The sequence below is a fragment of the Streptomyces sp. NPDC052043 genome (assembly GCF_044548235.1).
Taxonomy (GTDB): domain Bacteria; phylum Actinomycetota; class Actinomycetes; order Streptomycetales; family Streptomycetaceae; genus Streptomyces.
Genome location: NZ_JBIUBT010000004.1, coordinates 455126 through 511387, shown reverse-complemented (window position 1 = coordinate 511387; position 56262 = coordinate 455126). Strand labels below are relative to the sequence as shown.

Annotated in this window: 53 protein-coding genes and 1 pseudogene (2 of these 54 only partly in view); 32 read left to right on the top strand and 22 right to left on the bottom strand. The window is 71.9% G+C overall.

Annotation, left to right across the window (positions count from 1 at the left end; translation table 11 throughout):
- Positions 1 to 284 carry the 5' end (the start) of a hypothetical protein gene (locus ACIHCX_RS13565; protein ID WP_400029101.1) on the bottom strand. It extends 295 nt beyond the left edge of the window, so the window shows 284 of its 579 coding nt (coding positions 1-284); its start codon is at positions 282 to 284; its stop codon lies off the left edge, out of view.
- 324 nt (positions 285 to 608) lie between these two features.
- Between ACIHCX_RS13565 and ACIHCX_RS13560 the strand changes: the two genes are divergently transcribed.
- The 3 genes and pseudogenes from ACIHCX_RS13560 (at position 609) to ACIHCX_RS13550 (ending at position 4293) form a co-directional block, all read left to right on the top strand.
- Positions 609 to 1478: a class II glutamine amidotransferase gene (locus ACIHCX_RS13560; RefSeq protein WP_400029100.1), complete on the top strand. Its 870-nt coding sequence runs from the start codon at positions 609 to 611 to the stop codon at positions 1476 to 1478.
- 216 nt (positions 1479 to 1694) lie between these two features.
- The gene (locus ACIHCX_RS13555) at positions 1695 to 2177 is read left to right on the top strand and encodes a hypothetical protein (protein ID WP_400029099.1); all 483 of its coding nucleotides are present in this window, start codon (positions 1695 to 1697) and stop codon (positions 2175 to 2177) included.
- Positions 2178 to 2536: 359 nt separating this feature from the next.
- Positions 2537 to 4293: pseudogene (locus ACIHCX_RS13550) on the top strand (beta-ketoacyl-[acyl-carrier-protein] synthase family protein).
- Positions 4294 to 4387: 94 nt separating this feature from the next.
- Here ACIHCX_RS13550 and ACIHCX_RS13545 read toward each other — a convergent pair.
- Positions 4388 to 5470, bottom strand: a complete 1083-nt coding sequence (locus tag ACIHCX_RS13545; RefSeq protein WP_400029098.1) for a Ku protein — start codon at positions 5468 to 5470, stop codon at positions 4388 to 4390.
- Between the two features lie 93 nt (positions 5471 to 5563).
- Here ACIHCX_RS13545 and ligD point away from each other — a divergent pair, with 93 nt between their 5' ends.
- Positions 5564 to 6445, top strand: a complete 882-nt coding sequence (gene ligD, locus ACIHCX_RS13540; RefSeq protein ID WP_400029097.1) for a non-homologous end-joining DNA ligase — start codon at positions 5564 to 5566, stop codon at positions 6443 to 6445.
- Between the two features lie 67 nt (positions 6446 to 6512).
- On the opposite strand, the gene ACIHCX_RS13535 is transcribed toward ligD, so the two are convergent.
- Positions 6513 to 7325 carry a nuclease-related domain-containing protein gene (locus ACIHCX_RS13535; protein WP_400029096.1) on the bottom strand — a complete coding sequence of 271 codons (813 nt, stop codon included), beginning with the start codon at positions 7323 to 7325 and terminating at the stop codon, positions 6513 to 6515.
- Positions 7326 to 7483: 158 nt separating this feature from the next.
- On the opposite strand from ACIHCX_RS13535, the gene ACIHCX_RS13530 reads away from it, so the two are divergent.
- The 7 genes from ACIHCX_RS13530 to ACIHCX_RS13500 all read left to right on the top strand — a co-directional run bounded on the left by ACIHCX_RS13530 (position 7484) and on the right by ACIHCX_RS13500 (position 14201).
- Positions 7484 to 7990 carry a protein phosphatase gene (locus ACIHCX_RS13530; RefSeq protein ID WP_400029095.1) on the top strand — a complete coding sequence of 169 codons (507 nt, stop codon included), beginning with the start codon at positions 7484 to 7486 and terminating at the stop codon, positions 7988 to 7990.
- 172 nt (positions 7991 to 8162) lie between these two features.
- Positions 8163 to 8987 (top strand): hypothetical protein, encoded by an 825-nt coding sequence (locus tag ACIHCX_RS13525; protein WP_400029094.1) that lies wholly within the window; start codon positions 8163 to 8165, stop codon positions 8985 to 8987.
- Entirely contained in the window at positions 8984 to 10405 is a 1422-nt protein-coding gene (locus ACIHCX_RS13520) for an ATP-binding protein (protein ID WP_400029093.1), read from the top strand. The genes ACIHCX_RS13525 and ACIHCX_RS13520 overlap by 4 nt, the downstream gene beginning before the upstream one ends.
- A gap of 176 nt (positions 10406 to 10581) precedes the next feature.
- Positions 10582 to 10791, top strand: coding sequence for a hypothetical protein (locus ACIHCX_RS13515; protein ID WP_400029092.1), 210 nt, complete (start codon positions 10582 to 10584; stop codon positions 10789 to 10791).
- Positions 10788 to 12149, top strand: coding sequence for an FtsW/RodA/SpoVE family cell cycle protein (locus ACIHCX_RS13510; protein ID WP_400029091.1), 1362 nt, complete (start codon positions 10788 to 10790; stop codon positions 12147 to 12149). The genes ACIHCX_RS13515 and ACIHCX_RS13510 overlap by 4 nt, the downstream gene beginning before the upstream one ends.
- Before the next feature lie 19 nt (positions 12150 to 12168).
- Positions 12169 to 13638: a penicillin-binding transpeptidase domain-containing protein gene (locus tag ACIHCX_RS13505; RefSeq protein ID WP_400029090.1), complete on the top strand. Its 1470-nt coding sequence runs from the start codon at positions 12169 to 12171 to the stop codon at positions 13636 to 13638.
- A 44-nt stretch (positions 13639 to 13682) separates the two neighbouring features.
- Positions 13683 to 14201, top strand: a complete 519-nt coding sequence (locus ACIHCX_RS13500) for a DUF3291 domain-containing protein (RefSeq protein WP_400029089.1) — start codon at positions 13683 to 13685, stop codon at positions 14199 to 14201.
- Here the strand turns inward: ACIHCX_RS13500 and ACIHCX_RS13495 are convergent.
- Positions 14183 to 15295 (bottom strand): ferritin-like domain-containing protein, encoded by a 1113-nt coding sequence (locus ACIHCX_RS13495; RefSeq protein ID WP_400029088.1) that lies wholly within the window; start codon positions 15293 to 15295, stop codon positions 14183 to 14185. The genes ACIHCX_RS13500 and ACIHCX_RS13495 overlap by 19 nt on opposite strands.
- 151 nt (positions 15296 to 15446) lie before the next feature.
- Here ACIHCX_RS13495 and ACIHCX_RS13490 point away from each other — a divergent pair, with 151 nt between their 5' ends.
- From ACIHCX_RS13490 to ACIHCX_RS13475, 4 genes are all read left to right on the top strand, one after another.
- Positions 15447 to 16385, top strand: coding sequence for a diiron oxygenase (locus tag ACIHCX_RS13490; RefSeq protein ID WP_400029087.1), 939 nt, complete (start codon positions 15447 to 15449; stop codon positions 16383 to 16385).
- 187 nt (positions 16386 to 16572) lie between these two features.
- The gene (locus ACIHCX_RS13485) at positions 16573 to 17232 is read left to right on the top strand and encodes a TetR/AcrR family transcriptional regulator (protein ID WP_400029086.1); all 660 of its coding nucleotides are present in this window, start codon (positions 16573 to 16575) and stop codon (positions 17230 to 17232) included.
- Entirely contained in the window at positions 17225 to 17545 is a 321-nt protein-coding gene (locus tag ACIHCX_RS13480) for a hypothetical protein (protein ID WP_400029085.1), read from the top strand. The genes ACIHCX_RS13485 and ACIHCX_RS13480 overlap by 8 nt, the downstream gene beginning before the upstream one ends.
- 103 nt (positions 17546 to 17648) lie before the next feature.
- On the top strand, positions 17649 to 18800 hold the full coding sequence (locus ACIHCX_RS13475; RefSeq protein WP_400029084.1) for an NlpC/P60 family protein: 1152 nt from the start codon (positions 17649 to 17651) through the stop codon (positions 18798 to 18800).
- Here ACIHCX_RS13475 and ACIHCX_RS13470 read toward each other — a convergent pair.
- The 5 genes from ACIHCX_RS13470 to ACIHCX_RS13450 are packed head-to-tail and all read right to left on the bottom strand — an operon-like array spanning position 18764 to position 24532.
- Positions 18764 to 20026 (bottom strand): styrene monooxygenase/indole monooxygenase family protein, encoded by a 1263-nt coding sequence (locus ACIHCX_RS13470; RefSeq protein ID WP_400029083.1) that lies wholly within the window; start codon positions 20024 to 20026, stop codon positions 18764 to 18766. The two genes, ACIHCX_RS13475 and ACIHCX_RS13470, sit on opposite strands and share 37 nt — an antisense overlap.
- 58 nt (positions 20027 to 20084) lie before the next feature.
- Positions 20085 to 20726, bottom strand: a complete 642-nt coding sequence (locus tag ACIHCX_RS13465; protein WP_400029082.1) for a GTP-binding protein — start codon at positions 20724 to 20726, stop codon at positions 20085 to 20087.
- On the bottom strand, positions 20707 to 21120 hold the full coding sequence (locus ACIHCX_RS13460; protein ID WP_400029081.1) for a DUF742 domain-containing protein: 414 nt from the start codon (positions 21118 to 21120) through the stop codon (positions 20707 to 20709). Before ACIHCX_RS13460 ends, ACIHCX_RS13465 begins: the two co-directional genes overlap by 20 nt.
- The gene (locus ACIHCX_RS13455) at positions 21117 to 21626 is read right to left on the bottom strand and encodes a roadblock/LC7 domain-containing protein (protein ID WP_400029080.1); all 510 of its coding nucleotides are present in this window, start codon (positions 21624 to 21626) and stop codon (positions 21117 to 21119) included. The genes ACIHCX_RS13460 and ACIHCX_RS13455 overlap by 4 nt, the downstream gene beginning before the upstream one ends.
- Positions 21623 to 24532, bottom strand: a complete 2910-nt coding sequence (locus ACIHCX_RS13450; RefSeq protein ID WP_400029079.1) for a nitrate- and nitrite sensing domain-containing protein — start codon at positions 24530 to 24532, stop codon at positions 21623 to 21625. Before ACIHCX_RS13450 ends, ACIHCX_RS13455 begins: the two co-directional genes overlap by 4 nt.
- 417 nt (positions 24533 to 24949) lie before the next feature.
- On the opposite strand from ACIHCX_RS13450, the gene ACIHCX_RS13445 reads away from it, so the two are divergent.
- The gene (locus ACIHCX_RS13445; RefSeq protein ID WP_400029078.1) at positions 24950 to 25738 is read left to right on the top strand and encodes a protein phosphatase 2C domain-containing protein; all 789 of its coding nucleotides are present in this window, start codon (positions 24950 to 24952) and stop codon (positions 25736 to 25738) included.
- Positions 25739 to 25796: 58 nt separating this feature from the next.
- Here the strand turns inward: ACIHCX_RS13445 and ACIHCX_RS13440 are convergent, their stop codons facing one another.
- A complete protein-coding gene (locus ACIHCX_RS13440) occupies positions 25797 to 26288 on the bottom strand; it encodes a MarR family winged helix-turn-helix transcriptional regulator (protein ID WP_400029077.1) in 492 nt (163 codons plus the stop codon).
- Positions 26289 to 26584: 296 nt separating this feature from the next.
- Between ACIHCX_RS13440 and ACIHCX_RS13435 the strand changes: the two genes are divergently transcribed.
- A complete protein-coding gene (locus ACIHCX_RS13435; RefSeq protein ID WP_400029076.1) occupies positions 26585 to 27403 on the top strand; it encodes a lysozyme in 819 nt (272 codons plus the stop codon).
- A gap of 250 nt (positions 27404 to 27653) precedes the next feature.
- On the opposite strand, the gene lon is transcribed toward ACIHCX_RS13435, so the two are convergent.
- Together lon and ACIHCX_RS13425 are read right to left on the bottom strand one after the other, a co-directional pair.
- Positions 27654 to 30086, bottom strand: coding sequence for an endopeptidase La (gene lon / locus ACIHCX_RS13430; protein ID WP_400029075.1), 2433 nt, complete (start codon positions 30084 to 30086; stop codon positions 27654 to 27656).
- 145 nt (positions 30087 to 30231) lie between these two features.
- Entirely contained in the window at positions 30232 to 31200 is a 969-nt protein-coding gene (locus ACIHCX_RS13425) for a rhomboid-like protein (RefSeq protein ID WP_400029074.1), read from the bottom strand.
- Positions 31201 to 31455: 255 nt separating this feature from the next.
- Between ACIHCX_RS13425 and ACIHCX_RS13420 the strand changes: the two genes are divergently transcribed.
- From ACIHCX_RS13420 to ACIHCX_RS13390, 7 genes are all read left to right on the top strand, one after another.
- Positions 31456 to 32133, top strand: a complete 678-nt coding sequence (locus tag ACIHCX_RS13420; RefSeq protein ID WP_400029073.1) for a spermidine synthase — start codon at positions 31456 to 31458, stop codon at positions 32131 to 32133.
- A 123-nt stretch (positions 32134 to 32256) separates the two neighbouring features.
- Positions 32257 to 32994 (top strand): response regulator transcription factor, encoded by a 738-nt coding sequence (locus ACIHCX_RS13415; RefSeq protein ID WP_400029072.1) that lies wholly within the window; start codon positions 32257 to 32259, stop codon positions 32992 to 32994.
- Positions 32991 to 34097: an ATP-binding protein gene (locus ACIHCX_RS13410; RefSeq protein WP_400029071.1), complete on the top strand. Its 1107-nt coding sequence runs from the start codon at positions 32991 to 32993 to the stop codon at positions 34095 to 34097. Before ACIHCX_RS13415 ends, ACIHCX_RS13410 begins: the two co-directional genes overlap by 4 nt.
- 283 nt (positions 34098 to 34380) lie before the next feature.
- The gene (locus ACIHCX_RS13405; RefSeq protein WP_400029070.1) at positions 34381 to 38172 is read left to right on the top strand and encodes a multifunctional oxoglutarate decarboxylase/oxoglutarate dehydrogenase thiamine pyrophosphate-binding subunit/dihydrolipoyllysine-residue succinyltransferase subunit; all 3792 of its coding nucleotides are present in this window, start codon (positions 34381 to 34383) and stop codon (positions 38170 to 38172) included.
- Between the two features lie 86 nt (positions 38173 to 38258).
- Positions 38259 to 38441, top strand: coding sequence for a DUF6104 family protein (locus tag ACIHCX_RS13400; protein WP_019075209.1), 183 nt, complete (start codon positions 38259 to 38261; stop codon positions 38439 to 38441).
- A 207-nt stretch (positions 38442 to 38648) separates the two neighbouring features.
- Positions 38649 to 39509 carry a DUF4097 family beta strand repeat-containing protein gene (locus ACIHCX_RS13395; protein ID WP_400029069.1) on the top strand — a complete coding sequence of 287 codons (861 nt, stop codon included), beginning with the start codon at positions 38649 to 38651 and terminating at the stop codon, positions 39507 to 39509.
- A gap of 1 nt (position 39510) precedes the next feature.
- Complete coding sequence (locus ACIHCX_RS13390; protein ID WP_400029068.1) at positions 39511 to 40521, top strand: helix-turn-helix transcriptional regulator; 1011 nt, start codon at positions 39511 to 39513, stop codon at positions 40519 to 40521.
- A gap of 36 nt (positions 40522 to 40557) precedes the next feature.
- On the opposite strand, the gene ACIHCX_RS13385 is transcribed toward ACIHCX_RS13390, so the two are convergent.
- From ACIHCX_RS13385 to ACIHCX_RS13370, 4 genes are all read right to left on the bottom strand, one after another.
- Entirely contained in the window at positions 40558 to 41124 is a 567-nt protein-coding gene (locus ACIHCX_RS13385; RefSeq protein WP_400029067.1) for a Clp protease N-terminal domain-containing protein, read from the bottom strand.
- Positions 41124 to 41333 (bottom strand): helix-turn-helix domain-containing protein, encoded by a 210-nt coding sequence (locus tag ACIHCX_RS13380; protein ID WP_400029066.1) that lies wholly within the window; start codon positions 41331 to 41333, stop codon positions 41124 to 41126. Before ACIHCX_RS13380 ends, ACIHCX_RS13385 begins: the two co-directional genes overlap by 1 nt.
- 64 nt (positions 41334 to 41397) lie before the next feature.
- Entirely contained in the window at positions 41398 to 42363 is a 966-nt protein-coding gene (locus tag ACIHCX_RS13375) for a zinc-binding dehydrogenase (RefSeq protein WP_400029065.1), read from the bottom strand.
- Positions 42364 to 42507: 144 nt separating this feature from the next.
- Complete coding sequence (locus ACIHCX_RS13370) at positions 42508 to 43731, bottom strand: NADP-dependent malic enzyme (protein WP_400029064.1); 1224 nt, start codon at positions 43729 to 43731, stop codon at positions 42508 to 42510.
- Positions 43732 to 44290: 559 nt separating this feature from the next.
- Here ACIHCX_RS13370 and ACIHCX_RS13365 point away from each other — a divergent pair.
- From ACIHCX_RS13365 to ACIHCX_RS13355, 3 genes are read left to right on the top strand one after another with little or no spacing between them, the layout of a single operon-like run.
- Positions 44291 to 45250 carry an ABC transporter substrate-binding protein gene (locus tag ACIHCX_RS13365; RefSeq protein ID WP_400029063.1) on the top strand — a complete coding sequence of 320 codons (960 nt, stop codon included), beginning with the start codon at positions 44291 to 44293 and terminating at the stop codon, positions 45248 to 45250.
- A 47-nt stretch (positions 45251 to 45297) separates the two neighbouring features.
- On the top strand, positions 45298 to 46233 hold the full coding sequence (locus ACIHCX_RS13360; protein WP_400029062.1) for an amino acid ABC transporter permease: 936 nt from the start codon (positions 45298 to 45300) through the stop codon (positions 46231 to 46233).
- Positions 46234 to 46283: 50 nt separating this feature from the next.
- Positions 46284 to 47036, top strand: coding sequence for an amino acid ABC transporter ATP-binding protein (locus ACIHCX_RS13355; protein WP_400029235.1), 753 nt, complete (start codon positions 46284 to 46286; stop codon positions 47034 to 47036).
- An 84-nt stretch (positions 47037 to 47120) separates the two neighbouring features.
- Here the strand turns inward: ACIHCX_RS13355 and ACIHCX_RS13350 are convergent, their stop codons facing one another.
- On the bottom strand, positions 47121 to 47897 hold the full coding sequence (locus tag ACIHCX_RS13350; protein ID WP_400029061.1) for a class I SAM-dependent methyltransferase: 777 nt from the start codon (positions 47895 to 47897) through the stop codon (positions 47121 to 47123).
- Positions 47898 to 47996: 99 nt separating this feature from the next.
- Here ACIHCX_RS13350 and ACIHCX_RS13345 point away from each other — a divergent pair, with 99 nt between their 5' ends.
- A complete protein-coding gene (locus ACIHCX_RS13345) occupies positions 47997 to 48626 on the top strand; it encodes a CGNR zinc finger domain-containing protein (protein ID WP_400029060.1) in 630 nt (209 codons plus the stop codon).
- Here ACIHCX_RS13345 and sodX read toward each other — a convergent pair.
- Positions 48530 to 48964 carry a nickel-type superoxide dismutase maturation protease gene (sodX, locus tag ACIHCX_RS13340; protein ID WP_400029059.1) on the bottom strand — a complete coding sequence of 145 codons (435 nt, stop codon included), beginning with the start codon at positions 48962 to 48964 and terminating at the stop codon, positions 48530 to 48532. The genes ACIHCX_RS13345 and sodX overlap by 97 nt on opposite strands.
- Before the next feature lie 146 nt (positions 48965 to 49110).
- On the opposite strand from sodX, the gene sodN reads away from it, so the two are divergent.
- From sodN to ACIHCX_RS13325, 3 genes are all read left to right on the top strand, one after another.
- Positions 49111 to 49506, top strand: coding sequence for a superoxide dismutase, Ni (gene sodN, locus ACIHCX_RS13335; RefSeq protein ID WP_020123534.1), 396 nt, complete (start codon positions 49111 to 49113; stop codon positions 49504 to 49506).
- A gap of 125 nt (positions 49507 to 49631) precedes the next feature.
- On the top strand, positions 49632 to 50084 hold the full coding sequence (locus ACIHCX_RS13330; protein WP_400029234.1) for a helix-turn-helix transcriptional regulator: 453 nt from the start codon (positions 49632 to 49634) through the stop codon (positions 50082 to 50084).
- A gap of 9 nt (positions 50085 to 50093) precedes the next feature.
- Positions 50094 to 50519: a VOC family protein gene (locus tag ACIHCX_RS13325; RefSeq protein WP_400029058.1), complete on the top strand. Its 426-nt coding sequence runs from the start codon at positions 50094 to 50096 to the stop codon at positions 50517 to 50519.
- A gap of 74 nt (positions 50520 to 50593) precedes the next feature.
- Here the strand turns inward: ACIHCX_RS13325 and ACIHCX_RS13320 are convergent, their stop codons facing one another.
- The 3 genes from ACIHCX_RS13320 to ACIHCX_RS13310 form a co-directional block, all read right to left on the bottom strand.
- Positions 50594 to 51244 carry a GNAT family N-acetyltransferase gene (locus ACIHCX_RS13320; protein WP_400029057.1) on the bottom strand — a complete coding sequence of 217 codons (651 nt, stop codon included), beginning with the start codon at positions 51242 to 51244 and terminating at the stop codon, positions 50594 to 50596.
- Between the two features lie 179 nt (positions 51245 to 51423).
- Positions 51424 to 52587: a family 2 encapsulin nanocompartment cargo protein polyprenyl transferase gene (locus ACIHCX_RS13315; RefSeq protein ID WP_400029233.1), complete on the bottom strand. Its 1164-nt coding sequence runs from the start codon at positions 52585 to 52587 to the stop codon at positions 51424 to 51426.
- A gap of 126 nt (positions 52588 to 52713) precedes the next feature.
- Positions 52714 to 54120 carry a family 2B encapsulin nanocompartment shell protein gene (locus tag ACIHCX_RS13310; RefSeq protein ID WP_400029056.1) on the bottom strand — a complete coding sequence of 469 codons (1407 nt, stop codon included), beginning with the start codon at positions 54118 to 54120 and terminating at the stop codon, positions 52714 to 52716.
- A 222-nt stretch (positions 54121 to 54342) separates the two neighbouring features.
- On the opposite strand from ACIHCX_RS13310, the gene ACIHCX_RS13305 reads away from it, so the two are divergent.
- Entirely contained in the window at positions 54343 to 55260 is a 918-nt protein-coding gene (locus ACIHCX_RS13305) for a 1-aminocyclopropane-1-carboxylate deaminase/D-cysteine desulfhydrase (protein ID WP_400029055.1), read from the top strand.
- A 12-nt stretch (positions 55261 to 55272) separates the two neighbouring features.
- Here the strand turns inward: ACIHCX_RS13305 and ACIHCX_RS13300 are convergent, their stop codons facing one another.
- Positions 55273 to 56262, bottom strand: the 3' portion of a protein-coding gene (locus ACIHCX_RS13300; RefSeq protein WP_400029054.1) for a Na+/H+ antiporter. Its footprint extends 606 nt past the window's final position; only the last 990 of its 1596 coding nucleotides appear in the window; the start codon falls outside the window, past its right edge; its stop codon occupies positions 55273 to 55275.

The following is a 56262-nucleotide window of genomic DNA, read 5'->3' as shown; positions in this document are numbered from 1 at the left end:
GCGTGCACGGCGATCGCGATCGCGTAGGCGAGGAGCGAGGAGGTATCGCGCCGGGCGCGCAGGTTCTCCCCCTCCGTCACCTCGGCGAGCAGCCTCTCGCCATGGCGCCGGGCAAGGGCCCGCCGCGCCCTGTCCAGCCCGTCCAGCCGGTTGTGTTCCTCCTCCGGCGTCGGGTCCACGTTCCAGTCACACGCGGCACACCACACGACGAACCGTGCGTCCGCGCGGATCTCGGCACCGCACGCCGGGCACGGCTGAGTCCTCTCCGCCGCGGCACTGGACATGGACGTGCTCTCCCCCACCCTGCGACCCTCCCCAGGATCACCCGTTCTCGACAGGCCGAAGCTGATCACGCGTGCACGCTCGCGTCGTCTCGTTTGGATCACGTGCGAACCGTGCGGCGCGCAGCTCCTTTACCTCGCCGCTCCTGCGCCTCTCCCTTGCCGCTCCCTCGCCGGACGGTGTTGGTTCGGGTCTTCGCGGACGGCCCGGTTCGGGGCCTGGTGGCGGGGAACACGGGGCACACGGAGAAGGTCGTCGGCCGGAGCGGCCGCCGGTCGGGCGCCTTGACCGGGCCCGGGCCGTCCGACACCCCGCGGAGGAACCCGATGTGCCGTCTGTTCGGACTCAGCAGCGCGCCGCGACGCACCCGCGCCACCTTCTGGCTGCTGGACGCCCCCGACAGCCTCAGCCGGCAGAGTCACCGCGATCCGGACGGCACCGGGCTGGGGTACTTCGGCGCGGACGGCACTCCACGGGTCGACAAGGCGCCGATCGCCGCCTACCGGGACCGCGCGTTCGCCGAGGACGCCCGGCAGGTGGAGTCCGCCACCTTCCTCGCCCATGTGCGGTTCGCCTCGACCGGCGGCCTGGACCCCCGCAACACCCACCCCTTCGAGCAGGAAGGGCGGTTGTTCGCGCACAACGGGGTCATCGAGGGCCTCGACGCGCTCGACGACCACCTGGGCGAGGACCGGTCACTGGTCAGGGGCGACACCGACTCGGAGCGGTTCTTCGCCCTCGTCACCCGGGAGGCCCGCAAGCACGGCGGTGACGTCACCGCCGGCATCGCGCAGGCGGCGCGCTGGATCGCCGGGCACCTGCCCGTGTACGCCCTCAACCTGGTCCTCGTCACCCCCGACCAACTGTGGGCGCTGCGTTACCCCGACACCCACGAGCTGTACGTCCTCCAGCGCGCGGCGGGCGGCCAGCACGGCACCCGGCACCTCGACCACAGTGGCAGCCACGGGCGGATGCGGGTCCACTCCGAGGCCCTGGCCGGGCATCCGGCTGTCGTCGTCGCCAGCGAGCGCATGGACGACAACCCCCGCTGGCATCTGCTGGAGGCGGGCGAACTGCTCCACGTCGGCTCCGACCTGCACACCGCCCGGCACCTCGTCCTGCCCGATCCGCCGGCGCATCCGCTCACCCTCGACGACCTGCGCCCCGACGCCGCCGCCTCGCAGAAGGCCGCCTAGGGTCTGCCGTCACGCCAACTCTCTCTGCCGATGGGGGGATTGCCCAACCAAGCGATCTCGCAGGCCGGTTGTGGCCCTGCTGTGACACTGTTGTGACGGGCGGAGTGGCCCGTGTCACAGCTGCAGTGGTCCAGGACCTGATGGGGTGCTCGGACACACGTCGCCGGGTGCGTGTCGCGCGTCGTCGGACACGTGGGGCGCCCCTCCCGCAGGGAGGTGAAGGGCATACTCACGGTTCTCGCCCTCGGGGGTGTCGCCGTCTTCCTCGTCTGTGCCGTCGGTGCGCTGATCGCCCTGGTCAGGACGCTCGTGATGGCGCTGCCGGGTCGGCCCCGGCCATGGCCGGCGCAGCTGATGCGCCGTGCCGCGTTGACGGTCGGCCTCGCGGCCGTGGCCATCTATGCACTGGGGCTCCTCGACGTCGCGCTGTCCGAGCACGAGTTCGGCAACGGCGCGGACTCGGTACCCGCTCCGGCCTGCCGCGACGGCTTCGACAGTGAGATCCGCCGGCACCTCACCCACCATCAGCCCTCCTACCTCCCGCTGGGCTTCGACTGCTTCCTCGACGACGGCACCGTCTATACGAGCAACCCCAACTACGGCTGGATGAACTGGACGAGCATGTCCCTCGCACTGTCCGGTGCGCTGCTCGCCGTCGGCGCGCACCGCCTGACCGATTCCGGAGGGACCGCGGCATGAGGCCGCTCGTGGTCTTCCCGGGGCTTGTGGTCGCCTCGGCCTAGCCCAGCGGGGGTTCCGAGTTCGCGCGCTTTTTTCGCCCGCCGCGCGGGGGCGGACGGGTCGGGTCGGCGTGCCGCGCGTCACACGCCGCCATCTCGCGGGCGGGCGTGACCTGCCGCGCACCGCTACCGGGCGAGGTCGCCAACTCGACTTGTTTTCCTCGCACTCGGAGCTATTCGCACAGGCGTCCTTTTTGGGATGCTTATCCAGTTCTATGGCTTTCCGTCCGCTCACCCCTTTCACACGGGATCGTCCGCGATAGCCACTTCGCACCACAGGAAGCAGCAACGGATATGTCCCCTTCGCCTTCGCCCGAGATGCCTGAAATCCCCTTCGCTCCTTGCACGGTTACCGCCGCCGAGCTCGTCCCCGGCGATCTGCTCGCCCGGTCACCGGAGGAGGCCGAACGGCAGCGGTGGTGTGTCGTGATGCACACCCTCCCCGAGTCGCCGGAGACGATCCGGGTGACGCTGCGGCCGCCGCTCGGCGGCGTGGATCACGAGGAGGTCCTGACGCGCGAGCGGCAGGTGGTCGTCGCCGGTCGGCGGGTGGACGTCGCGGCGGTCCCGGCCGTGTCGTCGCCCCGGCTGGACGGCGTCGCCTTCCGGGACGGGGACACCGTGACCCGGCTGCGGGCCGTCGACCCCCGGGGCGTCGAGGAGACGTACCGGCGCCGGTGGGGGATCTGGCACCGCGATCTCGACACCAGGACCTCGCCGACCACCACCGACGAGGAGGTGCGGGAGTGGGCCGCCGGCGCCGATCAGGAGGGTTACGTCGTACGGCACCACGCGCGCCCGGAGCGCGCACCCTCGGCGGCCGGGCCGCGGCGCGTCGTCGTGACCGGGCTCGGGGCCGTCACCCCGCTCGGCGTGGGGGTGGGCGAGCTGTGGCAGGGGCTGCTCGACGGGCGGCACGGGGTCCGGGGGTTGGAGGGGGAGGAGTTCGCGGAGCTGCCCGTGCGGGTGGCCGGGGTCGTGCCGGTGGATCTCGCCACGCTGCTGCCCAGGGCCGCCGCGCGGCGGATGAACCGGGCCGCGCAGTTCGCGGTGCTCGCGGCCCGGGAGGCGTGGGCCGACGCCGGCTTCACGGGCGGCGGGACCGTGGAGAGCGGGCTCGACCCGGAGCGGGTGGGCGTCAGCCTCGGGGCCATCCTCGGCGACGCCTCCGTCCTCGTCGGCGGGGACCGGAAACTGCTGGACAAGGGCCCGCGGGGCGTGTCCCCGCTCACCACCCCCATGACCGTGCCCTCGCAGGCCGCTCGCAGGTCTCGCTCGACCTGCACATCACCGGTGAGGCGCGGACCGTGACCAGCGCCTGCGCCTCCGGCACGGAGGCGATAGGCGAGGCCGTGGACCGCATACGGCACGGCCGCGTCGACGTCGCCCTGACCGGTGGGGCCGAGGCCGTCGTCACGCCCGCCATCATGGCGTCGTTCGCCGCCATGCGCGCCCTGTCCGGCCTCGGGCTCGAGGGCGGAGTCTCGCCTTCGCGGCCGTTCGCGAAGGATCGTGCCGGGTTCGTCAACGGGGACGGCGCCGGACTGCTCGTCCTGGAGGCCGAGGAGCACGCGCGGGCCCGTGGCGCCCGCGTCTACTGCGAGGCCGCCGGGTGGGGGCTGTCCGCCGACGCGCACCACATGGCCGCGCCCGACCCGAGCGGGAACGGGGTCGCCCTCGCGCTGCGGCGGGCGGTGCGGGACGCGGGCGGGCACGTCGTCGACGTCGTCCACGTCAACGCGCACGCCACGGCCACCGCGGAGGGCGACCTCGCCGAGGCGGGTGCCCTGCGGGCCGTGCTGGGCCTGCCCGGCGTGCCCGTGACCGCCCTCAAGGGGCACCTCGGGCACCTCCAGGGGGCCGCCGGCGGGGTCGAGGCCGTCGCCGCGGCGCTGACCCTGCACCACGGGCTCATGCCGCCGACCGTGGGGTGCGCGGAGGTCGACGAGGAGATCGGACTCGACGTGGTGACGGACGCCCCCCGCGCGCTGCCACGGGACGGCGACCTGGTGCTCAGCAACTCCTTCGGGTTCGGAGGGCACAACGCCGTACTGGCACTGCGGCGCGCGCGGTGACCCACCAGGGCCGGTGACGGCCCACGGCGGGACGGTCCCGTGGGGCCGACGGCAGGACTTCCCCCGTACGGCACGTGCCGGGCGGGGTCCGGACTCACGCGGTGCGTTTGCGGGAGGCCGTCTTCTTCGCCGGGGTCTTCTTCTCCGTGCCCTTGGCGGTCGTCGCGGTCTTCTTCGTGGACCGCGACGACCGCGCCGTCTTGGACGTGCCGGACGTGGACTTCTTCGCGGCGGCCGTCGTCTTCTTCGCCGCGGTCTTCTTCGCCGCGGGGGCCGACTTCCGGGCGGTGGTCTTCTTGGCCGGGGCGCCGGTCCGCCGACCGCGTGGGAGGTGCCTGACCTCGGCCTCCTCCGCCGCTTCCCCGGCCTCCCCCTCCCCCACTTCCTCGGCCGCTTCCTCGCCCCTGGACCGCTTGGCTGCGCGCACGCTCTTCTCCAGGGCGGCCATCAGGTCGAGGACCTTGCCGCCGGGGGCGGGTTCCGGGGCCTCGGGGGGTGCCTCGCCGGCGGCCTTGGCGGCGATGACCTCCTCCAGCGCCTCGCGGTACTCGTCGTGGAGGTCCTGGAGGTCGACCTCGCCCAGGGTGTCCATGAGGGCGTCGGCGAGGTCCAGTTCCTGGTCGCGGACGGTGACGTCGACGTCCGGTGCCACGCCCTGGGGGGCACGGATCTCGTCGGGCCAGAGCAGGCCGTGCATGGCGATGACGTCGTCCACCACGCGCAGCATGCCCAGGCGCTCGCGGCCGCGCAGGGCGAACTTCGCGATCGCCACCTTCCGGCTGCGCTTGAGGGCCTCGCGCAGCAAGGTGTACGGCTTGGCGGCGGGGGCACCGCTCGCGGCCAGGTAGTACGCGCTCTCCATCTGAAGCGGATCGATCCGCTCGGCCGGGACGAAGGCCACGATGTCGATCGTCTTCGCGGTGGGCAGCGGCAGGTGGGCCAGGTCCTCGTCGGTGATCGGGACGATCGTGCCGTCCGCGTCCTCGTAGGCCTTGCCGATCTCCGCCTGCGTGACCTCGCGCTCCTCCAGTTCGCACACCTTGCGGTAGCGGATGCGGCCGCCGTCCTCGGTGTGGATCTGGCGGAAGGAGATGGTGTGGCTCTCGGTCGCGTTCACGAGCTTGATCGGGATGCTGACGAGGCCGAACGAGATGGCGCCGTTCCAAATGGATCGCACGTGCGGCCCCTTCCGGATCGGATCAGTACGATCTGCTTGAGTCAGGTGATCTCTTTACCCTGATTTACGCACTTTCCATGGTTTTCTTATCGTATGGCGCCGATCACGGAGGTGGAGGGGCGACGGCTCGCGCTCAGCAACCTGGACAAGGTGCTGTATCCCGCGACCGGGTTCACCAAGGGGGAGGTGCTGCACTACTACGCGACGACCGCCGACGCGCTGCTGCCCCATCTGCGGGACCGGCCGCTGTCCTTCCTGCGCTACCCGGACGGGCCGGACGGGCAGGTGTTCTTCGCCAAGAACGTGCCGCCGGGTACCCCCGAGTGGGTGACGACGGCCGAGGTGCCGAGGTCGACGGGGGCGGCGCGGATGGTGCTGGTGCAGGATCTGCCGAGTCTGATGTGGGCGGCCAATCTGGTGACCGAGTTCCATACCCCGCAGTGGCTGGTCGAGGCGCCCTCGGAGGCCGACCGGCTGGTGTTCGACCTGGATCCGGGGGCACCGGCGAGCGTGGTGGACTGCTGCCGGGTGGCGCTGTGGCTGCGGGAGCGGCTGGCCGAGGACGGCTTCGAGGCGCACGCGAAGACGTCCGGTTCGAAGGGGCTGCATCTGCTGGCCGCGGTGCGGGGGGCTTCGAGCGAGCGGGCGTCCGAGTACGCGAAGGGGCTCGCCGTGGAGGCGGAGCGCGCCCTGCCCGATCTGGTGCTGCACCGGATGACGCGGAGTCTGCGCCCGGGGAAGGTGTTCGTCGACTGGAGTCAGAACGCGGCGCGGAAGACCACCGCGGCGCCCTACACGCTGCGGGCACGCCCGGTGCCCTCGGTCTCGGCGCCGGTCACCTGGGACGAGGTGGCGAAGTGCCGGGCGCCGGGGCGGCTGGAGTTCCGGGCGCCGGACATGGCGCCCCGGCTGCGCGACCACGGTGACCTGCTGGCTCCGCTGCTGGACCCCGAGCGCGCGGCCACGCTGCCGTGACCTGGAAGTGAAGAACGGAAAGCGAAGGGAAAGCAGAGGGCGAGCGGAGGGGAACCCGGGCGTCCGGTCAGACCCGCTCCCACGTCCTGCGGTCCCGCGCCATCGCGTGGAGCGCTTCCACGTCCGCCGGTTTCAGCAGGCCGCCCAGGCGGGTCAGGTCCCGCAGGTCGGAGGGCTCCAGGACGCGTACGCCCCTGGGCGGGGCGGTGACGTGGAGGGCGGCCGGGTCCGTCAGGACCAGGACGGGGCGCACCTCGGCCGTCAGGGCGTGGGAGGCCCGGTCGGCCCGGGCGCGGAGGTCGCGGAGCACGGGGACGGGGTCGTGCCTGCCGAGGGCGACCATCGGGTCCTCGATGCGGACGCGCTGCTTGCGGGCGTACAGGGCATGGACGGCGAAGAGGCCGCCGGGGCCGATGACCAGGTGGTGGATGCGGTCGCCGCCGGGCAGCGGTACGGAGTGGAGGGCGTGCCAGCCGGCGCCGTCGAGGTGGTCCAGTTCCTCGCCCACCGTCTGCTCGGCGGTCAGGGCGCGGCGGCGCGGGTCCGGGCGGAGCCGGTGGGCGGGGGCGGGCTCCCGGTCGAGGGCGATCAGCAGCGCCTCGCCGGGGCGGTTGGGGGCGAGGTCGTCGTCCGGGTGCAGGCTCAGGCGGGCGAGTTCGGCGGGTGTGGGCACCGGGGGCGGGCCCACCGCCACCGGGCCGGTGAGGAAGGGGCTCAGGGCCTGGAGCACGTCCTCCTGCTCTTCCGTGCTGACAAGGTTGACCCGGGCGGCCTCACGGTCGTACCAGGCGATGTTCCTGCCGTCGGGCCGGCAGACGTACAGCCGTTCCTGTCCGTGGCGCCAGGTCGGTATGACGCGCAGTCCGCGATGTCCGCTCATGCAGCATCACCCCCACGATCCATGGGAACAGGCGGGGTGCTCCCGCGGCAAGAACCCGGCTACCGTGAGAGGGCCCGTCGCCGGGCTCCCGACCACCGCCGGCCGGGCGGCAGCCCGAGAACAGGCTCTGGTCGGGAGGGGGAGTTGGGGAGGCGCCGTTGCGGACCCGCGGGAAGCAGCCCGACGTACCGGTTCCGGACAGTCCGTGGAGTGAGATCGTGCCCGGCCTGTGGATGGGCGCGCACGAGTTCAGGACGCGCTCCGGGCAACTGGAACTCGCCGTCGTGCGCGATGAGTTCGATCTTGTGCAGACCCTGCTCAGGCTGCCGGGGCACGGACCCGACCCCGGTGTCGAGCACCATGTGTGGCCGATCCCCGACGGGCCGCTGGACGGGACGCAGCTCGCGGGGGTGATCCGGCTGGCCCGGGCCGCCTGTGAGGCGCTGGACCAGGACCGCCGGGTCCTGGTGCGCTGCTACTCCGGGTACAACCGCTCGGGTCTGGTGGTCGCGCACGCGCTGGTCCGGCAGGGGCGCTCCGCCGACGAGGCGATCCGACTGATCCGCGCCCGCCGCTCCCCGTGGGCGCTGCACAACGAGCTGTTCGTCGACTATCTGCGGGCGGGCCTGCCGACGGCACGGCTGCTGGAGGAGCTGACCGAGTAACCGTTTCGCCCGGCGGCTTCAGGTCTTCGCGGGACGCTTCCGGGGGAAACGAAAGACCTCCGGGGGAAACGAAAGACCGATGGGCAAAAGGGACTTCCATACGAAACGAATAGGGTGTAGCAGGCTGTCACCCGCACCTCTCCCCCAGCTCGCCTCCAGCCACCGGAGAACCGTGTTCCGCAGACGCCCCGCCCTGTTCACCGCCCTCGTCACCCTGCTGACGGCGACGACCGCCGCCTGCGGCGACGCGGGCGGGCTGCGCGGCGCGGGGCCCACACCGACCGCGGTCAGCCCGGCCCGGCTGTGGCCCTCGCTGCGCCCGGCGGCGAGCCCCGCCTGGCCCTACGACGAGATACAGATCGAGGCGGTCAGGGGCGTCACCGCTCCCGGCGACGACATCCACGAGGTCGACCCGGTGGCCGTCGTGCGGGCCGAGGTGGCCGCGCATCCGGACGCCTACACGAGCGCCAAGGCGCCGTACCGGGAGACGGCCGCCCGGCTCGCGGAGTGCGGCCGCGGAAAGGATCCGTCACGGTGTCCCGTCATGCGGCCGTACTACCGGGACCTCACCGGGGACGGGCACGACGACATGGCGCTGGGCTTCCGGCTGTACCCGACCAACCAGACCGCGGTACGCGTCTACACCTTCGAGGAGCACCGGCTGGTCCAGGTGTTCGCCAACGACGACGCGGTGATCGGCGTCGAGCTGGCCGGGCGGGCCGTGATCATCCGCTCGCCGGCCGGGATCGCCGGGTACGAGTACCGCACCACGTGGTCCTGGGACCCGGAGCAGCGGGCGATGGTGTTCTCGCGCGACGAGTTCCTGCGCACCGGCCGGCACCGGCCCACGCACGCGCGTACCCCCTCGCCCCTCGCCTCGTCCCCGCTCCCGTCCACGGACGCTCCCACCCCTTCCCCCTCTCCCTCCTCCCCCGTTCCCCCCTCCGCCCTCGCCCCCTCCACCTTCGCTCCCGCCTCCCCCGCGAGCGTGCGGTGAGGGTCGCGCTTCCCCGGTGGACGGGGGCGCTCGCGATGAAGGCCGCGGCCTTCATCACGGTGATGTGCTGCGCGCTCGCCGCGCTGCTCGGCGTTCTCGTGCACGTCTCGGTGACCGACCAGACCGTCGGCCAGGCGCGCGCCCTCGCCCTGTCCCGGCTGAGGGACGCCACGACCGCGTACGAGTCCGGCGACACGCTGCTGCCGGGTGCCGGGGTCGACCCGGAGGGCCTGCCGGAGCGGCTGCGGCGGCTGGCGGCGAGCGGACAGCGCGGCACGATGGTCGACGTGCACCACGGCCGGCCCACGATGTGGGCGGCCGGGCCCGCCGACCGGGGACGGACGCTGGCCGTGGCGGTCGACTACTCGCAGCAGGCCCGCACCATCGACGCGCTGGACCAGTCCATCCTGTGGTCGTCGTTGCTGGCGATCGGGGCGACGCTGCTGGTCGGCGCGTTCGCGGTGACCCGGGTGACCCGGCGGCTGCACGCCACGGCCCGTGTGGCCCGGCGGATCAGCGCGGGCGACCTGGACGCGCGCGTGCACGACCCGCTGGCTCGGGACGCGTCGCGCCCCCACGACGAGGTGGCCGCCGTCGCCGCGGCGCTGGACTCCATGGCGTCGTCGCTCCAGGGCAAACTGCTGGCCGAGCAGCGGTTCACCGCGGACGTGGCACACGAGTTGCGCACCCCGCTGACCGGGCTGCACGCGGCGGCCGAGCTGCTGCCGCCGGGCCGCCCCACCGAACTGGTGCGCGACCGGGTGGCCGCGCTGCGCACGCTCACCGAGGACCTGCTGGAGATCTCCCGGCTGGACACCGGGCGGGAGCGGCCGGCCCTGGACGCCGGACACCTGAGCTCGGTGGCCGAGCGAGCGGTGCGGGCGACGGGCGCGGCGGGCGCCGCGGCCGGGACGGACACCGAGGTCAGGGTCGTACGGGACGTGTACGTGGAGACCGACCGGCGGCGGCTGGAGCGGGTGCTGGGCAACCTCGTGACCAACGCGCACGGCCACGGCCGGCCGCCGGTGGTGCTGACCGTGGACGGGCCGGTGGTCACCGTGCGGGACCACGGCGACGGCTTCCCGGACTACCTCGTGACGCACGGGCCGCAGCGCTTCCGCACGGAGGGCGGGGCGACCGGGCACGGGCTCGGGCTGACGATCGCCCTGGGGCAGGCGGAGGTGCTCGGCGCCCGCCTGGAGTTCGCCAACGCACCGGACGGCGGGGCGGTGGCGACCCTGACACTCCCGCAGACACCCCCTGCGCCTTCTGGGCCGGATGCCCTGGGGTCGGACGCCACGGCTCCGGAGGCCATGTCGCCGCACGTCACGGCTCCGGAGGCCACCGGACCGGATGCCACGGCTCCGAACGCCATGGGGCCGGATGCCACGGGTCCGACCGACACGGTGTCCGGGTGACCCGTCTCAGGAGCAACCCCACCGCCGTCGGGTGACACCGTGACGCCCCCTGAGGCGTCGGCCCCCCGATGGCGCAGTGTGACGGGCCCCCGGCGCGCGGCACTCCTAATGTGGCGGTTAGTCAGATTCGCTCGCCCGGCTTCGATGGGCTTCGCCACCTCAGGTGGAGGTACTCCATGCCCCTGCGCTCCCTCCTCATCCGACTGGCCATGGCGGCCGTCACCGCCGCACTCCTCTCCGCGGTCACCCCGCCACCCGCCGCCGCCGGCGGACGGAGCGGCCAACCGAACGCGACCCCCCGGGACAGCCGGCCGGGCAGGCTCGTACGGATCTCCGGCCTCTCGGACGGCGTCCGGGCGTGGGGCTCGGCGCGCCGCATGACATGACCCAGGTCGGAACCCCCGTGGCGGCGGCTGTCCCGTCCGCGTCCGCCGACCGCCTCGACCGGCGCCGCGGCGTCGAACTCTCCCTCATCGTCCTGGCCGTCCTGCTGCCGGTGTGCGGCTACTGCGCGGTCGGCCTGGCCAGGAACGGCACCCTCCCGCCCGGCGCCGCCGGCTACGGCGCCGGGCTCGGCGGGCTCGCGCTGGGCGCGCACCTCGCGGTGCGTCTGTGCGCGCCGTACGCCGACCCGCTGCTGCTGCCCATCGCGGTCCTGCTCAACGGTCTTGGCCTGGTGCTGATCTACCGGCTCGACCTGGAGACACCGGGCGACGTGGCCGCGCCCGCCCAGCTGGTGTGGTCCACGTTGGGTGTGGGGCTGTTCATCCTGGTGGTGCTCGTGCTGCGCGACTACCGGTGGCTCCAGCGCTACGCCTACGTCTGTGTCGCCACCGCGCTCGCCCTGCTGACGCTGCCGATCCTCTTCCCCGCCGTCAACGGCGCCCGCATCTGGATCCGGCTGGGCGGATTCTCCATCCAGCCGGGCGAGTTCGTGAAGGTGCTCCTCGCGGTGTTCTTCGCCGCGTACCTGGCCGCCAACCGCAGCGCGCTGGCGTTCACCGGCCGCCAGGTGTGGCGGCTGCAACTGCCCACCGGCCGGGTGCTGGGACCGGTGGTCACGATCTGGCTGCTGAGCGTCGTCGTCCTGGTCCTGGAACGCGACCTCGGCACCTCGCTGCTGTTCTTCGGGCTGTTCGTCGTCATGCTGTACGTGGCCACCGGGCGCACCGGCTGGATCGCCGTCGGGCTGCTCCTCGCGGCGGCCGGTGCGGTCGCCGTCGGCTGGCTGGAGCCGCACGTGCGCGGCCGGTTCGCGGAGTGGCTGCACCCGTTCGCGTCCTTCGAGGCCGGTCACGGCCCCGGGCAGGTGGCCCAGTCGCTGTTCTCGTTCGCGGCGGGCGGCGTGACCGGGACCGGCCTCGGCCTCGGTCACTCGATCCTCGTCGGCTTCGCCGTCAAGTCGGACTTCATCCTGGCCACCGCCGGGGAGGAACTGGGTCTTGCCGGGCTGTCCGCGGTCTTCCTGCTGTACGCGCTGCTCGTCCAGCGCGGCTTCCGGGCGGGCCTCGCCGTGCGCGACCCTTTCGGCCGGCTGCTCGCGATCGGGCTCGCCTCGCTCGTGGCGCTCCAGGTGTTCGTGATCGCGGGCGGGGTGACCGGCCTGATCCCGCTGACCGGGCTGGCGATGCCCTTCCTGGCGCAGGGCGGCTCGTCGGTCGTGACCAACTGGGCGATCGTGGCGCTGCTGCTCCGGGTGAGCCATGTGGCGCGCCGGGAGTACGACGGGTCGGTGGCCCCGTGACCCGTGAGGAGGCCCTCCGTTGACCCGGTGCATCCGGCACGCCGAGGCCTTCTGCGTGCTGCTGCTGTCGGCGCTCCTGGTGAACATCGCCTGGTTGCAGGTGTTCCAGAGCCCGAGGTACGGCGGCAACGCGGCCAACCGCCGCCCGGCCATCGCCCGGTACCAGCAGCCGCGCGGCGAGATCCTGGTCGGCGGCCGGCCGGTCACCGGTTCCAAGGACACCGGGGAGCAACTGCGCTTCGAACGGACCTACATGGACGGGCCGTTGTACGCGCCGGTGACCGGCTTCGCCTCGCAGCTGTACGGGACGACGTTCCTGGAGCACTCCGAGGACGGGGTGCTGTCGGGCTCGGATCCGATGCTCGCGGGGTTCGGGCTGTGGAGGGGCTTCGGGGACGGGCAGAGCCCGGGCGGCAACGTGGTGACGACGATCGACCCGGCCGCCCAGCGGGCCGCGTTCCAGGGGCTGGGCGGACGCAGGGGTGCGGTCGCGGCGATCGAGCCGACGTCGGGGCGGATCCTGGCGATGGTGTCCACGCCCTCGTACGACCCCTCGCTGCTGTCCGGGAACGGGCCGACGGCGTCGGCGGCGTGGGCGCGGCTGAACGGGGACCCGGAGCAGCCGATGCTGAACCGGGCGGTGCGGCAGACCTATCCGCCGGGTTCGACGTTCAAGGTGGTCACCGCGGCGGCCGCGCTGGACGCGGGCGTGGTGCGGGACCTGGACGAGCCGACCGACTCACCCGACCCGTACCTGCTGCCGGGCACGTCGACGTGGCTGTACAACGAGGCCGACGACTGCGAGGACGCCTCCCTGCGGCATGCGTTCGAGTGGTCGTGCAACACGGTGTTCGCGAAGCTGGGCGTGGACGTGGGGGTGGGGCGCATGCGGGCCGCGGCGGAGGGGTTCGGCTTCAACGACAAGGAGGCGGGGATCCCCTTCTCGGTCGCGCCGAGCACCTTCGACACCAAGGTGGACCGGGCGCAGCTCGCGCTGTCGTCGATCGGGCAGTACAACACGCGGGCCACTCCGCTGGAGATGGCGATGGTGGCGGCGGCGGTCGCGAACGGCGGGCAGGTGCGGTCGCCGTACCTCGTGGAGCGGACCACGCGCCACAACGGGGGCACGGTCTCCGCGGCCGGTTCCCCGCCCGCGCGGCAGGTGATGCGCCCGGCGACCGCGGCGCGACTGCGGGAGCTGATGGCCGACGTGGTCACCGAGGGCACCGGCGGGAACGCGGCGATCCCCGGGGCCACGGTGGGCGGCAAGACGGGCACCGCCCAGCACGGCCTGGGCAACGCCGGCACGCCGTACGCCTGGTTCGTGTCCTGGGCGCAGGGCGACGGCGACATGGAGCCGAAGGTCGCGGTCGCCGTCGTGGTGGAGGACACGTCCGCGCGGCGGGGCGACATCAGCGGGGGCGGTACGGCGGCGCCGATCGCCAGGGCGGTGATGGAGGCGGTGCTGCACGCGCCGCCCGCTGGGTGAGACGGGGGTGCCGGGGACGGCGGCGGCCGACCTACGGTGCGGGCATGACGATTCCGGCATCGGTGCACGAACTCGCCCAGGTCAACATCGCCCGGCTCAACGCTCCTCTGGACTCACCGCTGTTGAAGGACTTCGTGGACGCGCTCGACCCGGTGAACGCCGACGCGGAGGCCGCGGACGGTTTCGTCTGGCGGTTGCAGAGCGACTCCGGCAACGCGACGGACGTGACCGCCTTCGGCGACGCGTGGCTGATCGTCAACATGTCGGTGTGGCGCGACGCGAACGCCCTGACGGCCTACATGTACCGGGGCCGGCACCGGGAGATGCTCGCCCGCCGCAGGGAGTTCTTCGAGCGGCCGACGGAGGCGGTCACCGCGCTGTGGTGGGTTCCGGCGGGTCACCGTCCGACGGTGGCGGAGGCGGAGGAGCGGCTCCTGCGCCTCCGTGCGCACGGTCCGACGGAGTACGCGTTCACCCTGCGGGCGTCGTTTCCGCCGCCGCGGGCGGTGCCGGTGACCGGCGGGTCGCCCGAGGGGCCGGGTGATCAGCCGGTGGGGGGCTGACCCTCCTCGATCGCCTCCGCCACCTCCGCCACCCGCTCCCGTTCCTCGGCCTTGAAGCGTTCCGCGTCCAGCCTCTCGGCGATCTCCTCGTCCTGGGCCATGAGCTGGTCCAGGCTGGAGTCGCCCATCTCGAAGACGCCCATGTCGACGTAGGCCTGCTGGAGGCGCTTGCCCCACAGGCCGATGTCCTTGACGCAGGGGACGATGCGGCTGAAGAGCAACTTCCGGAAGAGCTGGAGGAATTCGGAGCGCTCGCTGAGTGCGTCGGCCTCCGCCCGGGGGATGCCGAAGTTCTCCAGGACCTCCACGCCGCGCAGGCGGTCGCGCATCAGGTAGCAGCCCTCGATGACGAAATCCTCGCGCTCGCGCAGTTCGGCGTCGGTGAGTTGGCGGTAGTAGTCGCGCAGGGCCATGCGGCCGAAGGCCACGTGCCGGGCCTCGTCCTGCATGACGTAGGCGAGGATCTGTCGGGGCAGCGGCTTGTTCGTGGTGTCGCGGATCATGCCGAAGGCCGCCAGGGCGAGGCCCTCGATCAGTACCTGCATGCCCAGGTACGGCATGTCCCAGCGGCTGTCGCGGAGGGTGTCGCCGAGGAGGGACTGGAGGTTGTCGTTGATCGGGTACAGCATCCCGATCTTCTCGTGCAGGAAACGGCCGTAGATCTCGGCGTGCCGGGCCTCGTCCATGGTCTGGGTCGCCGAGTAGAACTTGGCGTCCAGGTCGGGGACGGACTCCACGATCCGCGCGGCGCAGATCATCGCGCCCTGCTCGCCGTGCAGGAACTGGCTGAACTGCCAGGCCGCGAAGTGGTGGCGCAGCTCGCCCTTGTCACGGTCGGTCATCTTCGCCCAGTGCGGGGTGCCGTAGAGGGTCATCGCCTCCTCGGGCGTGCCGAGCGGGTCGTACGGGTCCACCTCCAGGTCCCAGTCGATCCGCTTCTGCCCGTCCCACTGCTTGTCCTTGCCTTTCTGGTAGAGGGCGAGGAGGCGGTCGCGGCCGTGGTCGTACTCCCAGCTGAAGCGAGCCGCGCCGGTCGCGGGGACCTGCCAGTGCGAGTCCCCCGGATCCCTGGCGTACAGGTCGTAGGTCGGCATACCTCGCAGGTTCACACGTAGACGCCGAGTCAACAAGTCGTGTGCGAGGGATTGACGAGCTTGCTGACAGGCAGTCTCATAAGAGCGGAGAACCTGACCCCCGGGTAACCAGCCGACCCAGCCACATCCCGTACGACAAGGTGGGACAGCCATGACGACCGTGACGGAAGACGGCGCGCTCGCCGGCCTGCGCGACGCGCTCGGCCTGCTGAAGGACCGGGAGCAGGTGGCCGAGCGGCTGCTCGACTCTTCCGCCAGGCACTCCTTCGACCCGGACAAGGAGCTGGACTGGGACGCGCCCTTCGAGGAGGGCAAGTGGTTCTGGCCGCCGGAGCTGGTGTCGCTGTACGACACGCCGTTGTGGAAGCGGATGGGTGAGGAGCAGCGGATCCTGCTCTCCCGGCACGAGGCCGCGGCGCTCGCCTCGCTCGGCATCTGGTTCGAGCTCATCCTCATGCAACTGCTCGTGCGGCACATCTACGACAAGGCGGCCACGAGCGCGCACGTGCGGTACGCGCTGACCGAGATCGAGGACGAGTGCCGGCACTCGAAGATGTTCGCGCGGGTGATAGCGCGCGGTGAGACGCCCTGGTACCCGGTGAGCCGGGCGCACCAGAACCTCGGCCGGCTCTTCAAGACGATCTCCACGACCCCCGGGTCCTTCACGGCGACCCTGCTCGGTGAGGAGGTCCTGGACTGGATGCAGCGGCTGACGTTCCCGGACGAGCGGGTGCAGCCGCTGATCCGGGGCGTCACGCGGATCCACGTCGTGGAGGAGGCCCGCCATGTCCGCTACGCCCGCGAGGAGTTGCGTCGGCAGATGCTGACGGCGCCGAGGTGGTCGCAGGAGTTCACCCGGATCACCTCGGGCGAGTTCGCCCGGGTCTTCTCGGTGGCCTTCGTCAACCCCGAGGTGTACACGAACGTGGGCGTGGACAAGCGGGAGGCGATGGCCCAGGTGAAGGCGAGCGGGCACCGGCGGGAGGTCATGCAGACGGGCGCGAAGCGGCTGACGGACTTCCTCGACGACATCGGCGTCCTCCGCGGCGTCGGCCGCCGCCTCTGGCAGTCCTCGGGCCTCCTGGCCTGACCGAACGGGCCCGCCCCGGGCAACGGACGGCCCGACGCCCCACCCGACGCCCGGGGCCGACGCCCTCACCCGGGCAGGGTCCCGAGACCCCGCCGCATCGGGCGGTCCCGGGTGGGGCGGTCGGCTTCGCCGGGCCTTGGGGGGCGAGGCGTAGGTGTGGGCCGAGGAGGCGATTACGCTGCTGGTCATGAGCCCTGCCGCGTCCACTCCCGCGTACCGCCGCCTCAGCGTCGAGGAGCGGCGGGCCCAGTTGCTCGACGCGGCTCTGTCCCTCTTCGCGCACCGGGCGCCCGAGGAGGTCTCGCTGGACGACGTGGCGGAGGCGGCGGGGGTGTCGCGCCCGCTGGTGTACCGGTACTTCCCGGGCGGCAAGCAGCAGCTGTACGAGGCCGCCCTGCGGTCCGCCGCCGACGAGCTGCGGTACTGCTTCGACGAGCCGCAGGAGGGTCCCCTGCTGCCCCGCCTCGCCCGCGCCCTGGACCGGTACCTGGCCTTCGTCGACCAGCACGACGCCGGCTTCACCGCGCTGCTCCAGGGCGGCAGCGTCGTGGAGACCTCCCGGACGACGGCCATCGTGGACGGCGTGCGCCGGGCCGCCGCCGAGCGGATCCTGAGCCATCTCGGGGTCACGGACCCCGGCCCCCGGCTGCGCATGACCGTGCGGATGTGGATCACGGCCGTGGAGGCCGCCTCCCTGATCTGGCTGGACGAGGACAAGCAGCCGCCCACCGAGGAGCTGCGGGACTGGCTGGTCGAGCAGTTCGCGGCGGCGCTGACCGTGACCGCCGCCCGGGACGCGCAGACCGCCGAGCTGGTACGGCGTGCCCTGGCCTCGGCGGATGGCTGACACTGGTGCCGTGAAGAGCGAAGACACCCCCTTCGAGGGCGGCCCGATGGACGGGCGGGTCCTGCCCGTCCTGGTCGGGCCCACCGGGAACCCGCCGAAGACCTACCGCATCCCGGTGCCGGACGCCGCGGGCGGTCCGCCCACCGTGCTCGTCTACCGCCGGGTGCCGCGCGGGCACAGCAGGCGGCTGGGGCTGCCCAAGGGGTGGAAGTACGAGTTCGATCCCGAGGGCAGGAGCAGCGGCCGGCTGAAATGGCCGTGGTCCAAGCCGGAGACCCGGCCCGGCGGCAAGCCAGGAGACACGGGCGGGTGACCTCGTTGCGCCGCACGGCGCACCAACGGCACAGAAAGTCGGCTCATACGTCGAATCCTCCCGGTGCGGAGCGGAAACACCGCCCCGCACGGGAGGTGATGACGTGTCAGGAAAGGTGCCGCGTCTGGTGTGTACGGCGGCGGTGGCGGCGCAGGCCGCCTTCGCACCGGTGGCCGCCGTGGCCGCACCCGCGCCGCAGGAGCCCGGACAGCGTTCCGTCGCCGTACTGCTGACGGACCTTCAGACGCTGTACCGGCAGGCCGAGCAGGCCACCAAGACCTACAACGCCACCGCCGCGCAGCTGAAGCGGCAGCGCGTCGAGACCGAGCGCCTCGACGCCGACCTCGACGCCGCCCGGCGCGCCCTGGACGACAGCCGCGCGCAGGCGGCCCGGCTCGCCCTCGCGCAGTACCAGGGCAGCAGCACCGGACTCTCCTCGTATCTGCGGCTGCTGCTGGCGCCCGACCCGCAGGCCGCGCTGGCGGAGGGGCATCTGATCGGGCAGCTGGCGCGGGAGCGGGCCGAGACGGTCAAGCGGCTCACCGGCAACGAGAAGAAGGCCGCCGACCTCGCCGGCAAGGCCCGCAGCGCGCTCGACACCCGGGGCGCGCTCGCCCGGCAGCAGCGGCAGGCCCGGGACGACGTCCGGGCACGGCTCCACGCCGTGAAGAAGCTGCTGGCCTCGCTCAGCGCCGAACAGGTGGCGACGCTCACCCGGGCCGAGACGAACGGGGTCCCCACGGCGCGGCACACGTTCCCGGGCACCGGGGCGCTCAGCGGTGCCCGCACACCGTCCCAGGAGGGCGACGAGGCCGTGCGCTACGCCGTGCGCCAACTCGGCAAGCCGTACCAGTGGGGTGCCACGGGCCCGCAGGCCTACGACTGCTCGGGACTGACCTCCCGGGCCTGGCGGCACGCGGGGACGTCCATCCCGCGCACCAGTCAGGAGCAGTGGGCGCGGCTGCGGCACATCCCGCTCAGCGCGCTCCGGCCCGGCGACCTGGTCGTCTACTTCCGCGCGGCCACGCATGTCGCCCTCTACCTCGGCGACGGGATGGTGGTGCAGGCCCCACGGCCCGGCACGAGGATCAAGGTCTCACCGGTCGCGTCCAACCCGGTACTGGGCGCCGTACGGCCGGACCCGGACGGGGAGCCCCTGCTGCGCTACACGCCGCCGAAGCTCCCCCGAGGCGCCCTGTCCGGGCCGGACGCGAGTCTCTATGCGGCGGACGCCGCGGAGACCTCGGCGAGATAGGCCTGGGCCTTGTCCGGGTCGAAGAAGAAGTTCTCCAGGTCGGCCGGGTCGTCGAAGCAGTTCACGAAGCGGTCGGCGACCGGCTGGAGCTGACCGGCCGCACCGAGGACGTTCAGGACGTGCTCCGGCGGCGGGGCGAGCATGGCGTTGGTCCACTTGGTGACGTGCTGGGCGGTGGCCCAGTAGCGGTCGAACGTCTGCCGCATCCACTCCTCGTCGAACGGCTTGTCGCCGTGTTCGAGGATGGCGGCCAGGTACGCGGCGGCGCATTTGGAGGCCGAGTTGGAGCCCTGCCCGGTGATCGGGTCGTTGGCGACGACGACGTCCGCGACGCCGAGGACCAGCCCGCCGCCGGGCAGCCGGCCGATCGGCTTGCGCACGGTCGGGGCGTAACGACCTGCCAACGTGCCGCTGGCGTCCGTGAGTTCGACGCCGGCGGTCCGGGCGTGCTCCCAGGGCAGGAACGTCTTCATCAGGTCGAGTGTCAGGGCGAGGTGCTCGGAGGGGTCCTTGATGCCGCGGAAGGCGTCGAGCGGCCCGCCCGGAATGCCCTCCCAGAACAGGATGTCGGCACGGCCGGAGAGGGTGTGGGTCGGCATGATGAACATCTCGCCGACGCCGGGCACCAGGTTGCAGCGGACCGCGTCGAACTCCGGGTGCTCCGGACGCGGGCCCAGGCCGTGCACGTACGCCACCGCCAGCGCGCGCTGCGGCTCGCTGTACGGGGAGCGGGAGGCGTCCCGCTCGAACATCTTCACCAGCTCGCCCTTGCCCGCCGAGACGAGGACGAGGTCGTACCTGCGGGAGAAGTAGTCCAGGTCGCCGACCGCGGCGCCGTGGATGACGAGCTGGCCGCCGCGCTCGGCGAACGTCTCCATCCAGCCGGCCATCTTCACCCGCTGGTCGACCGACTGGGCGTACCCGTCGAGCCTGCCCACCCAGTCGATCGCGCGCTGCGAGGGACCCGGGTCGAAGGAGCCGGGGGCGGCGACCGAGACGCCGAGCCCCTCGATGTTCGGGGCCTGGGACTCCCAGAAGTTGAGCTTCAGGTCGCGCTCGTGCTGGAGGGCCGTATGGAACATGCACTGCGTCGACATGACCCGGCCGGCGCGGATCTCGTCCGCGGTCCGGTTCGACATCAGGGTGACCTCGTACCCGTGCGACTGAAGTCCGAGGGCCAGCTGGAGACCGGACTGACCGGCCCCCACGACGAGTATCTTCCGCATACGGGTGCTGCCTCCTACGACGTCGGGACTGCTCACTGGACTGCTCGGGGAGCGAGTACTACTCGGGGGTCTCCTCGAGTGCGTGGGCCACGAGGGCCAGCAGGGTCTCGATGGCCGAGATCCGGCGCCGCGCGTCCATGATCATGATGGGTATGTGTGCGGGGATCGTGAGCGCCTCCCGCACGTCCTCCGGGTCGAACTCGTCGCTGCCCTCGAAGTGGTTGACGGCGACGACGTACGGCAGCCCGCAGCTCTCGAAGTAGTCCAGCGCCGGGAAGCAGTCCTTCAGGCGGCGGGTGTCGGCCAGGACCACGGCGCCGATCGCGCCGCGCACCAGGTCGTCCCACATGAACCAGAACCGCTGCTGGCCCGGCGTGCCGAACACGTAGAGCACGAGGTCGTCGTCGAGCGTGAGCCGGCCGTAGTCCATGGCGACCGTGGTGGTCACCTTGTCCGGAGTCTCGGTGAGGTCGTCGGTCCCCTCGCTCGCCTCGGTCATCAGCGCCTCGGTCTGCAGAGGCGTGATTTCCGAGACGGCGGTGACCAGCGTGGTCTTGCCGACGCCGAAGCCGCCGGCCACCACTATCTTGGTGGCGACCGGGGCCCGGGTGCGGTCCGACTGCCAGGGCTGCAAGGTCTCGTCGGGCTCGTCGACGAGCGGGGAGACGCCCACGGCGGCGTCAGAGACGGCGGAGTCCACTCAGCACCCTTTCCAGCAGTGCGCGTTCCGGCCGGCCCGTGCCATGACCGGTTCCGGTTCCGTACACACGGATCTTTCCCTGGTCCGCGAGGTCGCTCAGGAGCACGCGGACCACGCCGAGCGGCATCTTCAGCAGCGCGGAGATCTCCGCCACCGTCCGCATCCGGCGGCACAGTTCGACGATGGCCCGCACCTCGGGCATGCCCTGGTTGGCCAGCGAGCCGTTGGTCAGCTCCCTGCGCTCCTCCGGGGCCTCCAGCGCGGCCACGAACGTCTCCACCTGGAGGACGTGGCCGAAGCGGGTACGGCCGCCGGTGAGATAGTAGGGACGGACGCGGGCGGCCTTGCGGTCGCCGCCGCGGACCGGGAGCCGTTTGGACGTACTGCCGCTCATCGGGTCGCTCCTTCGGTGCTCCCGTCGGTTTCCAGGGACTTGCGCAGCTCGCTGCGGAGTTCCGGCGTCAGGACGTGTCCGGCGCGGCCGACGAAGAGTGCCATGTGGTACGCCACGACGCTCATGTCGCACTCGGCGGAGCCGTGCACGCCGAGCAGCGACCCGTCGCTGATCGACATGACGAACAGGCTGCCCTCGTCCATCGCGACCATCGTGTGCTTGACCGCGCCGGACTCCATCAGCTTGGCGGCGCCGAGAGTGAGGCTGCCGATGCCGGAGACGATGGTGGCGAGGTCGGCGGCGGAGCCGCGTGGACCGGTGCGGGGCGCTTCGCGAGGCCGGCGGGCCTCGTCGATGCGACCGGGGTCCGAGGAGAGGAGCAGGAGGCCGTCGGAGGAGACCACGGCCACGGATTCGATACCGGGCACCTCCTCGACGAGGTTGCTCAGCAGCCAGTGCAGGTTGCGGGCCTCACTGCTCAGTCCGAAGGTACTGGGCGCGGTCAACTGCTTGCCTCCTCGACTGTGCCCCCCGTGGTCTGGTCGGCGATCTCCGCCTCCGCCTCGCGGTAGCCCTCCCGTGCTCCCTGGTGGAAGCCGCCCAGGCGACGGCGGAGCGCCTCGGCGTCCACGGAAGCGTTGCGCTGGCGCGGTGCCGGGGCGGGGGTGGCGATCCTCGGGGTGCGCTTGGGCAGGCCCTTGGCGGTGACCTCGTCCTCCGACGCGTCGGGGGTGCGGTGGTGTTCCGCCTCGGCTTCGCCGTCGGCGGGGGTGTTCTGCTGCGGGGGCAGTGTGGTGCGGGTCGTCTCGCCGACGCCTCCGGCCGGTTCGTCCGCTTCCGCACGGGTCTGCCGTGGGAGGGGCGCGAAGGCCTCGGCCGCGTCCTCGTCCGGGTCGCTCCCGGCCGCGGTGCCGGCAGGGGTCTCCCGGGGGGCCTGCTCGACATCGGCGGGGTCGGGGTGCGGGCGCGCCGGGTCCGGCTCACCCGCGGGCGACGGGAGCAGGAGTTCCATCGTCGTCTCGGACGGCGACGGCGACTCCTCGTCCGCCGGTCCCTCGGAGGCGGCCGGCTCCTCGACGGTGGCCGGCTCCTCGGTGGACGGCTGCCCGGTGGACGACTTCTCGTCCGCCGGTGCCCCGTTCGTCGCCTCCGCCTCGCGCACCGCCTTCTCGGCCAGCGCGACCAGGGGGTCGGTGCCCTCGGCGTGGGCGGGCAGGACGTTGGAGTTGGCCTCGGCGTCGGCACCGGGCAGGTTGACCGCGGGGGCGTCTCCGGAGGCCGGGGCGGAGGCCGCGACGGCGGAGGCGGGCGCCGCCGCCAGCACGGACTTGGGGACGACCACGACGGCCGCGATGCCGCCCTGCCTCTGCTCGCGCAGCTCGACGCGCGCGCCGTGCCGGTGGGCGAGGCGGGCCACGACGTACAGGCCGAGGCCCAGGCCCTGGTCGCCCTCCTTGTCGTAGGCCGACTTGGGGTCGAACTCGGTGAGGCGGGCGTTGAGGCGGGTCAGCCGCTCCTCGGGCACGCCGATGCCCTCGTCCTGGACGGAGAGCATGACCTCGCCGTTCTCCAGGAGCCAGCCGGAGACCTCGACGGGCTGGTCCGGCGGGGAGAACGAGGTGGCGTTCTCCATGAGTTCCGCCAGCAGGTGGGACAGGTCGTCCGCCGCGAAGCCCGCCACGTTCGCGTGCGGCGGCAGCGCGGCGATGCGGACGCGCTCGTAGCGCTCGATCTCGCTGACCGCGGCGCGTACGACGTCGACCAGCGGGACCGGCCCGGCGTGCTGCTGGACCTGCTCGGAGCCGGCCAGCACGAGAAGGTTCTCGCTGTGCCGGCGCATGACCGTGGCGAAGTGGTCGAGCTTGAAGAGGGTGGAGAGACGGTCGGGGTCCTCCTCCCGGTCCTCCAGACCCTCGATGACGGTGAGTTGCCGCTCCACCAGACCGAGCGTGCGCAGCGCCAGATTGACGAAGCTGCCGCCTATGCCGCTGCGCAGCCGCTCCAGCTGGGCGGCGGAGTCGGCGAGTTCGGCGCGCAGCTCCTCGCGGGCGTCCGCCATCTTCTGGCGCTGGCCGACCAGGTGCTTGCGGTCCGCCTCCAGCGTGGCGATCCGCTCGGCGAGCGCGACGGCCTGCGCGTGCAGGGTGTTGACGGAGCGGACGACCTGGGCGAACTCGTCGTTGCGACCGGTGAACTTGACGGGTTCCTCGGTGGCCGGGTCCTGCGCGCCGGCCAGCCGGGCCGAGCCCAGGCGCAGCACCGCGAGCGGCCGGGTCAGGGTGCGGGCGAGCCCGGTGGTGATGCCGAGGGTGACCAGCAGCAGGGCGCCGAGCAGGGCGATGCGGATCTCCAGCGCGGTGACGTCGTCGTCGCGGAGCTGCGCCAGGCCCTTGGTGCGGTGGTCGTACAGGGAGGACTCCGCGCCGCGCATCAGGTCGACACGGGCGCTGAGCGCGGCATCCGCCTTCTTGACGCTGGTGTCCAGGTCGGTGTCGGAGAGGGTCGGCTGCCCAGTGAGCGAGGCGAGGTACTTGTCCGCGGTGTCGACCTCGGCGCCGCTCACCGTGGAGTCGTACACCGAGCGGGCCCCCTGGGGCGCGGTGTCGCGGAAGCCGGCGAGGGAGGCGTCGGAGCGCAGCCGGGCCTGCTGGGCGGCGGCGCTCAGGGCGTCACGCTGCTTGGTGTCGGCCTCCGAGGAGGTGTTGGCCTGCGTGGGCAGGCCGGTGATGGGGTTGTAGACGGTCTGCGTGGTGTAGGGCACGTTCAGCGCCGCGAGCAGCAGGCCGCGGGTCGCGGCGGCCTCCTGGACGGCGGTGTCGAGCTGGGCGAGCGCGTGGGCGCCGGAGCCGGCCCGTGCGGGCATCTGCTCGGCCAGCTGCTCGGCCAGCTTGTGCAGGTCGGTGATGGCGGCGGAGTAGGCCTCGTGCGCCTGGAGGGCGGTGCTCTTCCCGGTGAGCGCGGTGCGGCGCACGGCGGCTATGCCGTCGAGGTCCTTGCGCAGCCAGGCGGGCACGTCGGGGTCGGCGCGCAGCTCGTCGACCTGGCGGTCCACGCGGGTGCTGCGCTGCTCGGAGGGCGCCTTGTCCTTGGGGCGGCCGGCGGCGACGTAGGAGGTGACCTCGTCGCGCTCGTCGGCCAGCGAGTGGGCGAGGGCAAGCGCGTCCTGGGTCTGCCCGGCGCGTGCCACCAAGTTCTGTGAGTCGTTCACCTGCCCCGAGGCGGCTATCAGGGAGGGCGCGCCCGCACCGGCCACCGCGGCGGCCACGACGGCGACGGCGGCGATCAGACGGTTGCGTACATGCGTGGGACGGCCCTTGCCGACGGGGGTGACGGGGGGCGTGCCGGGCCTCTGCGCCGGGTTACCTGCCATGGCCGTCTGCTTGCCTGCGCGCCGAGGCCGCTTCATCTGCACCGGTGCTCGCATTCCTGTACTCGTGTACTCATGGGCCCGGGTGGTGCCCCGTCAGCTGGCGCGGACAGGTGCGTACACCCTCCCCGCGCTCTCGACTCCGCTCAAGCAGGGGGGACCTGCATCGGTTCCCGACCCTCCCAGTGCCGGTGGGCAGTGGTCCTGCATCGTCCGACCGGCCACCCGAAGGAGTGAACCCCGGAGGGGAGTTGGCGGGCAAGTTCCTCCGGCGCATGCGCGGGCGCCGCACGGTGGGCCGGTTGGACGTCTGCTGCAGGCTTTGGCAGTATTCGCCGCCACGCCTTCCCGGAGTGATCCAATTCAACCCAAAACAGGCGGCTGACCTGCGCCGCCTCGTCGATTCCCGGATGGCCGCCCCCCTTTCGCAGACGCTGTGAAGGGCTCGTGCAGACTGGCCGGATGCGCACTGAGGTTGTTTCGGAGCCCGGCCGTCCCGACTGCCCCAACGAGGACTTCGCGAGTGTCGGACTACCCGCTTCTGGACAGGGTGGTTGCCTGGTCGTCCTCGACGGGGTGACACCGCCGCGGACCGGCACGGGGTGTTCGCATGCGGTGTCCTGGTTCAGCGCCCGGCTGGGCGGTGCGCTGACCGAACTGACGGTTTCCTGCCCAGATCTGACACTGTCGGAGATTCTTTCGCGCGCAATCCTCCGTACCCGCGAGGCACATGCTCCGACCTGTGACCTTTCTCACCCGCGCACACCTCAGGCAACCGTCGTTCTGGCCCGCTGGTCATCGGAGGCGGTCGAGTACCTGGTGCTGTCCGACTCCGTCCTGCTGCTGGAGTCGCCCGACGGTTCGGTCACCCCGGTCCTGGACGACCGGCTGGCCCGCCTGCCCCGGGCCTCGCTCGCCACGGACGCGCTCATCGACGCCGTCGTGCGCAACAAGGAGGGCGGCTTCTTCACCGCGGCGGCGGATCCCTCGGTGGCCGGCCGGGCCGTGACGGGCAGCGTGCCGCGCGGTGAGGTCCGGGCGCTGGCCGCGCTGACGGACGGGGCGGCACGCTGGGTGGAGAAGTTCCACGCGGGTGACTGGGAGCGGTGCCTCGGTCTCGTACGCGAGGAGGGGGCGGGCGCGCTCGTGGGCCGGGTGCGGGCCCTGGAGACGGCCGACCAGGAGGAGCGGACGTATCTGCGGCGCAGCAAGACGCACGACGACGCGACGGTGGTCTTCGTGGAGCCGTGAGCGGCCGGCCGACGGGTCGACGCCGACGCGTCGACGGGCCGGCAGGGGACTCCTTCTCCTACTTCTCCGTGACCTCGTTCAACTCGTGCAGCAACCGGGCCAGTTCGGCGACCTCGCGGCGGTCCCAGTGGGCGAGCCGGCTGACGTAGCGGGCGCGGCGGGCCTCGCGCACCTGGCCGACCCGGCGGCGGCCGTCGTCGGTGAGGGCCACCAGCCAGGCCCGTCCGTCGGCGGGGTCCGGTTCCCGGGCGACGAGGCCGAGTTCCTCCAGGGCGTGCAGCTGACGTGACATGGTCGCCTTGCCGACGCCGATGTACCCGGCCAGATCCGTGGCGCGCTGGCGGCCGCACTCCTCCAGGCGGACCAGCAGCCCGTAGGCGGCGGGCTCCAGGTGCGGGTGGACCTCGCGGGCCATCTCACCCTGGTTGGCCCGCGCGCGCCGCATCAGCACCGTCAGTTCCCGTTCGAGGGACAGGAACTCCCGGTCCGCACCACCCGGCGACACGGCGGACACGACCTCACGTCCGCCGCTGTTCACGTCTTCGTGCACGTCAGCCCCTGCCTGAAGGTTTCCCGTTCCTGAAAGTTTCCGCCCGCCGGCGCCATCACCGCAGCTCCGTCAGTATTTCGCAGGCGTAGACCATCGGCAGACTCCGGGCCCCCTTCCCAGGCCCCGGTCTACGTGCGTAGCTTCTTTATCGGGCACTTACTGCCATGCTCACGCCACTGCTGTCGCCCGCGGGTCGCGGGTCGGCGTGGCTGCTCGTCAGCGCGACCGGGATATGCCCATGATCAGGACATACCCGTATCCCCCCACCGAGCACCATCGAGCTTCGGAGGCATGCCATGTCCGTGCACAGATCCGGAACGGCCCGTTTACGGCGGTTCAGCGTCGCCGGAATCATGCTCACCGCGTTCTCCCTGCTCTTCACCCTCCCCTCCGCCGCGGCCACCGTGCCCGCGCGCGGCTCCGCGTACATGGGCATGGGCATCGTGGAGCACGACGGCCAGGGCGGCACGCCGGCCGGTGCGGACGCCACCCAGACCGAGGGCGTCGACGTGGCCAGCTACCAGGGCAACGTCGCCTGGTCCACGCTGTGGAGCAGCGGCGTCAAGTGGGCGTACACGAAGGCCACCGAGGGGACGTACTACACGAACCCCTACTTCGCCCAGCAGTACAACGGCTCGTACAACGTCGGCATGATCCGCGGCGGGTACCACTTCGCGACCCCGGACACCACCAGCGGGGCCGTCCAGGCCAACTACTTCGTCGACCACGGCGGCGGCTGGTCCCGTGACGGCAAGACCCTGCCGGGCGCCCTCGACATCGAGTGGAACCCGTACGGGGCCTCCTGCTACGGCCTGTCGGCGAGCGCGATGGTCAACTGGATCGCCGACTTCCTGAACACCTACAAGGCGCGCACGGGCCGGGACGCCGTGATCTACACGGCCACGAGCTGGTGGACCGAGTGCACCGGCAACTACGGCGGCTTCGCCGCCAACAACCCGCTGTGGATCGCCCGTTACGCCTCGGACCCGGGCACCCTGCCGGCCGGCTGGAGCTACTACACCATGTGGCAGTACACGTCGTCCGGCCCGACGGTCGGCGACCACGACAAGTTCAACGGCGCGCTGGACCGGGTACAGGCACTCGCCAACGGCTAGCCCGACACTGCCCGGCCGGGATCAGGTGCCCGCCGATGGCCAGCACCTGATCCCGGGGACACACACGGACCGCCGCGTCCCAGGGCGCGGCGGTTCGGCCTGAGGCCCGGGGGGGCGATGCCGCCCGAGCCCCAGGCGTGCGGGCGGCCGTACGGCCGCGAGCCCCGGGGCGCGGCCGGAGCGCCGGAGTCCCGCCGCCCGGGCGGCCGCGGGGGAACGGTCGCCGCCCGGGGCGGTCCGGGCGGACGGGTCACGCGGCGGCCGGAACCTCCGGTGACGTGTCGTTCGTCGCGGGGGCGAGGGCCAGTTCCAGGACCTGGCGGACGTCGGCGACGGTGTGGACCTCGAGCTTGTCCAGCACCTCCGCCGGGACGTCGTCCAGGTCGGGCTCGTTGCGCTTGGGGATGACCACCGTCGTCACCCCCGCGCGATGGGCGGCGAGCAGCTTCTGCTTGACGCCGCCGATCGGCAGCACCCGGCCGGTCAGCGAGACCTCGCCGGTCATCGCCACGTCCGTGCGGACCAGGCGGCCCGACAGGAGCGAGGCGAGCGCGGTGGTCATCGTGATGCCCGCGCTCGGACCGTCCTTCGGCACCGCGCCCGCCGGGAAGTGGATGTGCACGCCCCGGTCCTTCAGATCGCCCACGGGCAGCTCCAGCTCGGCACCGTGGCTGCGCAGGAAGCTCAGCGCGATCTGCGCGGACTCCTTCATCACGTCGCCCAGCTGACCGGTCAGGGTCAGCCCGGCCGCGCCCGTCTCCGGGTCCGCGAGGGACGCCTCGACGAAGAGGACGTCGCCGCCGGCCCCGGTGACCGCGAGCCCCGTCGCCACGCCCGGCACGGACGTGCGGCGCTCGGCCGGGTCCTGGGCGGACTCCGGAAAGTGGTGCGGACGGCCGATCAGCCCGCGCAGCTCACCGTCGGTGACGGTGAACGGCAGCTCCCGCTCCCCCAGTTCGTGCTGGGCCGCGATCTTGCGCAGCAGCCGCGCGATGGACCGCTCCAGGGTCCGCACCCCCGCCTCGCGCGTGTACTCGCCGGCGAGTCTGCGCAGCGCGCCCTCCTCGATCGTGACCTCGTCCGGGTGCAGACCGGCCCGCTCCAGCTGGCGCGGAAGCAGGTGGTCGCGGGCGATGACGACCTTCTCGTCCTCGGTGTAGCCGTCCAGGCGCACGATCTCCATCCGGTCGGCGAGCGCCTCCGGGATCGCCTCCAGGACGTTGGCCGTGGCCAGGAAGACGACGTCGGAAAGGTCCAGCTCCACCTCCAGGTAGTGGTCCCGGAAGGTGTGGTTCTGCGCCGGGTCCAGGACTTCGAGCAGGGCCGCGGCCGGATCGCCGCGAAAGTCGGAGCCCACCTTGTCGATCTCGTCCAGCAGGATCACCGGGTTCATCGACCCGGCCTCCTTGACGGCGCGCACGATCCGCCCGGGCAGCGCGCCGACGTAGGTACGCCGGTGGCCGCGGATCTCGGCCTCGTCGCGGACGCCGCCGAGGGCGACGCGCACGAACTTCCGTCCCATCGCGTGGGCGACGGACTCGCCGAGGCTGGTCTTCCCCACGCCGGGCGGCCCGACGAGCGCGAGCACGGCACCGCCGCGCCGCCCGCCGATCACGCCCAGGCCCCGGTCGCCGCGCCGCTTGCGCACCGCCAGGTACTCGGTGATCCGCTCCTTCACGTCCTCCAGGCCCGCGTGCTCGGCGTCCAGGACCGCCTTGGCGCCCTGGATGTCGTAGGCGGAAGCACTGTCATCGGTTCGCTCGTTCCACGGCAGGTCGAGGATCGTGTCGAGCCAGGTGCGGATCCAGGAACCCTCGGGCGAGGCGTCGGAGGCGCGTTCCAGCTTGTCGACCTCCTTGAGCGCGGCCTCCCGCACCTTCTCCGGCAGGTCGGCGGCCTCGACACGGGCGCGGTAGTCGTCGGACTCCTCGCCCTCGCTCTCGCCGCCCAGCTCGCGCAGCTCCTTGCGCACGGCCTCCAGCTGGCGCCGCAGCAGGAACTCGCGCTGCTGCTTGTCGACGCCCTCCTGGACGTCCTTGGCGATGGACTCGGCCACGTCCTGCTCGGCGAGGTGGTCGCGCAGCCGCTGCGTGGCGAGCCTGAGGCGGGCCACCGGGTCGGCGGTCTCCAGCAGCTCGACCTTCTGCTCGGTGGTCAGGAAGGGCGAGTAGCCGGAGTTGTCGGCGAGCGCGGAGACGTCGTCGATGGCCTGCACCCGGTCGACCACCTGCCAGGCGCCGCGCTTGCGCAGCCAGGCGGTGGCGAGCGCCTTGTACTCCTTCACCAGTTCGGCGACCTGGCCGGGCACCGGCTCGGGCACGCTCTCGTCGATCCGGGTCCCCTCGACCCACAGTGCGGCGCCCGGCCCGGTGGTCCCGGCACCGATCCGCACCCGACCGCGACCGCGGATGAGCGCGCCCGGATCGCCGTCGGCCAGCCGGCCCACCTGCTCGATGGTGCCCAGCACACCGGTCCTGGCGTAGGTCCCCTCGACCCGCGGCACCAGCAGCACCCTGGGCTTGCCCGGCTCGTCCCGCGCGGCGGCCTGCGCGGCCTCCACCGCGGCCCGTACCTCGGCGTCGCTCAGATCCAGCGGAACCACCATCCCGGGCAGCACGACCTCGTCGTCGAGCGGCAGCACGGGCAGGGTGAGCGGTGTGAACGCGGTGGACTCAGCAGCCATGATCTCCCCTTCGGCAGTCAAGTTGAGTTATGCCGACTCAATGCACGGGGCGGATCGATTGTTCCCCGACGCCTGTTCGCTCTGAGCGATCGGCCTTCCACACACTGCGCACACAGAGGGAGGGCGAGCGGCCGTCCGGGGCGACTCAGACGGTCTGGGGCGCGGCAGCCGCCGCCAGCCGCGCCTGGCGCCAGCGGCGCACCACCGGCCACGTCGCCACGCCGAGTCCCACCGCGATCAGATGGCCCCAACTCGTCATCGGGTCGGCGAACACGGCCAGGTCCTGGACCAGCATGCCCACGAACACGGCGAGCAGGGGCCAGCGCAGCCAGGGCGTGAGCAGGCCGGCCAGGGCACCGAGGCTGGCCGCGACGCCGAAGCTGATGCCGTAGTCGAGGCGGTGCGCCGAGCTGCCCGGCAGGCGGCCCGCGAGCACGGCGAGCCCGACGGGCACCTCGGTGGCGAGGGTGGCCAGCACGTGCCCGAACAGGAAGACACCGACGGTGCGCAGCCCTCCTATCCGGCGCTCCAGCGCGGTCAGCACCAAAAGGAAGCAGAGGGAGTACGACGACACGACGCCGCCCGCGATCCACAGCGCGCTGGCCGGCAGCACCAGCAGGGGCGCCCGCAGGAGGTGGGCGACGTCCGTGCTGGAGCTCTGGTGCAGGGACTCCACCACCGCGGGATCGGCGTACCGGGAGACGAGCGACGTGGCGGCGAGCAGGGCCGCGTACCCGAAGGTGAACGGGGTCCCGGTGGGACCGGGCAGCAACCGCCACGGACGCAGAGCCCGCAGAGCCCACAGACGCCGCAGGCCCCGCGGATCGCACAGCCCCCGCAGCCCAGCGGCGGGTCGTGCCGCACGGACGGGCTTCGTGCGCGCGCCTCCCGGGACGGCGCCGCGCGCCCACGCCCGCTGCTGCGGCAGGCCGTCCAGCACCTGCGGCACCTCCGTCGGCGTGCCGCTCACGACCGCGTCCGCGCCCCCGCCGAGGACCGCACTCTCCGCACTCTCCGCACTCTCCGCGCCCGCGTCGCCCGCGTCGCCCACGGGCAGGCGCGGGCCCGAGGGTGGCGGCGGGCCCGAGGGGCCGGTGGTCGCGGTCCGTTCCACGGTGCGGCGCTCCTTCCGTCGCGGTCCACACTTCGTGTCCCGGGCGCCCCTGTCCATGACCGGCGCCACCCACGCGGCGATTCTCAGCAACCTATTAAGTTTGCGGCCACCCCGGCCACCCCGGCCACCCCGGCCACCTCAGCAGCACCGGCGGCCCTGGCACCCCCGGCTGCCCCGCCGCCCGCGACGCGCTCGCACACGGGTGTCACCCGTAATTCACGTGGCCTTGTAGGCCCGTTGGGGCAGGATGGCCCCATGACCGGCTCGTACGACGCCCCTGAGGTGCTGGACCGCCGCGAGGGCCCCCACGGCGAGGTCGTGCTGCGCCGGCACGGGGCGCTGCTGCAGATCATCGCCAACGGCTGCTTCCTGATGGACACCTCCGACGGGCGCTCCGAGCGCCTCCTGGTCGACGCGGCGCTCGCCGCGCTGCCGAAGCGGCGGGCACCGAGCGTGCTGATCGGCGGCCTCGGCGTCGGCTTCTCGCTCGCGCACGCCGCGGCGGACCAGCGCTGGGGACGGGTCACCGTTGTCGAACGCGAACGCGCGATCATCGACTGGCATCGCGGCGGCCCCCTCGCCGAACTCACCGGCGACGCGCTGGCCGACCCGCGCACGGAGGTCGTCGAGAGAGACCTGATCGCCTACGTCAATGAGACATCCGACACGTTCGACGCGCTGTGCCTGGACATCGACAACGGCCCCGACTGGACGGTCACCGAGGACAACGAGGAGCTGTACGGACCGGTCGGACTGGCAAGCTGCGCAAGGGTGTTGAAGCCGGGAGGGGTGCTCGCGGTGTGGTCCGCGAAGCCATCTGCGGAATTTGAAGGAACCTTGCGGAATGTCGGGTTCCGACAGGTGCGCACCGAAGAGGTCCCCGTTGCCCGGGGCGTTCCGGACGTCGTGCACCTCGCAGTCCGACCTGGATAGCAAAGGTGCGGTGAGTCCCCGTACGCTGCTTCCCTGGCGCCGATCATTCACGCGTCAATCGCAACTACGCGCAGTCAAGGAATCACCCCACGGATTCCGGAAAGCACACCTCAGGGGCGGGCGATGGAGCAGACACACACCGCGCACAACGGCACGACGGCGAGCCCGGGCGCCCAGCGCCGGGTCCTGGTGGTCGAGGACGACCAGACCATCATGGATGCCATCGCCACCCGCCTGCGCGCCGAGGGATTCCTCGTGCAGACCGCGGGCGACGGCCCGGCCGCCGTCGACACGGCCGAGGCCTGGCAGCCGGACCTGCTGATCCTCGACATCATGCTGCCCGGCTTCGACGGCCTGGAGGTCTGCCGCCGCGTGCAGGCCCAGCGCCCGGTGCCGGTGCTGATGCTCACCGCGCGCGACGACGAGACCGACATGCTGGTCGGCCTCGGGGTCGGCGCCGACGACTACATGACCAAGCCGTTCTCGATGCGGGAGCTGGCCGCACGCGTGCACGTGCTGCTGCGCCGCATGGAGCGGGCCGCGCTGGCCGCGGCGACCCCGCGCAGCGGCATCCTGCGCCTGGGCGAGCTGGAGATCGACCACGCCCAGCGCCGGGTGCGCGTGCGCGGCGAGGACGTCCACCTCACCCCGACCGAGTTCGATCTGCTGGTGTGCCTCGCGAACACCCCGCGCGCGGTGCTCTCGCGCGAGCAGCTGCTGGCCGAGGTGTGGGACTGGGCGGACGCCTCCGGCACCCGGACCGTGGACAGCCACATCAAGGCGCTGCGCCGGAAGATCGGCGCCGAGCGGATCCGCACGGTGCACGGCGTGGGCTACGCGCTGGAGACACCGACACCGTGAGCGACGGGCCGGCCACACGGAGGGACCAGGGCGACCCCTGGGGTGGCGTCCGCCCGTTCTCGATCAAGACCAAGCTGGGCGCGCTGGTCGTCATATCGGTGCTGATCACCACGGGCCTGCTGATGATCGCCGTGCGCACGGCGACGGAGCTGCGCTTCATCACGGTCTTCTCGATGATCGCCACGCTGCTCATCACGCAGTTCGTGGCGCACTCGCTCACCGCGCCGCTGGACGAGATGAACACGGTGGCCCGCTCCATCTCGCACGGCGACTACACGCGCCGGGTGCGCGAGAACCGCCGGGACGAGCTGGGCGACCTGGCCCAGACGATCAACCGCATGGCCGACGACCTGGAGGCCGAGGACCGTCAGCGCAAGGAGCTGGTGGCGAACGTCTCCCACGAGCTGCGCACGCCCATCGCGGGCCTGCGCGCGGTGCTGGAGAACATCGTCGACGGGGTCACCGAGGCCGACCCCGAGACCATGCGGACGGCGCTGAAGCAGACCGAGCGGCTCGGCCGGCTGGTGGAGACGCTGCTGGACCTGTCCCGTCTGGACAACGGCGTGGTGCCGCTCAAGCAGCGCCGGTTCGAGGTGTGGCCCTATCTGGCGGGCGTGCTGAAGGAGGCCAACATGGTCGCCTCGGCCCGCGCCGGCATCGCCTCCGGCTCCGGCAGCCACACCCGTACGGACGTGCATCTGCACCTGGACGTCTTTCCGTCCGAGCTGACCGCGCACGCCGACCCCGAGCGCATCCACCAGGTGGTCGCCAACCTGATCGACAACGCGGTCAAGCACAGCCCGCCGCACGGGCGCGTGACGGTGAAGGCGCGGCGCGGCCCGCAGCCGCAGTCGCTGGTGCTGGAGGTCCTGGACGAGGGGCCCGGCATCCCGCGCTCGGAGTGGCACCGCGTCTTCGAGCGCTTCAACCGGGGCGCGGTGCACCGGCCGCACGGCCCGGGCAGCGACGGCGGCACCGGGCTCGGCCTGGCGATCGCCCGCTGGGCGGTCGATCTGCACGGCGGCCGGATCGGTGTGGCCGAATCCGAGCGGGGCTGCCGGATCCTCGTCACTCTTCCGGGCGCACCTTCTTTGCCAAGTTGACGTAAAGTCGATCACGATCCCCAAGATCACGAGCATCCGCGCAGGCGGACACGTGTGATCCCGACGGGGCCCGCATCCCCAGGGGGTCGGGCCCGGGTCCCCCCTTCCCTGACACAGCGGAACTACGCTTGTTTCCCGCCATTTCAAGCCCCGAAACCCGGGTTTCGATGTGACTTACATGACGAAGGAGTGGCCCGACCTGACCTTCCCCCTCTCAGGGGCGTAGCCTTTATTCCCGCTGTCCATCATTCTTGTGAAGAAGCGGAAGAGGGCGGTTGCCGCCGTGTCGCCACAGTCCCCCAGTAACTCGAGCATCTCGACCGACACCGACCAAGCCGGGAAGAACCCCGCAGCTGCGTTCGGTGCCAACGAGTGGCTCGTCGACGAGATCTATCAGCAGTACCTCCAGGACCCGAATTCCGTAGACCGTGCCTGGTGGGACTTCTTCGCCGACTACAAGCCGGGGGCCGCCGCCCCGCAGGCTCCGGCGGGTACCGCGGCCGCGGGGGCCGCGGAGACCACCACCGCGGCTCAGGCGGCGCCCGCCGCTCCGGCCCGGCCCCAGGCCGCCGCCGCGCCGGCCGCCGCTCCCGTGCAGCCTCCGGCCGCCGCTCCGGCTCCGGTCGCGGCGCCCGCGAAGCCGGCCGCTCCGGCTCCGGCGCCCGCGAGGGCCGCCGCCCCGGCCGAGCCCGCCGCCGCGGCACCCGCGGGTCCGGAGCTCGTCACGCTGCGTGGTCCCTCGGCCGCGGTCGCGAAGAACATGAACGCCTCGCTGGAACTGCCCACGGCCACGTCCGTGCGCGCCGTCCCGGTGAAGCTGCTGTTCGACAACCGCATCGTCATCAACAACCACCTCAAGCGGGCCCGCGGCGGGAAGATCTCCTTCACGCACATCATCGGCTACGCGATGGTCCAGGCCATCAAGCAGATGCCGTCGATGAACTGGTCCTTCGCCCAGAAGGACGGCAAGCCCACCCTGGTCAAGCCGGAGCACGTCAACCTCGGCCTGGCCATCGACCTGGTGAAGCCCAACGGCGACCGCCAGCTCGTCGTGGCGGCCATCAAGAAGGCCGAGACGCTGAACTTCTTCGAGTTCTGGCAGGCCTACGAGGACATCGTCCGTCGCGCCCGCGACAACAAGCTGACGATGGACGACTTCACCGGCGTCACCGTCTCCCTCACCAACCCCGGCGGTCTCGGCACGGTCCACTCCGTGCCGCGGCTGATGCCCGGCCAGTCGGTGATCATGGGCGTCGGCTCCATGGACTACCCGGCGGAGTTCCAGGGCACCTCCCAGGACACCCTGAACAAGCTCGGCGTCTCCAAGGTCATGACGCTCACGTCGACCTACGACCACCGGGTGATCCAGGGCGCCGCCTCCGGCGAGTTCCTGCGCGCCGTCGCCAACCTGCTGCTCGGCGAGCACGACTTCTACGACGACCTCTTCAAGTCGCTGCGCATCCCCTACGAGCCGGTCCGCTGGCTCAAGGACATCGACGCCTCGCACGACGACGACGTCACGAAGGCCGCCCGCGTCTTCGAGCTGATCCACTCCTACCGGGTCCGCGGCCACGTCATGGCCGACACCGACCCGCTGGAGTACCAGCAGCGCAAGCACCCCGACCTGGACATCACCGAGCACGGGCTCACCCTGTGGGACCTGGAGCGCGACTTCGCGGTCGGCGGCTTCGCCGGCAAGACGCTGATGAAGCTGCGCGACATCCTCGGCGTGCTGCGCGACTCGTACTGCCGCACGGTCGGCATCGAGTTCATGCACATCCAGGACCCCCGGCAGCGCAAGTGGATCCAGGACCGTGTGGAGCGCCCGCACTCCAAGCCGGAGCGCGAGGAGCAGCTGCGCATCCTGCGCAGGCTGAACGCGGCCGAGGCCTTCGAGACCTTCCTGCAGACCAAGTACGTCGGCCAGAAGCGGTTCTCCCTGGAGGGCGGCGAGTCCGTCATCCCGCTGCTCGACGCGGTCATCGACTCGGCGGCCGAGTCCCGCCTGGACGAGGTCGTCATCGGCATGGCCCACCGCGGCCGCCTCAACGTCCTGGCCAACATCGTCGGCAAGTCGTACGCGCAGATCTTCCGCGAGTTCGAGGGCAACCTCGACCCGAAGTCGATGCACGGCTCCGGCGACGTGAAGTACCACCTGGGCGCCGAGGGCACCTTCACCGGCCTGGACGGCGAGCAGATCAACGTCTCGCTGGTGGCCAACCCCTCCCACCTGGAGGCGGTGGACCCGGTCCTGGAGGGCGTCTCCCGCGCCAAGCAGGACATCATCAACAAGGGCGGCACGGACTTCACGGTCCTGCCGGTGGCGATCCACGGCGACGCGGCCTTCGCGGGCCAGGGCGTGGTGGCCGAGACCCTGAACATGTCGCAGCTGCGCGGCTACCGCACCGGCGGCACGGTCCACGTCGTCATCAACAACCAGGTCGGCTTCACCGCCGCCCCGGAGTCCTCGCGTTCGTCCATGTACGCCACCGACGTGGCGCGGATGATCGAGGCCCCGATCTTCCACGTGAACGGCGACGACCCGGAGGCCGTGGTCCGCGTGGCGCGGCTGGCCTTCGAGTTCCGCCAGGCGTTCAACAAGGACGTGGTGATCGACCTCATCTGCTACCGCCGCCGCGGTCACAACGAGTCGGACAACCCGGCCTTCACCCAGCCGCTGATGTACGACCTGATCGACAAGAAGCGCTCGGTGCGCAAGCTCTACACCGAGTCGCTGATCGGCCGGGGCGACATCACCCTGGAAGAGGCCGAGCAGGCGCTCCAGGACTACCAGGGCCAGCTGGAGAAGGTCTTCACCGAGGTCCGCGAGGCCACCTCGCAGCCGGCCTCCGGTGACGTCCAGGCTCCGCAGGACGGCTTCCCGGTCGCGGTGTCCACGGCCGTCTCCGCCGAGGTCGTCAAGCGCATCGCCGAGTCCCAGGTCAACATCCCCGACCACATCACCGTCCACCCGCGGCTGCTGCCGCAGCTCCAGCGCCGCGCGGCGATGGTCGAGGACGGCACGATCGACTGGGGCATGGGCGAGACCCTGGCCATCGGCTCGCTGCTCCTGGAGGGCGTCCCGGTCCGGCTGTCCGGCCAGGACTCCCGCCGCGGCACCTTCGGCCAGCGGCACGCGGTGATCATCGACCGTCAGACGGGCGAGGACTTCACCCCGCTGCTGTACCTGTCCGAGGACCAGGCCCGGTACAACGTCTACGACTCCCTGCTGTCCGAGTACGCCGCGATGGGCTTCGAGTACGGCTACTCGCTGGCCCGCCCGGACGCGCTGGTGATGTGGGAGGCCCAGTTCGGCGACTTCGTCAACGGCGCGCAGACGGTCGTGGACGAGTTCATCTCCTCCGCCGAGCAGAAGTGGGGCCAGACCTCCGGCGTCACCCTGCTCCTGCCGCACGGCTACGAGGGCCAGGGCCCGGACCACTCCTCCGCCCGCCCGGAGCGGTTCCTGCAGCTGTGCGCGCAGAACAACATGACGGTCGCGATGCCGACCCTGCCGTCGAACTACTTCCACCTCCTGCGGTGGCAGGTGCACAACCCGCACCACAAGCCGCTGGTCGTCTTCACCCCGAAGTCGATGCTGCGCCTGAAGGCCGCGGCCTCGAAGGCGGAGGAGTTCACCACGGGCCAGTTCCGTCCGGTCATCGGCGACGCGTCGGTGGACCCGGCGGCGGTCAAGAAGGTCGTCTTCACCGCGGGCAAGGTCTACTACGACCTCGACGGCGAGCGCCGCAAGCGGGGCGTGACGGACACGGCGATCATTCGCCTCGAGCGCCTGTACCCGCTCCCGGGTGCCGAGCTCCAGGCGGAGATCGCCAAGTACCCGAACGCGGAGAAGTACCTGTGGGCCCAGGAGGAGCCGGCGAACCAGGGCGCGTGGCCGTTCATCGCCCTGAACCTCATCGACCACCTGGACCTCGCGGTCGGCGCGGACATCCCGGCCGGCGAGCGCCTGCGCCGCATCTCCCGCCCGCACGGCTCCTCCCCGGCCGTCGGTTCCGCGAAGCGGCACCAGGCGGAGCAGGAGCAGCTGGTGCGCGAGGTGTTCGAGGCGTAACCGCTCCCGCGCGTCGTACCTGACCGGGCCGCACCCCCTGACCGGGGGTGCGGCCCGGCCGTTTCAGCCCACCTATCCTTGACGGCATGTACTTCACAGACCGTGGCATCGAAGAGCTGGAGAAGCGGCGGGGCGAGGAGGAGGTCACCTTCGAGTGGCTGGCCGAGCAGCTGCGGACCTTCGTCGACCTGAATCCGGACTTCGAGGTGCCGGTGGAGCGGCTGGCGACCTGGCTGGCCCGGCTGGACGACGAGGACGACGACGAATAGGGATCCGCGCAGGGGTCCGCGCAGGGATCCGCGCAGGGATCGGCAGCCGTTCGGTGCGGGGCGCCCCTCAGGGGCGCCCACTCGCGTTTTCGGGGGCGATTCCGCGCGTCACCGGATCGTGTGCCTTGACTTCCCGCGAGCGCGATATATCGTGTTTGACAGACGACGCGATATGGCGTGTCGCGTCCAGTCCGGGAGGTCTGCCCCATGTCCGAGTGGTCCGTCGGTGAGCCCAGGAAGCTCACCTTCGACGAGTCCGTGACCGTGCTCAACATCCGCATCGTGCACGGCACGGTGAACGTCGTGGGTGCCGACGAGGGTCCCGCCCGCCTGGAGGTCTCCGAGATCGAGGGGCCACCCCTGGTGGTCACCCAGCAGGGCGGGACGCTGACGGTGGCGTACGAGGACCTGCCCTGGAAGGGCTTCCTCAAGTGGCTGGACCCCAAGGGCTGGCGGCGCAGCGCCGTGGTGTCCGTGGCCGTTCCGGCGAGCGCCCGCGTGGAGCTCGGAGTGGTCGGCGCCGGCGCGATGGTCTCCGGGATCGACGGACGCGCCGAGGTCAAGGGCGTCTCCGGGGACACCACCCTGGTGGGTCTCACGGGCCCGGTGCGCGCGGACACCGTGTCGGGGAACGTGGAGGCGCAGGCGCTCTCCGGTGACCTGCGGTTCAACTCGGTCTCCGGCGACCTGACGGTGGTCGACGGCGCCGGTCCCTCGGTGCGGGCGGACTCGGTGAGCGGGTCGATGATCGTCGACCTCGACCCGGCGGGCGGCCCCACCGACGTCAGCCTGACCAACGTCTCCGGCGAGATCGCCATCCGGCTCCCGCACCCGGCGGACGCGCAGGTGGACGCGAACACCGCGAGCGGGACGGTGTCCAACGCCTTCGAGGACCTCAAGGTCAGCGGCCAGTGGGGCGCCAAGCGGATCACCGGCCGCCTCGGCGCGGGCAACGGCCGGCTGAAGGCGACCACCGTCTCCGGCTCCATCGCGCTGCTGCGGCGCCCGCCGGCCGAGGACTCCCTCGGCGGCACCACGGAGGGCTCGAACAACGGGAAGGTGCTCTGAGATGGCTCCCGTCTTCGCGCACGGCCGCCTGCGCCTGTACCTGCTCAAGCTGCTCGACGAGGCCCCGCGCCACGGCTACGAGGTGATCCGGCTGCTGGAGGAGCGCTTCCAGGGCCTGTACGCCCCGTCGGCGGGCACCGTGTATCCGCGGCTGGCCAAGCTGGAGGCCGAGGGCCTGGTCACGCACACCACCGAGGGCGGCCGCAAGGTGTACGCGATCACGGACGCGGGCCGCGCCGAACTGGCCGACCGCAGTGGTGAACTGGCCGACCTGGAGCTGGAGATCCGCGAGTCCGTCGCCGAACTCGCCTCGGAGATCCGCGCCGACGTGCGCGGCGCCGCGGGCGATCTGCGGCGCGAGATGCGGGCGGCGGCGTCCCAGGCACGGGAGGGCGCCGGAGCCCCGGGCGAGCACGGCAAGGCCGACGACAAGGAGGCCTGGCAGGCCGCCAAGGAGGAGATGCGGCGCGTCAAGCAGGAGTGGAAGGAGCAGGCGCGGCGCGCGAAGGAGGAGAGCCGCAGGGCGCGCCACGAGGCCCAGCGGGCCCAGCGGCAGGCCAAGGAGGCGCAGGAGCGGGCGCGGACCCAGACGCAGGAGGAGGTGCAGCGCATCGCCAAGCGGATCCAGGACCAGGTGCAGGACCACTTCGACCGGGGCGACTGGCCCACGGGTGTGCGCGAGGGCCTGACCGAACTGGCCAAGGAGTTCGGCGAGTTCGGCAAGGACTACGCCTTCGGCCGCACCGCGCCCCGGCCCGAGCACTCCACGCCCCCCGAGTACTCCACGACCCCGGAGGACCTCCCGGCCGGCTACGAACCGGCCTGGGCGCACGAGGACCTCACCGGCGACCCGGCCCGCGATCTGGACCGCATCCTGGACCGCTTCCGCGACGACATCCGCGACTCGGCCCGGGACCACGGCGTCTCCGCCGACCAGCTCCGTGAGGCCCGCCGCCATCTGTCCACGGCGGCGGCCCACATCGCCTCGCTCCTGCACCGCCCGAAGGTCTGACGGCCGCCGCCCGTCGGCCCCTCGGGCGGCCGTCCCTCAACTTGCCGCCCGCGCCTCGCCGCCGCCGTACAGCACGCGGGTCACCGACTCGTAGGTCACACCGTGGTCGGCGAGGGCCTCGGCGGGCACGCCGGGGCGGACGGTCAGGGCGAGGAGGATGTGCTCGTCGCCGATGTGTCGGTCGCGGTGGGCCACCGCCGTGCGCAGGGCCTTCTCGAGCGTCTCCTTGGCACTCCGGCCGAAGGCGCGGCGGCCGGGCCAGGAGCCCTTGCCCTGCCGGTCGCCGGACATCGCCCCGACGCCGTGAGCCTCCTCCACCCGGGAGACGATCTCCGAGACGTCGATGCCCAGGCCCGCGAGGGCGTCGGCCTCGGCCCGGGACAGGCCTGCGCGCCGCCGCGCGTCGTGCAGCGCCTGCCGCACGGGCTCCCCGTGCTCATCGAGCCCCAGCGCCGCCAGCGCGAAGGACCCGCGGCTGCCCTCGCGGTCGAGCAGGGCGAGCAGCAGGTGCTCGGCGTCCACGCTCTGCGCTCCCGCGTCGTCGGCGTACTCCACCGCGCCCCGCACCACGGCCCGGGCGTCCTTCGTGAACCGTTCGAACATCACTGCCTCCCGTACTTCTTGTGCACGGCCTGCCTGCTGACGCCGAGTTGGGCGGCGATCTCCTGCCACGACCAGCCCTGGTTGCGCGCGCTGCGCACCTGTACCGCCTCCAGCTGCTCGAGCAGCCGTCGCAGCGCGGCCACGGCCCGCAGCCCGACCCGGGGATCGCGGTCGCCCGCGCGCTCGGCGAGATCCGTTGCTTCGGTCATGCGGTCAACCTACATTGACACGCAGCGTACGTCAACAACAGTTGACAGGCCGGGGCGGCGGGAGTCAGGAGGTGGTGAGCACGACCTTGCCGAAGTGGCTGCCCGACTCCAGCCGTTGGAAGCCCTCGCGGGCCCGGTCGAGCGGCAGCACCTCGTCGATGACGGGACGGACCCCGGTGGCGGCGCAGAAGGACAGCAGGTCCTCCAGTTCGTCCTTGGTGCCCATGGTCGAGCCGACGACCTTCAGCTCCAGGAAGAAGATGCGCGTCAGCTCGGCGTGGGACGGCCGGTCGCCGCTCGTGGCCCCGGAGATGACGATCGTGCCGCCGGGCCGCAGCGACTTGACCGAGTGCGACCAGGTGGCCGCGCCGACGGTCTCGATCACCGCGTCCACCCGCTGCGGCAGCCGTGCCCCCGGCTCCAGCGCCTCCACCGCGCCGAGCTCCACCGCACGCCTGCGCTTGGCCTCGTCCCGGCTGGTGGCGAACATCCGCAGCCCGGCCGCCCTGCCGAGCACGATCGCGGCCGTGGCGACACCGCCGCCGGCGCCCTGGACGAGGACGGAGTCGCCGGGACGCACTCCGGCGTTGGTGAAGAGCATGCGGTACGCCGTGAGCCACGCCGTGGGCAGGCAGGCGGCCTCCTCGAAGGAGAGCTCCTTCGGCTTGGGCAGGACGTTCCAGGTCGGCACGGCCACCTGCTCGGCGAAGGTGCCCTGGTAGCGCTCGGTGAGGATGGACCGGGGCTCCCCGGGCCGTACCCCGTACCCGCTCTGTCCGATCACGGAGTGCAGGACGACCTCGTTGCCGTCCTCGTCGACGCCGGCGGCGTCGCAGCCGAGGATCATGGGCAGCTTGTCCTCGGACAGGCCCACCCCCCTCAGCGACCAGAGGTCGTGGTGGTTCAGTGAGGCGGCCCTGACGTCGACCGTGCTCCAGCCGGGACGGGCCTCGGGGGCGGGGCGCTCCCCCGTCTCCAGGCCGCTCAGCGGCTGGTCGCGGTCGATTCGGGCGGCGTAGACAGCGAACATGACCTTGACCATAGGGGTGCGCCCCGGCCGGCGGAACCACGCGCCTCTGTGACACTCACCCTCTTGCGGGGCGGGAGGACGCGAAAGACGCGGGACAGGACGAACGGCCCCGTCCTTGGTGGACGGGGCCGTTCGGGGGTCGGCTCAGCGACGCGCCACGCCCTCGGCGCGGGCCGCGGCGGCCACCGCCGCGGTCACGGCCGGGGCCACCCGCTCGTCGAACGGCGAGGGGATCACGTAGTCCGCGGCGAGGTCGTCCCCGACGACCCCGGCCAGCGCGTCGGCCGCCGCGAGCTTCATTCCCTCGGTGATCCGGGAGGCCCGCACCTGGAGCGCGCCCGCGAAGATGCCGGGGAAGGCCAGGACGTTGTTGATCTGGTTGGGGAAGTCCGAGCGCCCGGTCGCCACGACCGCCGCGTACTTGTGCGCGACCTCGGGGTGCACCTCGGGGTTCGGGTTGGCCATGGCGAACACGAAGGCGCCCTCGGCCATCGACGCCACGGCCTCCTCCGCCACCGTGCCCCCGGAGACGCCGATGAAGACGTCGGCGCCGGCCAGCGCGTCCTCCAGGGAACCGCTGATGCCGGCCTTGTTGGTGAACTCGGCCAGTTCGCGCTTGACCTGCGTCAGGTCCGTGCGGTCGGCCGACACCACGCCCTTGCGGTCCGCGACCGCGACATCGCCGATACCGGCCCCGACCAGCATCTTGGCGATGGCCACTCCGGCCGCGCCCGCGCCGGAGATGACGGCCCGCAGATCCCCGATCGCCCGCCCGCTCAGCCGCGCCGCGTTGCGCAGTGCCGCGAGGGTCACGACCGCCGTGCCGTGCTGGTCGTCGTGGAAGACCGGGATGTCCAGACGCTCCTGGAGCCTGCGCTCGATCTCGAAGCACCGGGGGGCCGAGATGTCCTCCAGGTTGACCCCGCCGAAGGACGGCGCGAGGCGCACCACGGTCTCGATGATCTCGTCGACGCCGGTGCAGTCCAGCGCGATCGGCACCGCGTCCACGCCACCGAACTGCTTGAACAGGATCGCCTTGCCCTCCATCACCGGGAGGGAGGCTTCGGGGCCGATGTCACCGAGCCCCAGCACTGCGGTGCCGTCGGTCACGACGGCGACCACGGACGACTTCCACGTGTAGTCGTGGACCAGTTCCGGCTGCTCCGCGATGGCCGAGCACACGCGCGCGACGCCGGGCGTGTACGCCAGGGACAGGTCGTCCTTGTCGCGGACGGGCACAGTGGCCTGCACGGCCATCTTGCCGCCGCGGTGCAGCGCGAAGGCCGGATCGAAGGAGTCGAGCGGCTCAGCTCCGCCGTCCTGATCCGTACTGCTGTCGCTGCGAGGATTGACGATCTCCGCTGCCACTTCGTTTTACCCCTTAAGTGTTCATGGTTTGAGGGTTGCCGCTCCTGGTGAAGAGCGGGCGGGACCGCGCACGGACCGTGAGTGATGCCTTCGGCCACCTGCGCGACGGGCGCGCCGCACACGCGCTCCGAGCCCCGGATGAGGGGTGTGAAGAACCTTCTTACCGGACGATCGGCGTCAACGACGAGTCCATAACGTCAAGGTCACATGACGGGGACGCGGCACTTGGCCCAAATTTTGGCCCAATATGGGGACAACTCGTCGCCGAGTGCCCGACACAGTCGCAACTGCACTCAAACACGATGCCCCGCCGGACCGCATCCTGAGACGAGCCGAAGGTTTTCCGGCCGCAAGAAGGCATTCCCGCAGATGGTCCGGCTTCGCCGGAGCCGCTTCACGCTGTTCGGGGGTCACCCGTTATCCGATTTTGACATGGCGACTCCCCTGAATGGCGCAGCCCGAATGGCAAGATGCGGTCAATCACACGAGGTCGCAACACCCGAAGGTGTGTGTCCTCATCGACCCGTCGGCAGCTCCATCCATCAGCCGGAGGAACCACATGACCGCACGCTCCACCCGTCGTACGACCGCCGCGCAGTCCCGGCTAGCTGCGGTCGGTGCGATCGTGGTCACCGGCGCCCTGATCCTCACCGGCTGCGGTGACCAGACCAAGGACAAGAACAAGCCCTCGGGTAGCGACTCGGCCAACGCGGCCCCGCTGGCCGACAAGCTCCCGGCCCAGATCCGGGAGAAGGGCGTCATCAGGGTCGGCTCCGACATCGCGTACGCGCCGGTCGAGTTCAAGGACAAGTCCGGCACCGTCGTGGGCCTCGACCCCGACGTCGCGGCCGCCCTGGGCAAGCAGCTCGGGGTGACCTTCGAGTTCGAGAACGGCACCTTCGACGCCCTGCTCACCGGCATCCGCTCCAACCGCTACGACGTCGCGATGTCGGCGATGACGGACAACAAGAGCCGTCAGGAGGGCGTCGACCCCAGCACGGGCAAGAAGGTCGGCGAGGGCGTCGACTTCGTCGACTACCTGTCCGCCGGTGTCTCGATCTACACCAGCAAGGGCGACACCAAGGGCATCAACGGCTGGTCCGACCTGTGCGGCAAGAAGATCGCCCTGGAACGCGGCACCATCTCGGAGGACCTCGCCAAGGCCGAGGCGAAGAAGTGCCCGAGCGGCAAGAAGCTCACCATCGAGCCGTTCGACGACGACCAGCTGGCCCAGACCCGGCTGCGCTCGGGCGGCGTGGACGCGGTCTCCTCGGACTTCCCGGTCGCCGCGTACGCGGTGAAGACCTCCGGCGGCGGCAACGACTTCGAGATCGTCGGCCCGCAGGTCCAGGCGGCCCCGTACGGCATCGCCGTCGCCAAGGGCAACACGCAGCTGCGCGACGCCCTCCAGGCCGCGGTGAACGCGATCATCAAGAACGGCGAGTACGAGAAGATCCTCGAGAAGTGGGGCGTCCAGTCCGGCGCCGTGACGGAGTCCGTCGTCAACGGCGGCAAGTGACCGCACACCCGAGCCGCCGCTGACCGTCCCCCTGAGAGGCGACACCCGTGACTGCTGACATCGACAGGACGGCGGGCCCCAAGGACACGCCCCCGGCCGGACCGCAGGCCATCAAGGCCATTCCGGTCCGGCACTACGGGCGGTACGTCACCGCCGTCGTCGCGATCGCGATCCTGGTCGCGATCATCAACGCGTTCAGCCAGGGCAGGATCAACTGGCACGCGATTCCGTCCTACTTCTTCGACCACCGGATCATGACCGGCGTCGGCAAGACCCTGATGCTCACGGTCCTGTCGATGCTGATCGGCATCGTCGGCGGCATCGTCCTCGCGGTGATGCGCCTGTCGAAGAACCCGGTGACCTCGAGCATCGCCTGGTTCTACATCTGGTTCTTCCGCGGCACCCCGGTCCTGGTCCAGCTGTTCGTCTGGTTCAACCTGGGCCTGGTCTTCCAGTACGTCAACCTGATGCCGTTCTACAAGGACTACTGGTCGAACTTCATGACGCCGCTGCTGACGGCGTTGCTCGGCCTGGGTCTGAACGAGGCGGCGTACATGGCGGAGATCTGCCGCGCCGGCCTGATCTCGGTCGACGAGGGCCAGACCGAGGCCGCCCACGCGCTGGGCATGAGCAACGGCAAGACCCTGTTCCGGATCGTCGTTCCGCAGGCGATGCGGGTGATCGTGCCGCCGACCGGCAACGAGGTCATCAACATGCTGAAGACGACCTCGCTGGTGTCGGTCGTCCAGTTCTCGGAGCTGTTCCGCTACGCCCAGGACATCGGCCAGGTCTCCGGTGCCCCGGTGGAGATGTACTTCCTCGCCGCCACCTGGTACCTGATCATGACCTCGGTGCTGAGCGTGGGCCAGTACTACATCGAGCGGTACTACGCCCGCGGCTCCAGCCGCAGCCTGCCGCCGACGCCGTGGCAGAAGGTCAGGACGCATCTGACGTCCTTCTCCAGCAGGAAGGTCACGGCATGACCGACAAGCTCACCGAACAGGGCGTCACCGCGCGCGACGCCGGCGTCGCGATGGTGAAGGCCGAGGGCGTCCACAAGTCCTTCGGCCAGGTGGAGGTGCTCAAGGGCATCGACCTGGAGGTCAGGCCCGGCGAGGTGTTCTGCCTCATCGGCCCCTCCGGCTCCGGCAAGTCGACGTTCCTGCGCTGCATCAACCACCTCGAGAAGATCAACGCGGGCCGGCTGTACGTCGACGGCGAACTCGTCGGCTACCGCCAGCACGGCGACAAGTTGTACGAGCTGCGCGACCGCGAGGTCGCCATGAAGCGCCAGGACATCGGCATGGTCTTCCAGCGCTTCAACCTGTTCCCGCACATGACCGCGCTGGAGAACGTCATCGAGGCGCCGGTCCAGGTCAAGGGCGTGAACAAGGGCGAGGCCAGAGAACGGGCGATGCAGCTGCTGGAGCGCGTGGGCCTGGCCGACCGGGCGGGGCACTACCCCGCGCAGCTCTCCGGCGGCCAGCAGCAGCGGGTGGCGATCGCCCGCGCCCTGGCCATGGACCCCAAGCTCATGCTGTTCGACGAGCCGACCTCGGCGCTCGACCCGGAGCTGGTCGGTGACGTCCTCGACGTCATGCGCGACCTCGCCGAGTCCGGTATGACGATGGTCGTCGTCACCCATGAGATGGGCTTCGCCCGGGAGGTCGGCGACAGCCTGGTCTTCATGGACGAGGGCGTGGTGGTGGAGTCCGGCCATCCGCGCGAGGTCCTGACCGACCCGCAGCACGAGCGCACGCAGTCCTTCCTGTCGAAGGTGCTGTAGGCCCGAGGCCCGAGGCAGGACGCGGACGAGAGGGGCGGTACGGGTATCCCGTACCGCCCCTCTCGCACGCGGCGCGCGGGAGCCCTACTTGAGGGCGAGCAGCAGCGTGTCGGACGGCGAGCACCACACCGGGCGGGCCTCCGCGAAGCCCTGGTCGCGCAGGACGCGCGCGTGCCACGCGGCGGACGGCATGTCGCCGTCGGCGTGCTCGCCGTAGATCTCGAAGCGGCGGGCCGTCGGTCCGGCCAGCACCGGGTCCTTGGCGGCCAGCTGCCACCACTCCGCCCAGTCCAGGGCGCCGGCCCGCTTGGCCTGTTCCATGCGCGCGTGCCGCTGGGCGCGCTCGGCCGCGTTGATCCTGGGGGTGGTCTCGTCGATCATGTGGTCCGCGTTCATGAAGACACCGCCGTCGCGGACGAGTTCCGCGACCTGGCCGTAGAGGGCGGCGAGCGGTTCGGTGTGCAGCCAGTGCAGGGCCGTGGCGGTCAGGACGGCGTCGTACGAGTCGTACGGCAGCTTCGCCGGCCAGTCGGGGTCCTTGAGGTCCGCGGTCACGAAGGAGACCCGCTCGTCGCCGTCGAAGGTGCCGCGCGCGATGGCGAGAAGCGCCGGGTCGAGGTCGACGCCGGTGCTGGTGGCCCCGGGGAAGCGGGCGAGCAGCCGGGCGGTGATGGTGCCGGTGCCGCAGGCGAGGTCCAGGATGCGCGGGGTGGTGCCGACCAGCGCCTCGACCATGTCGAGCATGATGCGGAAGCGTTCCTCGCGGTCGGGCATGTACCACTCCTGCTGGCGGTCCCAGCTCTCCTGCCAGGCGGCCCAGTCGGCCCCCTCCGCGGTGATGCCCGTCCTCGTGTCCGTCATCGCAGCCCTTCCTGCCCCTGTCACGTAATACCCTTGAAGGCCAGCCGGCTATTACCCGGCCGCTCCCTCGACCATAGAGCGCCTGCGTAAGGACTACAAGTGGAACTGGCCTATTACTCGGACTACGCCGTACGACTCGTCAACAGCGAGGAGCCGGCCCGGGGCAAGGACGCGCTGACCTCGGTCGACGCGGTCCGGGACCTGTTCGGCGCCAACGCTTCCGCGGCCCGCCGCGCCACGGACGCCGATGTCACGCGCTTCCGCTCGGTACGGGCCCGGCTGCGCTCGGTCTTCGAGGCCGCCGACCAGGGCGACGAGACGCTCGCGGTGGCCCTGCTGAACTCCCTGCTGCTGGAGTTCCCGGTGAGCCCGCAGATCTCGGGGCACGACCACCGCGACGAGGACGGCCGCCCGCTGTGGCACATGCACCTGGCGGACCACCCGTCCAACGCGACCGCCGGCTACGCGGCGATCGCGGCGATGGGACTGGCGTTCCACCTCACCGAGTACGGCGTCGACCGCCTCGGCCTGTGCGAGGCCGCGCCGTGCCGCAACGCCTACCTGGACACCTCCACCAACCGCTCGCGCCGCTACTGCTCCGACCGCTGCGCGACCCGCGCGAACGTCGCCGCCTACCGGGCGCGCAAGCGTCTGGAGGCCGACCGGTCGGCGAACACGGGCCGGGCCGCCGACAGCGCCCAGCGCACCAGCGCCAGCGGCGAGCGCTGAACACGCCGGCGCGGCCGGTAGCGGAACCGCACCTTGCCCAGGACCAGGTCCTCGGGCACGGTCCCGTAGTCGGTGCTGTCCCCGCCCGCGTAGGCGTTGTCGCCCAGCACCCACCAGCCGCTGTCGCGCCGCTCCGAAGCGCGCTTGACGACCAGCAGGTCCTGCTGGAACGGATGCCGCAGGACCACCACGTCACCGGGCCGGATCCGGGCGCCGTACTGCACCACGAGCCGGTCGCCGTGGTGCAGCGTGGGCACCATGGACGGCCCGGTCACCTCCGCCAGCCCGAAGGGCAGTAGGGCGCCTTTGCGCTCGGTCTCCTGCGACAGCTCCGGCATCCCCGGCACCTCCCCGGTCACGTTCCTCCACCAGTCTCAGTCTCACCCCGGACTTTTGTCCTAAGCCCAAGGGGGCACCCGCGAAAACACGCCTGTCAGGGAGTAATGTCCCACCTGAGAAGACGATCACGAGGAAGGATGGCTCCATGCTCTCCCGCCTGTTTGCCCCCAAGGTCAAGGTCAGCGCACACTGCGACCTTCCCTGCGGTGTGTACGACCCGGCCCAGGCCCGCATCGAGGCGGAGTCGGTGAAGGCCGTCCAGGAGAAGATGGCCGCGAACGACGACCCGCACTTCCAGGCGCGCGCCACCGTCATCAAGGAGCAGCGCGCCGAGCTGGCGAAGCACCACGTCTCCGTGCTGTGGAGCGACTACTTCAAGCCCCCGCACTTCGAGAAGTACCCGGAGCTGCACCAGCTGGTCAACGACGCCCTGAAGGCCCTCTCCGCCGCCAAGGCCTCCACCGACCCGGCCACGGGTCAGAAGGCCCTGGACTACATCGCCCAGATCGACAAGATCTTCTGGGAGACGAAGAAGGCCTGAGCCGCGGTTCGTGCGGTGATCGGCAGTCGGTGCACCACTGCGGGTCGCCGTGAACTGTGAAGGGGTCCGGTCGTTGTGCGACCGGGCCCCTTCGCCGTGCCGGCGCGTGGCATGCTGGCGGGGTGATGCCCGAAGACCTGGTGCGGTTGCGGCGGGCCCGTGACCGCATGGACCGTGAGTACGCCGAGCCGCTGGACGTGGCCGCGCTCGCGCGGACCGCGCTGATGTCGCCGGGGCACTTCCAGCGCAGCTTCCGGGCCGAGTACGGGGAGACGCCGTACGGGTACCTGATGACGCGGCGCATCGAGCGGGCGAAAGCGCTGCTCAGGCGGGGGGACATGAGCGTCACGGAGGTGTGCCTGGCGGTGGGCTGTACGTCGCTGGGATCCTTCAGTTCACGGTTCACCGAACTCGTCGGCGAGACCCCGAGCGCCTACCGGGCGCGGTCGCACGACGACAGTGCCGTGATCCCGGCCTGTGTGGCCCGGACCTTCACCCGGCCCAGTCGAGCGGGACCGCGTCCCGCGCCCCAGGTCCTGTCGTCGCGGGGCCGACGGGAAGGTGACGACAGGGCCTAGCGTGAGGGTATGGACCTCAAACTGCGCCAGTGTTTCATCGCCGTCGACGACCACGACAAGGCGCTCACCTTCTACCGCGACGTGCTGGGGCTGGAAGTCCGCAACGACGTCGGGTTCGAGGGGATGCGGTGGGTGACCGTGGGGTCGCCGCTGCAGCCGGACGTGGAGATCGTCCTGGAGCCGCCCGCGGCGAATCCGGACGCCTCCCCCGCCGACCGGGAGGCCATGGCCCGGCTGCTGGCCAAGGGCATGCTGCGCGGGGTCATCTTCACCACCGCCGACTGCGACGCGCTCTTCGCCCGTGTCCAGGAGTTCGGCGCCGACGTCGTCCAGGAGCCGACGGACCAGCCGTACGGGGTGCGCGACTGCGCCTTCCGCGACCCGGCCGGGAACATGCTGCGCTTCCTGGAGCGGTCTCAGGACGAGCGGTCCTGAGGTCATGGGTCACCGCCACACCCCGCGGCGCCGTCGCTCGCCCCGTGTCACCTCGGCTCCTGCCCTCCGCCAGGTCAGGGAAGGTCCCGGCCGGTGAGCGGTTCGCGCCACATCGGCCACATCCGGGGGCCGTCCGGGATGTCGAGGGTGCGGTCGGCGAACGTGAAGCCCAGACGTGCGTAGAGGTTCGTGCTGCGCTCGCTGCTGGCCTCCAGATAGGCGGGCAGGCCCTCGCGGTCGCAGCGGTCGAGGACGTGCTGGATGAGGGTGCTGCCCAGGCCCTCCCCCTGGCGGGCCGGCGCGACGCCGATCATCCACAGGTACTCGTGGGCGCGGTCGGCAGGATGCGACTCGGCCATCAGCCGGGCGATCTCCTCGACCCGCGCGTTGGCCGGGTCGACACTCTCGCGCAGCCGCACGGCGTCGTCCGCCTCGTCCGCCTCGTCCGGGGCTCCCGGGTCGCCCCCGCCGTCCGGACCGTCCCCGTCGGCCGCCGGCATCGACAGCCACAGCGCGCACGCCGTGCCGTCCTCGGTCAGGTCGATCCGGCCCTCGGCGAGCACGATGTCGGTGAAGGCGGCCATCAGTCGGTGGTGGGTCGTGCGGCGGTACTCCCGCTCCGGGAAGACCCAGCCGCTCACCGGGTCGTCCTGGAAGGCCTCGTCCAGCAGCCGCACGACCAGTTCCCGGTCGTCTTCCCCCGCCGCCCGGATCCCCACGCCCATCTTCCGCCCTCTCAGCTCAAGTGCCGTTCCAAGTACGGGAGTTGAGACTAGGCGATCAGGGTCGGCTCCGCACACCGCGGGGCGGTCCTGGGCCCGCCGCACCGGAGCCGCCGGTGGCCGTACGGGTCAGGATCCGTACGGGTCCGGCGGCTCCGGTCCTCCCCCTCCCCCCGGGCGGATCAGACGGTGCGTCGCGTCACGAACTCGGCCAGGGCCAGCAGTCCGCCCGCGTTCGCCGGATCCGGCACGGCGCGGGCCAGGTCGTCCACGGCCCGGGCCATCCGGTCGGCCGCCTGGGCCTGCGCCCAGTCCCGGCCGCCGGCCCGCTCCACCACCAGCGCCATCTGCTCCTCCTCCCCGTCCCGATGGGGCCGGGCGTACAGCCCGGCCAGTTCAGCGGCGGCCGGGGTGCCGGAGGTCAGCGCGGCGACCACCGGCAGGGACTTCTTGCGGGCCGCGAGGTCGGCGCCGACCGGTTTGCCGGTGCGGGCCGGGTCGCCCCATATGCCGATGACGTCGTCGATCAGCTGGAAGGCGAGCCCCGCCTGCCGGCCGAACGCGTCCAGCGCCTCGACCTCCCTCTCGGCCGCCCCCGCGTACAGGGCCCCGACGGCACAGGCGCAGCCGAGCAGCGCGCCCGTCTTGGCCTCGGCCATGGTGAGCACCTCGGCGAGCGTGACCTCGCCGGGGGCACGCCGTTCCAGGGCGGTGTCCGCCCGCTGGCCCTCGCAGAGTTCGACGACGCAGCCCGCGAGCCGGGCGGCGGCGGCCGGTGACGCCGCGCACGGGTTCTGCGCGAGCAGCCCCAGGGCCAGCGCCTGGAGCGCGTCCCCGGCCAGGATGGCGTCGTTCTCGCCGAACACCGTCCACGCCGTGGGCCGGTGCCGTCGGGTGGCGTCCCGGTCCATCACGTCGTCGTGCAGCAACGTGAAGTTGTGGACCAGCTCCACCGCCGCCGCGGCCCGCGCCGCCGCCGCCCGCGCGGGCGGCCCGCCGAGCGCGGTGGCCGCCGTGAGGACCAGCGCCGGGCGGATGGCCTTGCCCCCGTTGCCCGCGGCCGGGGTGCCGTCCGCGTGCTCCCAGCCGAAGTGGTAGCGCGCGATCCGGCGCATCGAGGCGGGCAGGGAGGCGACGGCCGCCCGCAGTTCGGGATCGACCGACGCCCGTGAGTGTTCGAGGATCACCGCCGCGTCGTGCCCGTCGGGCGCGGCCGGTCCGCCCGAGCCACCGCCGGCGCGCGGGGGAAGAGGGTCGGCGGAGCCGGGTCCCGCCGGCCGCGCGGCCCCCACGGGGCGGGGCACGCCGGTCGGGCGCCGCGTCGTCTCCGTCATGAACTCAACCAATCGATCCACATCCGATCCCTGGCGAAGAGACCGCGGACGGTGGCACTTCCGCAGCCGGAACTGGGCGCATACCCTCCGGACCTACCCGGCCCGGCGAGCCGGGACACCGAGAGCCGGCCCGCGTGATCAGCGCCAACGGCCGACCTCGATGTTCTCCAGGACGCCGAGCGCGTCCGGCACCAGCACCGCCGCCGAGAAGTACGCCGTTACCAGGTACTTGACGACGGCCTGCTCGTTGATGCCCATGAACCGCACGGACAGGCTCGGCTCGATCTCGTCGGGGATGCCCTTCGCGCGCAGCCCGATGACGCCCTGGTCGTCCTCGCCGGTCCGCAGGGCGATGATCGAGCTGGTCCGCGCCTCGGTGACCGGGATCTTGTTGCACGGGAAGATCGGCACACCGCGCCAGGTGGGGATGCGGTTGCCGCCCATGTCGATGGTCTCCGGGACCAGGCCCCGCTTGTTCAGCTCGCGGCCGAACGCGGCGATCGCACGCGGATGGGCGAGGAACAGCTTGGTGCCGCGCCGCCGGCTGAGCAGCTCGTCCATGTCGTCGGGGCTGGGCACGCCGTCGTGCGGGTGGATCCGCTGGTCGTACTCGCAGTTGTGGAGCAGGCCGAAGTCGCGGTTGTTGATCAGTTCGTGCTCTTGGCGCTCCTTCAACGCCTCGGCGGTCAGCCGGAGTTGCTGCTCCGTCTGGTTCATCGGCTGGTTGTAGAGGTCGGCGACGCGTGTGTGCATGCGCAGGACGGTCTGCGCGATGCTCAGTTCGTACTCGCGGGGGCTGGCCTCGTAGTCCACGAAGGTGTGCGGGATGTCCGGCTCACCGCTGTGTCCTGCGGCGAGTTCGACCGCCTTCTCCCCGAACCTGTTGGCGTTCTGCTCGGGGGTCGAGACCTGCTGCCGAAGGTGGTCGCGCAGCGATTCGGCGCGCTCGGCGACCTGTTCCACGTCGCGGCGGGAGAGGACGAGGACGGTGCACGCGGTGTCCGCGCGGGCCGTGTACTCCCAGATGGCGTCCGGGTCGAGGAGCGCCTGGTCGCCGAAGTACGCGCCGTTGGCGAGGACTCCGAGGACCTGGTCGTCGCCGTAGGGGCCGGTGCCGACCTTCTGGACCCTGCCGTGCGCCAGCAGGTACACCTCCTCGGCCTGGCTGCCGAAGGAGGCGATCACCTGGCCCGCCTCGATCTCGCGCTGGCGGCAGCGCCGGGCGAGTTCCGCGAGCACGTCGCCGTCCTCGTAGTCCCGCAGCGCCGGCAGTTCGCCGAGTTCGGCCGGGATGACCTCGACGCGGTCGCCGGTCTTCACGAAGGTGATGCGGCCGTCGCCGACGGCGTAGGTGAGCCGCCGGTTCACCCGGTACGTGCCGCCCTGCACGTCGACCCAGGGCAGCATGCGCAGCAGCCAGCGCGAGCTGATCTCCTGCATCTGGGGAACGGACTTGGTGGTGGTGGCCAGGTTCCGCGCGGCCGCGGTGCCGAGGCTCTGCTGCGGCCGGTCCTGCTCTGCGCGGACCTCTTCGCCTACCGACATAGAGAATTACCCTCCCGCTCATGCCCGGCGCCCTCGGCGCCGTGCATCGATTTGCGTGCGTCAGCCTTCCAGCACGGGACGTTGTCGTGCTATTACCCGAAAGAGCGGGAATGGATCACTGTGACCACGGGCAGGAATCGCGGATTCCGTTTCTGTGACCAGCGGATTCGCGGTGCCTCGGCGGCCGTGCCGCCGCCCCGGCCGGGCGGGGACAATGGCCGGGTGACCCGCTCCGCCGCCCCCGACCCCGCCGCGCTCTCCCCCCGGCTGCCCTCGCCCCTCCACGAGGTCGCCGACGACCGCTTCGGCCGTCGCGGCCTGCGGCTGCTGCTCAAGCGCGACGACCTGATCCACCCGGAGCTGACCGGCAACAAGTGGCGCAAACTCGCCCCGAACCTGCGGGCCGCGGCCGGCCGGACGGTCGTCACCTTCGGCGGCGCCTACTCCAACCACCTGCGCGCCACGGCCGCCGCCGGCCGTCTGCTGGGCCTGCCGACGGTCGGCGTGGTCCGCGGCCAGGAGCTCGCCGAGCGCCCCCTGAACCCCTCCCTGGCGCGCTGCGCGGCCGACGGGATGCGGCTGCACTTCGTCGACCGGTCGACGTACCGCCGCAAGGCCGAGCCCGGGACGCTGGCGGCCCTGGTGCGCACCGCGGGCGCCGAGGAGGCCCATGTGGTCCCCGAGGGCGGCAGCAACGCCCTGGCGGTACGCGGCTGCCGGGCCCTGGGCGAGGAGCTGGGCGAGCAGGCGGACGTCGTCGCCCTGGCCTGCGGCACCGGCGGCACCCTGGCCGGCCTGGCCGGCGGGCTCGCACCGGGCCGGCGCGCCCTGGGCATACCGGTGCTCAGGGGCGGCTTCCTGGCGGCGGACATCGAGGCCCTTCAGGAGCGGGCCTTCGGCGCCCGGCGCGGCACATGGTCGCTCGACGAGCGCTTCCACTTCGGCGGCTACGCCCGTGTCCCCGACGAACTCGAGACCTTCGCCGAGGACTTCACCGCCCGGCACGGCGTCCCCGTCGAGCGCCTGTACGTCGCCAAGCTGCTGTACGGCCTGGTCGCCCTCGCCGGTGAGGGCGCCTTCCCGCGCGGGACGACGATCGCCGCGGTCGTCACGGGCAGTCCCTTCCCGGCGCCGGCCTGATCCACCCGGCCCTCACGCCGCCTCCCGGTAGGCCGCCGCCTCCTCCAGGTCCAGCCTGCGCAGCAGCGTGCGCAGCATCTCGTCGTCGATGTAGCGGCCGTCCCGCAGGCGCACGAACACCTCGCGCTCGGCGCCGATCACGTCCCGGGCCAGCCGGCGGTAGGTGTCGTCGACCGACTCGCCGGTGACCGGGTTGGCCTGGCCGAGCCGCTCCCAGACGGAGTTGCGGCGGCGTTCCAGGACCGTGCGGAGCCGGTCGGCGAGTGGCGGGGGCAGGGCGTTGCGCTCGTCGGCGAGCAGTTCCTCCAGGCGCCGTTCGGCGGCCAGGGACGCCTGCGCCTGCGCGTTCGCCTCGGCCAGGGTCTCCGCCTGCGCGTCGCGGCTGGGGAACCTCAGCACGCGGATCAGTGGCGGCAGCGTCAGGCCCTGCACCACCAGGGTCCCGATGACGGTGGTGAAGGTCAGGAAGAGCAGCAGGTTGCGCTTCGGGAAGGGCGTGCCGTCGTGCAGCGTGACCGGGATCGAGAAGGCGATGGCCAGGGACACCACGCCCCGCATCCCGGCCCACGCGGTGACCATCGCCCCCCTCCAGGTGGGGTTCTCCTCGCGCTCCCGGACCCGCCGGGACAGCAGCCGCGGCAGGAACGTCGCCGGGTACACCCACACGAACCGCGCCGCGACGACCACCAGGAAGACGGCGACCGCGTACCAGGCGGCCTCGGCGCCGGAGTACGCCCCGAGGCCCCTGAGGACAACCGGCAGCTGAAGCCCGATGAGGGCGAACACCGATGACTCCAGGACGAACGCCACCATCCGCCACACCGCCTCCTCCTGGAGCCGGGTGGCGAAGTCGACCTCCCACGCCCGGTGGCCGAGGTAGAGGGCGACGGTGACGACGGCCAGGACGCCGGAGGCGTGCACCTGCTCGGCGACGCCGTAGGCGACGAACGGGATCAGCAGGGAGAGCGTGTTCTGCGGCAGCGCCTCCTTCAGGTGGGTGCG

Coding starts and splice junctions, on each gene's coding strand:
- ACIHCX_RS13560 (WP_400029100.1), top strand. CDS start 609: ATGTGCCGTCTGTTCGGACTCAGCAGCGCGCCGCGACGCACCCGCGCC.
- ligD (WP_400029097.1), top strand. CDS start 5,564: ATGGCGCCGATCACGGAGGTGGAGGGGCGACGGCTCGCGCTCAGCAAC.
- ACIHCX_RS13535 (WP_400029096.1), bottom strand. CDS start 7,325: ATGAGCGGACATCGCGGACTGCGCGTCATACCGACCTGGCGCCACGGA.
- ACIHCX_RS13515 (WP_400029092.1), top strand. CDS start 10,582: ATGCCCCTGCGCTCCCTCCTCATCCGACTGGCCATGGCGGCCGTCACC.
- ACIHCX_RS13510 (WP_400029091.1), top strand. CDS start 10,788: ATGACCCAGGTCGGAACCCCCGTGGCGGCGGCTGTCCCGTCCGCGTCC.
- ACIHCX_RS13500 (WP_400029089.1), top strand. CDS start 13,683: ATGACGATTCCGGCATCGGTGCACGAACTCGCCCAGGTCAACATCGCC.
- ACIHCX_RS13495 (WP_400029088.1), bottom strand. CDS start 15,295: ATGCCGACCTACGACCTGTACGCCAGGGATCCGGGGGACTCGCACTGG.
- ACIHCX_RS13490 (WP_400029087.1), top strand. CDS start 15,447: ATGACGACCGTGACGGAAGACGGCGCGCTCGCCGGCCTGCGCGACGCG.
- ACIHCX_RS13485 (WP_400029086.1), top strand. CDS start 16,573: ATGAGCCCTGCCGCGTCCACTCCCGCGTACCGCCGCCTCAGCGTCGAG.
- ACIHCX_RS13480 (WP_400029085.1), top strand. CDS start 17,225: ATGGCTGACACTGGTGCCGTGAAGAGCGAAGACACCCCCTTCGAGGGC.
- ACIHCX_RS13470 (WP_400029083.1), bottom strand. CDS start 20,026: ATGCGGAAGATACTCGTCGTGGGGGCCGGTCAGTCCGGTCTCCAGCTG.
- ACIHCX_RS13460 (WP_400029081.1), bottom strand. CDS start 21,120: ATGAGCGGCAGTACGTCCAAACGGCTCCCGGTCCGCGGCGGCGACCGC.
- ACIHCX_RS13445 (WP_400029078.1), top strand. CDS start 24,950: ATGCGCACTGAGGTTGTTTCGGAGCCCGGCCGTCCCGACTGCCCCAAC.
- ACIHCX_RS13435 (WP_400029076.1), top strand. CDS start 26,585: ATGTCCGTGCACAGATCCGGAACGGCCCGTTTACGGCGGTTCAGCGTC.
- lon (WP_400029075.1), bottom strand. CDS start 30,086: ATGGCTGCTGAGTCCACCGCGTTCACACCGCTCACCCTGCCCGTGCTG.
- ACIHCX_RS13420 (WP_400029073.1), top strand. CDS start 31,456: ATGACCGGCTCGTACGACGCCCCTGAGGTGCTGGACCGCCGCGAGGGC.
- ACIHCX_RS13415 (WP_400029072.1), top strand. CDS start 32,257: ATGGAGCAGACACACACCGCGCACAACGGCACGACGGCGAGCCCGGGC.
- ACIHCX_RS13400 (WP_019075209.1), top strand. CDS start 38,259: ATGTACTTCACAGACCGTGGCATCGAAGAGCTGGAGAAGCGGCGGGGC.
- ACIHCX_RS13395 (WP_400029069.1), top strand. CDS start 38,649: ATGTCCGAGTGGTCCGTCGGTGAGCCCAGGAAGCTCACCTTCGACGAG.
- ACIHCX_RS13390 (WP_400029068.1), top strand. CDS start 39,511: ATGGCTCCCGTCTTCGCGCACGGCCGCCTGCGCCTGTACCTGCTCAAG.
- ACIHCX_RS13385 (WP_400029067.1), bottom strand. CDS start 41,124: ATGTTCGAACGGTTCACGAAGGACGCCCGGGCCGTGGTGCGGGGCGCG.
- ACIHCX_RS13380 (WP_400029066.1), bottom strand. CDS start 41,333: ATGACCGAAGCAACGGATCTCGCCGAGCGCGCGGGCGACCGCGATCCC.
- ACIHCX_RS13375 (WP_400029065.1), bottom strand. CDS start 42,363: ATGTTCGCTGTCTACGCCGCCCGAATCGACCGCGACCAGCCGCTGAGC.
- ACIHCX_RS13365 (WP_400029063.1), top strand. CDS start 44,291: ATGACCGCACGCTCCACCCGTCGTACGACCGCCGCGCAGTCCCGGCTA.
- ACIHCX_RS13355 (WP_400029235.1), top strand. CDS start 46,284: ATGGTGAAGGCCGAGGGCGTCCACAAGTCCTTCGGCCAGGTGGAGGTG.
- ACIHCX_RS13350 (WP_400029061.1), bottom strand. CDS start 47,897: ATGACGGACACGAGGACGGGCATCACCGCGGAGGGGGCCGACTGGGCC.
- sodX (WP_400029059.1), bottom strand. CDS start 48,964: ATGCCGGAGCTGTCGCAGGAGACCGAGCGCAAAGGCGCCCTACTGCCC.
- sodN (WP_020123534.1), top strand. CDS start 49,111: ATGCTCTCCCGCCTGTTTGCCCCCAAGGTCAAGGTCAGCGCACACTGC.
- ACIHCX_RS13330 (WP_400029234.1), top strand. CDS start 49,632: ATGCCCGAAGACCTGGTGCGGTTGCGGCGGGCCCGTGACCGCATGGAC.
- ACIHCX_RS13325 (WP_400029058.1), top strand. CDS start 50,094: ATGGACCTCAAACTGCGCCAGTGTTTCATCGCCGTCGACGACCACGAC.
- ACIHCX_RS13320 (WP_400029057.1), bottom strand. CDS start 51,244: ATGGGCGTGGGGATCCGGGCGGCGGGGGAAGACGACCGGGAACTGGTC.
- ACIHCX_RS13310 (WP_400029056.1), bottom strand. CDS start 54,120: ATGTCGGTAGGCGAAGAGGTCCGCGCAGAGCAGGACCGGCCGCAGCAG.